54 protein-coding genes (2 of these 54 running past the window's edge) are annotated in these 57671 nt (G+C 57.4%); 34 read left to right on the forward strand and 20 right to left on the reverse strand.

What is annotated here, in order from left to right; all coding sequences use genetic code 11:
• The 9 genes from B9Z41_RS03230 to B9Z41_RS03270 form a co-directional block, all read left to right on the forward strand.
• Positions 1-1208 carry the 3' portion of a branched-chain amino acid ABC transporter permease gene (locus B9Z41_RS03230; protein WP_100144899.1) on the forward strand. The gene continues 91 nt to the left of window position 1, outside the view, so the window shows 1208 of its 1299 coding nt (coding positions 92-1299); its start codon lies off the left edge, out of view; the stop codon is at positions 1206-1208.
• On the forward strand, positions 1205-1969 hold the full coding sequence (locus B9Z41_RS03235; protein WP_100144901.1) for an ABC transporter ATP-binding protein: 765 nt from the start codon (positions 1205-1207) through the stop codon (positions 1967-1969). The genes B9Z41_RS03230 and B9Z41_RS03235 overlap by 4 nt, the downstream gene beginning before the upstream one ends.
• An 18-nt stretch (positions 1970-1987) precedes the next feature.
• Positions 1988-2683, forward strand: coding sequence for an ABC transporter ATP-binding protein (locus B9Z41_RS03240; protein ID WP_100144903.1), 696 nt, complete (start codon positions 1988-1990; stop codon positions 2681-2683).
• A gap of 65 nt (positions 2684-2748) precedes the next feature.
• Positions 2749-4848: a 3-hydroxyacyl-CoA dehydrogenase NAD-binding domain-containing protein gene (locus B9Z41_RS03245; RefSeq protein WP_100144905.1), complete on the forward strand. Its 2100-nt coding sequence runs from the start codon at positions 2749-2751 to the stop codon at positions 4846-4848.
• 20 nt (positions 4849-4868) lie between these two features.
• Positions 4869-6044, forward strand: a complete 1176-nt coding sequence (locus B9Z41_RS03250) for an acetyl-CoA C-acyltransferase (RefSeq protein WP_100144907.1) — start codon at positions 4869-4871, stop codon at positions 6042-6044.
• Positions 6045-7877 (forward strand): acyl-CoA dehydrogenase, encoded by a 1833-nt coding sequence (locus tag B9Z41_RS03255; protein ID WP_100144909.1) that lies wholly within the window; start codon positions 6045-6047, stop codon positions 7875-7877.
• Positions 7878-7891: 14 nt separating this feature from the next.
• Positions 7892-8317 carry a PaaI family thioesterase gene (locus B9Z41_RS03260; protein WP_100144911.1) on the forward strand — a complete coding sequence of 142 codons (426 nt, stop codon included), beginning with the start codon at positions 7892-7894 and terminating at the stop codon, positions 8315-8317.
• Between the two features lie 21 nt (positions 8318-8338).
• Complete coding sequence (locus B9Z41_RS03265; RefSeq protein ID WP_100144913.1) at positions 8339-9355, forward strand: NADP-dependent oxidoreductase; 1017 nt, start codon at positions 8339-8341, stop codon at positions 9353-9355.
• A 12-nt stretch (positions 9356-9367) separates the two neighbouring features.
• Complete coding sequence (locus B9Z41_RS03270) at positions 9368-10270, forward strand: SDR family oxidoreductase (protein ID WP_100144915.1); 903 nt, start codon at positions 9368-9370, stop codon at positions 10268-10270.
• 24 nt (positions 10271-10294) lie between these two features.
• On the opposite strand, the gene B9Z41_RS03275 is transcribed toward B9Z41_RS03270, so the two are convergent.
• The gene (locus tag B9Z41_RS03275; RefSeq protein WP_100144917.1) at positions 10295-10645 is read right to left on the reverse strand and encodes a hypothetical protein; all 351 of its coding nucleotides are present in this window, start codon (positions 10643-10645) and stop codon (positions 10295-10297) included.
• A 171-nt stretch (positions 10646-10816) separates the two neighbouring features.
• Here B9Z41_RS03275 and B9Z41_RS03280 point away from each other — a divergent pair, with 171 nt between their 5' ends.
• The 4 genes from B9Z41_RS03280 (at position 10817) to B9Z41_RS03295 (ending at position 15457) form a co-directional block, all read left to right on the forward strand.
• Positions 10817-13177 carry a Tex family protein gene (locus B9Z41_RS03280; protein ID WP_100144919.1) on the forward strand — a complete coding sequence of 787 codons (2361 nt, stop codon included), beginning with the start codon at positions 10817-10819 and terminating at the stop codon, positions 13175-13177.
• Positions 13178-13186: 9 nt separating this feature from the next.
• Complete coding sequence (locus tag B9Z41_RS03285) at positions 13187-13696, forward strand: DinB family protein (RefSeq protein WP_100144921.1); 510 nt, start codon at positions 13187-13189, stop codon at positions 13694-13696.
• A gap of 15 nt (positions 13697-13711) precedes the next feature.
• Complete coding sequence (locus tag B9Z41_RS03290) at positions 13712-14815, forward strand: patatin-like phospholipase family protein (protein WP_100144924.1); 1104 nt, start codon at positions 13712-13714, stop codon at positions 14813-14815.
• 72 nt (positions 14816-14887) lie between these two features.
• On the forward strand, positions 14888-15457 hold the full coding sequence (locus tag B9Z41_RS03295; RefSeq protein ID WP_100144926.1) for an NADPH-dependent FMN reductase: 570 nt from the start codon (positions 14888-14890) through the stop codon (positions 15455-15457).
• Here the strand turns inward: B9Z41_RS03295 and B9Z41_RS03300 are convergent.
• Positions 15427-16605, reverse strand: coding sequence for an iron-containing alcohol dehydrogenase (locus B9Z41_RS03300; RefSeq protein WP_100144928.1), 1179 nt, complete (start codon positions 16603-16605; stop codon positions 15427-15429). The two genes, B9Z41_RS03295 and B9Z41_RS03300, sit on opposite strands and share 31 nt — an antisense overlap.
• Positions 16606-16644: 39 nt before the next feature.
• Between B9Z41_RS03300 and B9Z41_RS03305 the strand changes: the two genes are divergently transcribed.
• The 3 genes from B9Z41_RS03305 to B9Z41_RS03315 all read left to right on the forward strand — a co-directional run bounded on the left by B9Z41_RS03305 (position 16645) and on the right by B9Z41_RS03315 (position 19003).
• Positions 16645-17607, forward strand: a complete 963-nt coding sequence (locus tag B9Z41_RS03305; RefSeq protein WP_100144930.1) for an alpha/beta hydrolase — start codon at positions 16645-16647, stop codon at positions 17605-17607.
• On the forward strand, positions 17604-18464 hold the full coding sequence (locus tag B9Z41_RS03310; protein ID WP_100144932.1) for a YbgC/FadM family acyl-CoA thioesterase: 861 nt from the start codon (positions 17604-17606) through the stop codon (positions 18462-18464). Before B9Z41_RS03305 ends, B9Z41_RS03310 begins: the two co-directional genes overlap by 4 nt.
• 95 nt (positions 18465-18559) lie before the next feature.
• Entirely contained in the window at positions 18560-19003 is a 444-nt protein-coding gene (locus tag B9Z41_RS03315; protein WP_100145137.1) for a PaaI family thioesterase, read from the forward strand.
• 33 nt (positions 19004-19036) lie between these two features.
• On the opposite strand, the gene B9Z41_RS03320 is transcribed toward B9Z41_RS03315, so the two are convergent.
• Entirely contained in the window at positions 19037-19993 is a 957-nt protein-coding gene (locus B9Z41_RS03320) for a folate-binding protein YgfZ (RefSeq protein ID WP_100144934.1), read from the reverse strand.
• 46 nt (positions 19994-20039) lie between these two features.
• Here B9Z41_RS03320 and mltG point away from each other — a divergent pair, with 46 nt between their 5' ends.
• Genes mltG through B9Z41_RS03345 form a run of 5 tightly spaced genes read left to right on the forward strand, consistent with a single transcriptional unit; the run spans position 20040 to position 24187 of the window.
• Positions 20040-21056 (forward strand): endolytic transglycosylase MltG, encoded by a 1017-nt coding sequence (mltG, locus tag B9Z41_RS03325; RefSeq protein ID WP_233202481.1) that lies wholly within the window; start codon positions 20040-20042, stop codon positions 21054-21056.
• A gap of 16 nt (positions 21057-21072) precedes the next feature.
• Positions 21073-21711, forward strand: coding sequence for a dTMP kinase (tmk, locus tag B9Z41_RS03330; RefSeq protein ID WP_100144938.1), 639 nt, complete (start codon positions 21073-21075; stop codon positions 21709-21711).
• Positions 21696-22727, forward strand: coding sequence for a DNA polymerase III subunit delta' (locus tag B9Z41_RS03335; RefSeq protein WP_100144940.1), 1032 nt, complete (start codon positions 21696-21698; stop codon positions 22725-22727). Before tmk ends, B9Z41_RS03335 begins: the two co-directional genes overlap by 16 nt.
• Positions 22728-22733: 6 nt before the next feature.
• The gene (locus tag B9Z41_RS03340) at positions 22734-23528 is read left to right on the forward strand and encodes a TatD family hydrolase (RefSeq protein WP_100144942.1); all 795 of its coding nucleotides are present in this window, start codon (positions 22734-22736) and stop codon (positions 23526-23528) included.
• Positions 23525-24187 (forward strand): ankyrin repeat domain-containing protein, encoded by a 663-nt coding sequence (locus tag B9Z41_RS03345; RefSeq protein ID WP_100144944.1) that lies wholly within the window; start codon positions 23525-23527, stop codon positions 24185-24187. The genes B9Z41_RS03340 and B9Z41_RS03345 overlap by 4 nt, the downstream gene beginning before the upstream one ends.
• Positions 24188-24190: 3 nt before the next feature.
• Here B9Z41_RS03345 and B9Z41_RS03350 read toward each other — a convergent pair whose 3' ends face one another.
• Positions 24191-25039, reverse strand: a complete 849-nt coding sequence (locus B9Z41_RS03350) for a fumarylacetoacetate hydrolase family protein (protein ID WP_100144946.1) — start codon at positions 25037-25039, stop codon at positions 24191-24193.
• A 156-nt stretch (positions 25040-25195) separates the two neighbouring features.
• On the opposite strand from B9Z41_RS03350, the gene B9Z41_RS03355 reads away from it, so the two are divergent.
• A complete protein-coding gene (locus B9Z41_RS03355) occupies positions 25196-26182 on the forward strand; it encodes a tripartite tricarboxylate transporter substrate binding protein (protein ID WP_100144948.1) in 987 nt (328 codons plus the stop codon).
• Here the strand turns inward: B9Z41_RS03355 and B9Z41_RS03360 are convergent.
• The 11 genes from B9Z41_RS03360 to guaB all read right to left on the reverse strand — a co-directional run bounded on the left by B9Z41_RS03360 (position 26169) and on the right by guaB (position 38072).
• Positions 26169-26711 carry a VOC family protein gene (locus B9Z41_RS03360; RefSeq protein WP_100144950.1) on the reverse strand — a complete coding sequence of 181 codons (543 nt, stop codon included), beginning with the start codon at positions 26709-26711 and terminating at the stop codon, positions 26169-26171. The genes B9Z41_RS03355 and B9Z41_RS03360 overlap by 14 nt on opposite strands.
• Before the next feature lie 12 nt (positions 26712-26723).
• Positions 26724-27170 (reverse strand): nuclear transport factor 2 family protein, encoded by a 447-nt coding sequence (locus tag B9Z41_RS03365; RefSeq protein ID WP_100144952.1) that lies wholly within the window; start codon positions 27168-27170, stop codon positions 26724-26726.
• Between the two features lie 162 nt (positions 27171-27332).
• Complete coding sequence (locus tag B9Z41_RS03370; RefSeq protein WP_100144954.1) at positions 27333-29486, reverse strand: ATP-binding protein; 2154 nt, start codon at positions 29484-29486, stop codon at positions 27333-27335.
• Between the two features lie 4 nt (positions 29487-29490).
• Positions 29491-30303 carry an ABC transporter substrate-binding protein gene (locus B9Z41_RS03375; protein ID WP_100144956.1) on the reverse strand — a complete coding sequence of 271 codons (813 nt, stop codon included), beginning with the start codon at positions 30301-30303 and terminating at the stop codon, positions 29491-29493.
• Positions 30304-30332: 29 nt separating this feature from the next.
• A complete protein-coding gene (locus tag B9Z41_RS03380) occupies positions 30333-31760 on the reverse strand; it encodes an aldehyde dehydrogenase family protein (RefSeq protein ID WP_100144958.1) in 1428 nt (475 codons plus the stop codon).
• A gap of 95 nt (positions 31761-31855) precedes the next feature.
• Positions 31856-32785 carry an LD-carboxypeptidase gene (locus tag B9Z41_RS03385; RefSeq protein ID WP_100144960.1) on the reverse strand — a complete coding sequence of 310 codons (930 nt, stop codon included), beginning with the start codon at positions 32783-32785 and terminating at the stop codon, positions 31856-31858.
• 58 nt (positions 32786-32843) lie between these two features.
• Entirely contained in the window at positions 32844-33899 is a 1056-nt protein-coding gene (gene tadA / locus B9Z41_RS03390) for a tRNA adenosine(34) deaminase TadA (protein ID WP_100144962.1), read from the reverse strand.
• On the reverse strand, positions 33896-34519 hold the full coding sequence (locus B9Z41_RS03395) for an FMN-binding negative transcriptional regulator (RefSeq protein WP_100145139.1): 624 nt from the start codon (positions 34517-34519) through the stop codon (positions 33896-33898). Before B9Z41_RS03395 ends, tadA begins: the two co-directional genes overlap by 4 nt.
• Positions 34520-34552: 33 nt before the next feature.
• Positions 34553-34810, reverse strand: a complete 258-nt coding sequence (gene infA / locus B9Z41_RS03400) for a translation initiation factor IF-1 (RefSeq protein ID WP_100145141.1) — start codon at positions 34808-34810, stop codon at positions 34553-34555.
• A gap of 88 nt (positions 34811-34898) precedes the next feature.
• Positions 34899-36515, reverse strand: a complete 1617-nt coding sequence (gene guaA, locus B9Z41_RS03405) for a glutamine-hydrolyzing GMP synthase (protein ID WP_100144964.1) — start codon at positions 36513-36515, stop codon at positions 34899-34901.
• Positions 36516-36602: 87 nt separating this feature from the next.
• On the reverse strand, positions 36603-38072 hold the full coding sequence (gene guaB / locus B9Z41_RS03410) for an IMP dehydrogenase (RefSeq protein ID WP_100144966.1): 1470 nt from the start codon (positions 38070-38072) through the stop codon (positions 36603-36605).
• A 189-nt stretch (positions 38073-38261) separates the two neighbouring features.
• On the opposite strand from guaB, the gene B9Z41_RS03415 reads away from it, so the two are divergent.
• The 4 genes from B9Z41_RS03415 to B9Z41_RS03430 are packed head-to-tail and all read left to right on the forward strand — an operon-like array spanning position 38262 to position 44147.
• Positions 38262-39470: a TolC family protein gene (locus B9Z41_RS03415; protein ID WP_143474141.1), complete on the forward strand. Its 1209-nt coding sequence runs from the start codon at positions 38262-38264 to the stop codon at positions 39468-39470.
• Between the two features lie 11 nt (positions 39471-39481).
• Positions 39482-40648, forward strand: coding sequence for an efflux RND transporter periplasmic adaptor subunit (locus B9Z41_RS03420; RefSeq protein WP_100145143.1), 1167 nt, complete (start codon positions 39482-39484; stop codon positions 40646-40648).
• A 3-nt stretch (positions 40649-40651) separates the two neighbouring features.
• On the forward strand, positions 40652-43762 hold the full coding sequence (locus tag B9Z41_RS03425; RefSeq protein WP_100144969.1) for an efflux RND transporter permease subunit: 3111 nt from the start codon (positions 40652-40654) through the stop codon (positions 43760-43762).
• 13 nt (positions 43763-43775) lie between these two features.
• Entirely contained in the window at positions 43776-44147 is a 372-nt protein-coding gene (locus B9Z41_RS03430) for a P-II family nitrogen regulator (RefSeq protein WP_100144971.1), read from the forward strand.
• On the opposite strand, the gene B9Z41_RS03435 is transcribed toward B9Z41_RS03430, so the two are convergent.
• Genes B9Z41_RS03435 through B9Z41_RS03445 form a run of 3 tightly spaced genes read right to left on the reverse strand, consistent with a single transcriptional unit; the run spans position 44101 to position 45938 of the window.
• Positions 44101-45117 (reverse strand): DUF6352 family protein, encoded by a 1017-nt coding sequence (locus tag B9Z41_RS03435; RefSeq protein WP_100144973.1) that lies wholly within the window; start codon positions 45115-45117, stop codon positions 44101-44103. The genes B9Z41_RS03430 and B9Z41_RS03435 overlap by 47 nt on opposite strands.
• Positions 45118-45120: 3 nt before the next feature.
• Positions 45121-45444, reverse strand: coding sequence for an RnfH family protein (locus B9Z41_RS03440; protein ID WP_100145145.1), 324 nt, complete (start codon positions 45442-45444; stop codon positions 45121-45123).
• Between the two features lie 41 nt (positions 45445-45485).
• On the reverse strand, positions 45486-45938 hold the full coding sequence (locus B9Z41_RS03445; RefSeq protein WP_100144975.1) for a type II toxin-antitoxin system RatA family toxin: 453 nt from the start codon (positions 45936-45938) through the stop codon (positions 45486-45488).
• Positions 45939-45965: 27 nt separating this feature from the next.
• Here B9Z41_RS03445 and smpB point away from each other — a divergent pair, with 27 nt between their 5' ends.
• A complete protein-coding gene (gene smpB, locus B9Z41_RS03450; RefSeq protein WP_100144977.1) occupies positions 45966-46442 on the forward strand; it encodes an SsrA-binding protein SmpB in 477 nt (158 codons plus the stop codon).
• A gap of 8 nt (positions 46443-46450) precedes the next feature.
• Here smpB and B9Z41_RS03455 read toward each other — a convergent pair whose 3' ends face one another.
• Entirely contained in the window at positions 46451-48832 is a 2382-nt protein-coding gene (locus tag B9Z41_RS03455) for a YgiQ family radical SAM protein (protein WP_100144979.1), read from the reverse strand.
• Positions 48833-48903: 71 nt separating this feature from the next.
• Positions 48904-49722: a glutamate racemase gene (gene murI, locus B9Z41_RS03460; protein ID WP_100145147.1), complete on the reverse strand. Its 819-nt coding sequence runs from the start codon at positions 49720-49722 to the stop codon at positions 48904-48906.
• A gap of 134 nt (positions 49723-49856) precedes the next feature.
• Here murI and B9Z41_RS03465 point away from each other — a divergent pair, with 134 nt between their 5' ends.
• The 7 genes in view from B9Z41_RS03465 to ppc are tightly spaced (at most 32 nt apart) and all read left to right on the forward strand, a layout consistent with a single transcriptional unit that may run on beyond the window.
• Positions 49857-50705 carry a MurR/RpiR family transcriptional regulator gene (locus B9Z41_RS03465; protein WP_100144981.1) on the forward strand — a complete coding sequence of 283 codons (849 nt, stop codon included), beginning with the start codon at positions 49857-49859 and terminating at the stop codon, positions 50703-50705.
• A complete protein-coding gene (gene zwf / locus B9Z41_RS03470; protein WP_100144983.1) occupies positions 50702-52168 on the forward strand; it encodes a glucose-6-phosphate dehydrogenase in 1467 nt (488 codons plus the stop codon). Before B9Z41_RS03465 ends, zwf begins: the two co-directional genes overlap by 4 nt.
• The gene (pgl, locus tag B9Z41_RS03475) at positions 52168-52929 is read left to right on the forward strand and encodes a 6-phosphogluconolactonase (RefSeq protein ID WP_100144985.1); all 762 of its coding nucleotides are present in this window, start codon (positions 52168-52170) and stop codon (positions 52927-52929) included. Before zwf ends, pgl begins: the two co-directional genes overlap by 1 nt.
• Entirely contained in the window at positions 52926-54758 is a 1833-nt protein-coding gene (gene edd, locus B9Z41_RS03480) for a phosphogluconate dehydratase (RefSeq protein WP_100144987.1), read from the forward strand. The genes pgl and edd overlap by 4 nt, the downstream gene beginning before the upstream one ends.
• A gap of 14 nt (positions 54759-54772) precedes the next feature.
• Positions 54773-55420, forward strand: coding sequence for a bifunctional 4-hydroxy-2-oxoglutarate aldolase/2-dehydro-3-deoxy-phosphogluconate aldolase (eda, locus tag B9Z41_RS03485; RefSeq protein ID WP_100144989.1), 648 nt, complete (start codon positions 54773-54775; stop codon positions 55418-55420).
• 32 nt (positions 55421-55452) lie between these two features.
• Positions 55453-57060 (forward strand): glucose-6-phosphate isomerase, encoded by a 1608-nt coding sequence (gene pgi, locus B9Z41_RS03490; protein WP_100144991.1) that lies wholly within the window; start codon positions 55453-55455, stop codon positions 57058-57060.
• 24 nt (positions 57061-57084) lie between these two features.
• A protein-coding gene (gene ppc, locus B9Z41_RS03495; protein WP_100144994.1) for a phosphoenolpyruvate carboxylase crosses the window boundary here: on the forward strand, positions 57085-57671 show its 5' end (the start). 2287 nt of this gene lie beyond the right edge of the window; 587 of the gene's 2874 nt are visible here — the first part of the coding sequence; its start codon is at positions 57085-57087; its stop codon lies off the right edge, out of view.

Genomic DNA, 57671 nt, shown 5'->3' on the forward strand with positions numbered 1-57671 from the left:
CGCCACGCGTGTTTTCGAGCAACTTGTCGGTCACCATGTTGTCGCAAATGGGTATCGCCATGGTGGCATGTCTGTCCTACAACATGCTGCTGGGACAAGGTGGCATGTTGAGCTTTGGCCATGCGGTGTACACAGGCCTGGGTGCCTACACCGCCATGCACGCGCTCAATGCCGCGAGCAGCGGGGCATTGGCCATTCCCGTCAGTTTGGTGCCTTTGGTTGGGGGTTTAGGCGGCATGTGTTTCGCCGTGCTGTTTGGTTTTGTGACCACGCGCAAGTCAGGCACCACCTTTGCCATGATCACCTTGGGATTGGCCGAATTGGTGTTTGCCATGTCGCTGATGTTTTCTGAATTTTTCGGTGGCGAAGCTGGCGTGGCGGGCAACCGCGTGGTGGGGCAGGCGGTATGGGGCATCACCTACGGGCCCGCCATTCAGGTGTATTACCTCACGGCGGCCTACACGCTGGTGTGCGTGGCCCTGATGTATGCCTTCACCCGTACGCCGCTGGGGCGCATCTTGAACGCGGTGCGCGACAACCCAGAGCGGGTTGAGTTCATTGGCTACAACACCCAGTATGTGCGTTATTTCTCTTTCATCATCGCGGGTTTTTTTGCCGGCATCGCAGGCGGTTTGGCGTCGGTCAACTTTGAAATTGTCACGGCCGAAGTGGTGGGCTCTGGCCGCTCAGGCGCCTATTTGCTGTTCACCTTTTTAGGTGGCGCCACCTTTTTCTTTGGTCCCATCATCGGTGCCATCCTGATGGTGTTGGCTTTTGTGCTGCTGTCGGAGTTCACCAAAGCTTGGTTGCTCTACCTCGGTCTGACTTTTTTGTTCATGGTGATGTACGCCCCTGGCGGCATCGCCAGCTTGGTCATGATGAACCTGCGCTTGGCCGCATTTGGCCGTTTGCGTCAACTGTGGGTGGCTTATGTGGGCTTGGGCATCACGGCATTGCTAGGCCTGGCTGGCGCGGCGGCCATGATCGAGATGATCTACCACCTGCAACTCAACACCTCCCAAGGACCCGAACTGCACTTTGCGGGCGTGGTGCTCGATGCCCAATCCCTGGGTAGCTGGTTTGGCGCGGCCTTTGTCATGCTCACCGGTTTGGGCCTGTTTGAACTGGCGCGTCGCCAGTACGTGAACGATTGGGACGAGACACAGGCCTTCATTGAGAAAGAAATCAAACGTCGGGAGGCCCTGTGATTGCCTTGCAACTCAAAGACGTGCGCAAAAACTTTGGCAAAACCGAAATCATCCGCGGCGTTGATCTGGAAGTCCAAGCGGGCGAGCGTGTGGCCATCATTGGCCCCAATGGCGCTGGCAAATCCACCTTGTTCAACCTCATCAGTGGACGGCTTGAGCCGACCAGCGGTGAAATTTGGTTAGGCGCCCACCGCATCGATGGCAAGAAACCGTTCGAGATCAACCGACTGGGTTTGTCACGCAGCTTTCAAATCACCAACATCTTTCCCAAGCTCAGCGTGTTTGAAAACTTGCGTTGCGCCGTGTTGTGGACCTTGGGCTACAAGTACACCTTCTTGAAGTTCCTCGCCAATCTGGATGACGCCAACGAGCGCGCTGAACAGCTGATGGCGCGCATCCGGTTGGACAAAAAACGCGACGTGTTGGCCATCAACCTCACCTATGCCGAACAACGCGCGCTGGAGATCGGCATCACCATCGCAGGCGGCTCGGACGTGATCTTGCTGGACGAACCCACGGCAGGCATGAGCAAGAGCGAGACCAAGCGCTTCATTCAGCTGATTCGCGAAGTGACCGAGGGCAAAACACTGCTCACCGTCGAACACGACATGGGCGTGGTGTTTGGACTGGCCGACAAAATTGCGGTGGTGGTCTACGGCGAAGTGATTGCTTTTGACACCCCCGAGGCCGTGCGTGCCAACGCACGGGTGCAAGAGGCTTATCTGGGCTCGGCCGTGGCCGAACACCAAGCGGCGGCCTGACACACGCGAGAACATGTGATGCTCAAGATCGACAACCTTCACGCGTTTTACGGCAAAAGCCATGTCTTACATGGTGTGTCTTTTGAAGTACAAGCCGGAGAAATTGTGGCCTTGCTCGGGCGCAACGGCTCTGGCCGCTCCACCACAGCACGCGCCATCATGGGCCTGGTCGATTGCCAAGGCACGGTGCTATGGAACGACCAACACATTGCGCAGAAAAAGCCTTACCAAATTGCCCATCTGGGCATTGGCTATGTGCCAGAGAACCGCGACATTTTCCCCAAGCTCACGGTGCAACAAAACCTACTGCTTGGACAGAAGGGCAACGGGCAGGGCAGCCGCTGGTCGTTTGACGACATGTACGCCATGTTCCCGCGCTTGAAAGAGCGTGAGCACACCGAAGCGGGCGTGCTCTCGGGCGGCGAACAGCAAATGCTCACCTTATGCCGCACCCTGATGGGTGACCCCGACCTGATCATCATTGACGAACCCACCGAGGGCCTGGCGCCTAAGATCGTTGAGTTGGTGGGGCAGTATTTGCAAACCCTCAAAGCACGCGGCATCTCGGTGTTGCTGATTGAACAAAAGCTCACCATCGCCATGGACATCTCGGACCGGGTGCTCGTCATGGGTCATGGGCGCATTGTGTTTTCAGGCACGCCCCAGGCGCTGCGCGATGACGTTTACACCCGCAAGGAATGGTTAGAAGTTTGATCTAGAATCAAAAAAGAACGATCGTTCTTTTTATTGTCCTTTCATTGTTCCAACAAGGAAATCGCATGAGTGCAGACTACAAAGTTCATGGCGACGTGGCCGTGATCACGCTCAACAACCCACCGGTCAACGGTTTGGGCTTGTCCACCCGCCAAGCCATCGTGGCGGGCGTTGAACAGGCACTGGCGGATCCTGCGGTGAAGGCTTTGGTGGTCACCGGCCACGGCAAGGCGTTTTCTGGCGGTGCCGACATCCGTGAATTCGGCACGCCCAAGGCGATTCAAGAGCCCAATTTGTTGAGCGTTATCTCTGTTTTAGAAAACAGCAGCAAGCCTGTGGTCGCTGCGGTGCACAGCGTGGCCATGGGTGGTGGTTTGGAGCTGGCCTTGGGTTGCCACTACCGCATCGCGGCACCAGGTGCCAACATCGCCTTGCCTGAGGTCAAGATTGGTTTGATTCCAGGCGCTGGTGGCACCCAACGCCTGCCCCGTGCCTTGGGCGTAGAGCCCGCGTTGAACATGATCGTCAGCGGCGAAGCCATCAAGAGCGAGATGCTGGCCATGCTACCCGGTCAAAAACTGTTCGATCAAATGGCGGCTTCTCCTGAGTCACTGATGGACGAAGCCTTGACCTTGGCCCGTCAAATGGCCGATGTGCGCCCCTTGCCCAAAGTGCGCGATTTGCCCTGCAAGCACCCGCAAGGCGATGCCTACTTTCAGTTCGCCCGCAACATGGTCAAAGGCATGGCCAAAAACTACCCCGCACCACCCAAGTGTGTGGACGCCGTAGAAGCCGCCACCAAGAAAAAATTTGCCGATGGCATGACCTACGAGCGCGAGCTTTTCATCAACCTGATGTGGACGCCCGAGTGCCGTGCCTTGCGTCACTTGTTCACCGCCCAACGCGCGGCTTCCAAAATTGCCGATGTGCCCGACACCACCCCGGTGCGCAACATCCAGTCGGTGGCCATCATTGGGGCCGGCACCATGGGCGGCGGCATTGCGATGAACTTTCTCAATGCAGGCTTGCCGGTCAAGCTGCTGGAAACCAAGCAAGAGGCCCTGGACCGTGGCATTGCCACGATCCAGAAAAATTACGAAGCGCAAGTCAAAAAAGGCAAGCTCAAAGAAGACAAATACGCCCAGCGCATGGCCTTGCTCAGCACCACGCTGAGCTACAACGATTTGAAAGATGCCGACTTGGTGATTGAGGCCGTGTTTGAAGAGATGGGCGTCAAAGAAGCCGTGTTCAAACAGCTCGATGCCGTGATGAAGCCTGGCGCTGTTCTGGCCTCCAACACCTCGACCTTGGACGTCAACGCCATTGCCAACTTCACCCAGCGCCCCCAAGACGTGGTGGGCATGCACTTTTTCAGCCCCGCCAATGTGATGAAGTTGCTCGAAGTCGTGCGCGGAGAAAAAACCGCCAAAGACGTGCTGGCCACAGTCATGGCTGTGGCCAAGAAGATCAAAAAAACCGCCGTGGTGTCGGGCGTGTGCGACGGCTTCATTGGCAACCGCATGATTGAGCAATATGGCCGTCAAGCCGGTTTCTTGCTGGAAGAGGGCTGTACCCCACAGCAGGTGGACAAAGCGGTTGAGAAATTTGGCTTTGCCATGGGACCGTTCCGCATGGGCGACTTGGCAGGCAACGACATCGGCTGGGCCATCCGCAAACGCCGCTATGTTGAAAAGCCCCAAATGAAGTACAGCAAAACCGCCGACTTGTTGTGCGAGATGGGGCGCTTTGGCCAAAAAGTGGGCAAGGGCTGGTACGACTACCAAGTCGGCAAGCGTGACGCCATACCGAACAAAGAGGTGGAGGCCATGGTGGTTCAACACCGTGCTTCTTTGGGCATCACAGCACGCAAAATCAGCGACGAAGAAATCGTGCAACGCCTGGTGTATTCACTCGTCAACGAAGCTGCACACATCTTGGAAGAAGGCATTGCCGCCAAGGCCAGCGACATCGACATGGTGTACATCACGGGTTATGGATTTCCGATCTACCGTGGCGGCCCCATGCTCTACGCTGATCAAATGGGCTTGTTCAATGTGGTGCAAGCCATGCATCGTTTTGCCGCCAACCCCCTCGATGACGCCGAGTTCTGGAAACCAGCACCTTTGTTGGCCCGTCTCGCCGCCGAAGGCAAGACCTTCAACTGAACCCCATTTAAGGAATTCCTATGACCAACGCTGTCATCGTTTCAACCGCCCGCACCCCGCTGACCAAAAGCTGGAAAGGTGCTTTCAACATGACCCACGGCGCCACGCTCGGTGGACACGCCATTCAGCACGCCGTCGCGCGTGCTGGCATTGATGCCGCTGAAGTGGAAGACGTCATCATGGGCTGCGCCAACCCCGAAGGCGCCACAGGCTGGAACATTGCCCGCCAATGCGGTTTGGCGGGTGGCTTGCCCGTGAGCGTGAGCGGCATCACGGTGAACCGCTTTTGCTCGTCGGGTTTGCAAACCATCGCCTTGGCGGCACAACGCATCATCACCGGTGAAGGCGATGTGTATGTGGCAGGCGGCGTGGAAAGCATTTCGTGCGTGCAGCAAGAAATGAACATGCACATGTTCATCGACCCCAACCTCAACAAGATCAAGCCTGAGATTTACTGGAACATGTTGCAAACCGCTGAAAACGTAGCCAAGCGTTACAACATCAGCCGTGAAGCCATGGATGAGTACGGCGCAGCCAGCCAGCAAAAAGCCTGCGCTGCAGCGGCAGCAGGCAAGTTCGACGAAGAGATTGCAGCCATCACCGTGAAAGCGGGCGTGGTCGACAAAGTGATGGGCTTGATGACCCAACAAGTCACGGTCAGCCGTGATGAAGGCATGCGTGAAGGCACCACGGTTGAAGCCATCAGCGGCTTGAAATCGGCCATGCCAGGCGGTTTGATCACGGCAGGCAATGCCAGCCAGTTCTCCGACGGGGCAGGAGCCTGTGTGGTGATGAGCGAAGAGCTGGCCAGCAAGCGTGGTTTGAAACCCCTGGGTCGGTTCCTCGGCTTTGCAGTGGCAGGCTGCGAGCCCGATGAGATGGGCATTGGCCCTGTCTTTGCCGTACCCAAAGTGCTCAAGCGTTTAGGGCTGACTGTGAATGACATTGACCTGTGGGAACTCAACGAAGCCTTTGCGGTGCAAGTGCTGTACTGCCGCGACAAACTGGGCATTCCCAACGATCGCCTCAATGTCAACGGTGGTGCGATTGCCGTAGGACACCCCTACGGCATGAGCGGTCAACGCCTGACAGGACATGCCTTGATCGAAGGCAAACGCCGTGGTGCCAAGCGCGTGGCAGTGACCATGTGCATTGGCGGCGGCATGGGCGCTGCGGGTATTTTTGAAGTGCTGTAAATGGCGCTGCGAGACACCGTTGATTTTTTGCTGTACGACTGGCTCCAAGCCGAGGCACTGAATCAACGTTCACGTTTCGCAGACCATTCAAGAGAAACTTTTGATGCGGTGCTCGACACCTGCGAGCGCATCGCACGCGACAAATTTGCGCCGTACAACCGCACCATCGACACGCAAGAACCGCAGTTCGATGGCGAACGCGTGATCCTGCCGCAAGCCACCCACGATGCCCATGCAGCCTATGCGGCTTCGGGCATGCTGAGCGCCGCGCAAGACTATGACATTGGCGGCATGCAACTGCCCTATGTGGTCGAGTCTGCGGCCAATGCATTTTTTGCGTGTGCGTCGGTGAGCATTGGCGGTGGCATGTTGACCGTAGGCAACGCCAACTTGCTGATGGCTTATGGCAGCGAGACACAAAAGCAGGTGTTTGCGCACCATGAATTCTCAGGCCGCTGGAGCGGCACCATGTGTTTGTCTGAACCGCAAGCGGGCTCGTCATTGAGCGATATCACCACCCGCGCCATACCCGATGGCGAAGACTTTGCCAGCGATCCACTGGGCTCGCGCTATCGGCTCAAGGGTCACAAGATGTGGATCTCAACCGGCGACCACGAACTGACCGAGAACATCGTCCACCTGGTCTTGGCCAAGATTCCCGGGCCTGACGGCATGCCAATTCCCGGGGTCAAAGGCATTTCCTTGTTTGTGGTGCCTAAGCACCGGGTGGATGCACAAGGCAAGCTCACGGGCCAACGCAATGACGTGGCCTTGGCTGGCCTAAACCACAAATGCGGCTGGCGTGGCACTGTCAATACCTTGCTCAATTTTGGCGAAGGCAAATACCCAGATGCGCAAGGACAAGCGGGTGCCATCGGCTATTTGGTGGGCCAACCCGGCGAGGGCCTGCGCTGCATGTTCCACATGATGAACGAGGCACGCATTGGGGTCGGCATGGCGGCCACCATGCTGGGGTTGGCGGGCTATTACGCCTCACTCGACTATGCCAAAGCACGCCCGCAAGGACGCGCCATGACCGCTGCGGGCAAAGACCCAGCATCGGCACAAATTCGCATCATTGAACACGCTGATGTCAAGCGCATGCTGCTGGCCCAAAAGGCCTATGGCGAGGGTGCCTTGGCCCTGGCCATGTATTGCGCGCGCTTGGTGGACGAGCAACGCACGGGCGAGGCCACAGCCGCCAACGAAGCGCGTTTGTTGCTCGAAGTGCTCACGCCCATCGCCAAGAGCTGGCCCAGCGAGTGGTGCTTGGAGGCCAACTCACTGGCCATTCAGGTGCATGGCGGCTATGGCTACACCCGTGACTACCCGGTGGAGCAGTACTGGCGCGACAACCGCTTGAACATGATCCACGAAGGCACACACGGCATCCAGGGGATGGACTTGCTGGGACGCAAAGTGCGCATGGAAGACGGGCAGGGCATGACCTTGCTGACACAGCGCATTCATGCCACGGTGGCGCAGGCCCTGCAACAAACCGATCAAGCCGGTCACATCGCAGACCATGCCCACGCATTGACCGATGCGCTGCAACACGTGCAACGTGCCACAGACATGGCTTGGCAAGAGGGTACGCCAACTCAGGCCCTGGCAAACGCCGTGCCTTATCTGCAAGCGTTTGGACACATGGTGCTGTCATGGATGTGGCTTGAGGTCGAACGGGTCAGCCAAGGTGCCGGGTCCGAAAATTTGGGCCGTCGCACAGCGGCTCAATTTTTCTTTCGCTACGAACTACCGAAAATCAGTGCCTGGCTACAAGTTGTCGCACAACGTGACATGACCTGTGCCAACATGCCTGAAGACGCTTTTTAATCAAGGAACAAGCCATGCAAGAAAGTTTTGGTGCCTACATTCCGTTTGTCGACCACTTGGGTTTCGAGATGGTCTTCTTCGACGACGGACAATCCGAGCTGCGCTTTGAGCCCGAGCCCGAACACATGAATTCATTCAATGTCACCCACGGTGGCGCATTGATGACGCTACTGGATGTGACCCTGGCCACAGCCGCACGCAGTGTGGAGAGGACATCTGGCGTGGTCACGGTTGAAATGAAAACCACCTTCATGCAGCCTGCGCGTGGCGTGTTGACCAGCAAGGGGCGTCTGATCCACCGGTCGCGCAGCATGGCGTTCACCGAAGGCACGGTGTATGACGCGCAAGGTCAAGTTTGTGCGCACGCCACAGGCACTTTCAAATACGTGCCCAAAGCGCCAGACCCCAGCCATCCGGTCTCCGATATCTCCACCGATTGAACCCACAAGCCAGGATGTGCCATGCCGCTGAACCAATCTTTTTTGCTTGACAACCGGCCACAAGGCCAAGCCACGGTTGACAACTTCAGACTCGTCAGTTGTGAAACGCCAGCGCTTGAAGAAGGCCAGGTCTTGGTGCGCCACCACTACCTCAGCTTGGACCCTTACATGCGAGGGCGCATGAACGACAGCAAGAGCTACGCTGCACCGCAGCCGTTGGGTGCGGTGATGATTGGTGGCACCGCCGGTGAGGTGGTGGAGAGCCGCCACCCCAAGTTCAAGCCTGGTGATCAGGTGGTGGGCATGGGAGGGTGGCAACTCTACAGCGTGGTCGATGGCCATGCCCCTGGCATGCTGCGCCGAGTCGACACCACCCATGTGCCGCTGAGCCACTACCTGGGGGCCGTCGGCATGCCTGGGGTCACCGCTTGGTATGGCTTGGTCAAGGTCATTGAGCCTCAAGCAGGCGAAACCGTTACCGTGAGTGCGGCCAGCGGTGCCGTCGGCAGCGCTTATGGGGCGCTCGCCAAAGCGCGCGGTTGCCGTGTGGTGGGCATTGCAGGCGGTCAAGAGAAATGCGACTACGTGGTCAACAGCTTGGGCTTTGATGCTTGTGTGGACTACAAGCAGCACAGTGACTATCTGTCTTTGTCCAAAGCCTTGCGGCAAGCCTGCCCCAACGGCATTGACGGTCACTTCGAAAACGTGGGTGGCATGGTGCTCGATGCCGTGATGCTGCGCACCAACGCTTTCGCGCGCATCGCCCTGTGCGGCATGATCGCGGGCTACGACGGCGCCCCCTTGCCCATGACCCATCCTGCGCTGATTTTGGTCAACCGCTTGAAGATCCAAGGCTTCATCGTCAGCGAACACATGGAGGTGTGGCCCGAAGCGCTCAAGGAGTTGGGCCACTTGGTCGGCAGTGGTCAGTTACGCCCTCGTGAATCCGTGGCGCAAGGCTTGGCAGCTGCGCCACAAGCCTTTCTGGGTTTGCTCAAGGGCAAGAATTTTGGCAAACAACTGGTCCAGCTGGTTTAAAGGCTGCACCGCATGATTTCAAACTTTGCAGGCAAAACAGCCGTTTTGACCGGCGCAGGATCTGGCTTTGGCTTGGCGTGCGCCCGACTCGGGGCCAAATTGGGCATGAATCTGGTGTTGGTCGATGTGCAACGTGACGCGCTCGATGCGGCCGTTGCAGAACTCACGGCCACCGGGGTGACGGTGATTGCACGTTGTGTTGATGTCTCCAACGCCGACCAAATGCAAACTTTGGCGCACGACGTGTACACCCAATTGGGCGCACCGCATTTGGTCTTCAACAACGCAGGGGTTGGCTCTGGCGGTTTGGTGTGGGAGAACTCACTGGCCGATTGGCAATGGGTGCTTGGCGTCAACCTGTGGGGCGTGATCCACGGTGTGCGTTTGTTCACCCCCATGATGTTGCAAGCCGCCAAGCAAGATCCGCTTTACCAAGGTCACATCGTCAACACGGCCAGCATGGCTGGCTTGCTCACACCACCCAACATGGGGGTTTACAACGTGAGCAAACACGCGGTGGTGGCCTTGACGGAAACCTTGTACCAAGACCTTCAGCTGGTGTCTGAGCAGGTCAGTGCCAGTGTTTTGTGCCCGTACTTTGTGCCCACAGGCATCAGTCAAAGTCAACGCAATCGACCCGATGCATTGCAGACAGCACCAATCACGTCCAGCCAGCGCATCAGCCAAGCCATGCTGGATAAGGCGGTAGACAGCGGCAAAGTCAGTGCGGCAGAGGTGGCACAAAAGGTCTTTGACGCCGTGGCGACCGAGCAGTTCTACATCTACAGCCATCCCCACGCGTTGGGCAATGTGCAATTGCGCATGCAAGCCATCGTGTCGCAAGGCCAACCGCCGGACCCGTTTGCCGCACGGCCTGATGTGGGCCAACAACTGCGAACGCAGTTACGCGCTTGAGCGCTGGCAATCTGTCCACAAAACTCAGTGGAAGTGACCTTCAAAGCAATGGCGCACTTCATGGCCAATCACCACGTGGTTGGGGTTGGGCGTGGTGATGATGGTGCAGCGCTTGGACTCTGCGGACCAAGTGGCACACGCCACAGCAGGTGTGGCCATGCCAGCCCCCCGTTTGCCGGATATCTGCGCGCAATACTCGGCCGCATCGGGCCGAATCTCCCAACTCAGATTGACGCTGTTCATCACACGCTTGTCCGGGGATTGCGCGGCAAAGTCTGCATACTCGGTCGAGGCAATGGTGTAACAGCCCGACAACGACATGACGGTCAAGAAAACCAAAGCGCGGCCAAAGAGTGCTTGGGTAGCGGTAGACATTTTGTTAAATATATCGATTTATCTTTTGATATTGTTGATATCGACAGATTTATCAAATACTAAACCGAATTTCACTTAAAAAGAAGTTAAGTCTTAAGCAAAATTTAACCGCTGTCTGTGCGTTGCCGCATGTGGCAAACTCGCCCGCTTTGAAGAATTGATCTCCTAAAAATGCAAAAAATAACCCGGCAGATTGCTGCCGAAATCAAAGTCTCGGAATCGCAAGTCAAGGCCGCTGTTGAACTGCTGGATGGTGGCGCCACCGTGCCCTTCATTGCCCGTTACCGCAAAGAGGTGACAGGGGGCTTGGACGACATCCAACTGCGTGAACTCGACGCACGTTTGAGCTATTTGCGTGAACTTGAAGACCGCCGAGCCACTGTGCTCAAAAGCATTGAGGACCAAGGCAAGCTCACCCCTGAACTTCGCGCAGCCATTGAAGGGGCGCCCACCAAGCAAGAACTGGAAGACCTGTACTTGCCGTTCAAGCCCAAACGCCGCACCAAAGGCATGATCGCCAAAGAGGCAGGGCTCGAACCTTTGGCTGACAAGCTGTTTGCCAACCCTGAGTTGACCCCCAGCACCGAAGCCGAGGCTTTTGTGTTGCCGGCAGGCAAGATCGAAGGGGCCGACTTTTCTACCGTGGCTGCGGTTTTGGACGGCGTGCGTGACATTCTGAGTGAGCGCTGGGCAGAAGACGCCGGCTTGGTGCAAGCCTTGCGCGAGTGGTTGTGGAGCGAGGGTCTGTTTCGCAGCAAATTGGCCACGGGCAAAGACGAAAACAACCCCGATGTGGCCAAGTTCCGCGACTACTTTGACTACGACGAGCCCATTGGCCGCGTGCCCTCGCACCGGGCCCTGGCCGTCTTTCGTGGCCGCGCTCTGGAAATGCTGGATGCCAAACTGGTCCTGCCCGTGGAGCCCGAGCCTGGCAAACCGAGTTTGGCCGAGGGCAAGATCGCCATCCACCTGGGCTGGAGCCACCAAGCCCGCCCATCCGATGACTTGATTCGTAAATGCGTGGCTTGGACTTGGCGCGTCAAGCTCAGCCTGTCCACCGAGCGTGACTTGTTCACCCGCCTGCGTGAAGACGCAGAACAGGTGGCCATCAAGGTGTTTGCCGACAACCTGCGCGACCTGTTGCTGGCCGCGCCCGCTGGCCCGCGCGTGGTGATGGGTTTGGATCCCGGCATCCGCACCGGCGTGAAAGTGGCCGTGGTCGATGCCACCGGCAAGCTGGTGGAAACCGCCACCGTGTACCCCCACGAACCGCGCAAAGACTGGGACGGGTCGCTCTACACCCTGGCCAAGTTGTGCGAGAAACACGGCGTCAACCTGATCGCCATTGGCAACGGCACGGCCAGCCGCGAGACCGACAAACTAGCAGGCGAGTTGATCAAACTCATGGCCCGGCACGATGCCGCCAAAACCATCGACAAAGTGGTGGTCAGCGAAGCCGGGGCCTCGGTCTACAGCGCCAGTGAATTTGCCAGCCAAGAAATGCCCGATGTGGACGTGAGCCTGCGGGGTGCCGCCAGCATTGCGCGGCGCTTACAAGACCCATTGGCCGAGCTGGTCAAGATCGACCCCAAGTCGATTGGTGTAGGCCAGTACCAGCACGATGTGAACCAAAGCGAGCTGGCGCGCACCTTGGAGGCGGTGGTGGAAGACTGCGTGAACGCGGTGGGCGTGGACCTCAACACCGCCAGCGTGCCGCTGCTGACCCGCGTGTCGGGCCTGTCCACCACCACCGCCAAAGCCGTGGTGCGCTGGCGCGAAGCCAACGGTGCGTTTGCCAACCGACAACAACTGCTCAAAGTCACCGGCTTGGGTGCCAAAACCTTTGAGCAAAGCGCAGGTTTTCTGCGCATCCGTGGCGGCGACAACCCCCTGGACATGACCGCGGTTCACCCCGAAACCTATCCGGTGGTCGAGCGCATCATGGCGCAAACCGGCAAACCCGTGAACGAGCTGATGGGCCGTGCCGACATGCTCAAAACCTTGAAGCCAGAGCTGTTTGCCAACGACACGGTGGGGGTGATCACCGTCAAAGACATCTTGAGCGAGCTGGAAAAACCAGGTCGTGACCCGCGCCCCGACTTCAAAGTAGCCAAGCTCCAAGACGGGGTGGAAGACATCAAAGACCTCAAGGTCGACATGGTGCTCGAAGGCACAGTCAGCAACGTGGCGGCGTTTGGCGCCTTCGTGGACTTGGGTGTTCACCAAGATGGCCTGATCCATGTGAGCCAACTCAGCAACAAGTTCATCAGCGATGCGCGTGAAGTGGTCAAAACGGGTGACATCATCAAAGTCAAGGTGCTGGAAGTGGATGTGGCCCGCAAGCGCATCAGCCTGACCATGAAGCTGGATGCCGCACCTGCACGACGCGATGGGACACGCGACAACCGCTTTGAACATGCAGGCAGAGACAACCGGGCGCGTGGTGGCGGTGGCTACACCGCACCGCCACAAGCGGCACAAGGCTCGGCCATGGCCAGTGCCTTCGCTAAATTGCAAAGTCTCAAGAAGTAAGCTCAGTTCATGTCCATCACCCGCAACATCCGCATGCTCACCCGCTACAACGCCTGGGCCAATCAGGTGTTGTTTGCTGCTCTGGCCGAGTTGCCCGAAGACGCGGTGATGGCGCCCCGTCCAACGGTGTTTGGCAACATGGCCAACACATTGCAACATGCGCAAGTGGTGGATGTGATCTGGAAGGCCCACCTTGAAGGTATGCCACATGGCATGCGTTCCCGAGTGCCACAACAAGACATGTTGCTGACAGCCTTGGCCGCAGCTCAAACGGCCCTAGACCAGTGGTACATCGCCTACGCCGATCAATTGACACCCGCCGCACATGACGAACTGCTGAGCTTTGAATTTGTCGATGGTGGCCACGGCCAGATGACCCGAGACGACATATTGCTGCATGTGGTGAACCACAAAACCTATCACCGAGGCGTTGTGGCCGACATGATCTGCCAGTGCGGTGTCCGACCGCCGGTCATGGACTTGCCGGTGTTTTTGCGCGACATACCCAGTCAGCTTTGAGCGCAGTTGTCGTCTATGAAGGCCCTTCACCTTTACGCAGGCCCCAAAGCACGTGCGCACATCGCGCAACACGGCTTGCTTCCAGAACATGTGGGTGTGATTCCAGGGGCAGCAGGTGGACCCAAGGGTTTGATTCTGGGCCCCTTAGACCGCTTCATCTTTGGCGAATGGTTACCCCAGAGCACGCAACCCATTGACCTGGTCGGCGCCTCCATTGGCGCCTGGCGCATGGCCACCGCATGCTTGAACCAAGCGGTGGCAGGCTTTGAGCGTTTGGAGCACGACTACATCCAGCAACGCTATGAACCACCCCCGGGCCAAAAGCGCCTCAGCCCGCAACAAGTGAGTGAGGCTTTTAGGCAGAGCTTGCAGGCCTTTTATGAAGGGCGCATGACGGAGGTGTTGAATCACCCACGCTATCGCTTGCATGTGATGACCTCTCACGGGCGTCACCTTCTGCACCGCGAACACGCATGGCTCACGCCGATGGGCTATGCGGGAGCGTATGTGTGCAATGCCGTACAACGCAAAGCCATGGGCTGGTGGCTGGAGCGGGTGGTATTTTCAAGCCCCCACAAAAGTGCACAGGGCACAAGGCATGGGCTGGATTTGCCGTTTGGTACGAACGACTTTGCAACGCAACAGGTGGCACTGACGGAGGTCAACTTCATGCCCGCCTTGCAGGCCAGTTGCTCGATCCCGTTTGTATTGCAAGCTGTGCATGACATTCCTGGCGCACCCCGAGGGGCGTATTGGGATGGCGGCATCACCGACTACCACTTGCACCTGAACTACACACCGTCGTCCACCAGCCCCATCGTGCTGTATCCACACTTTCAGCAGGCTGTGGTGCCTGGCTGGTTGGACAAGGCGCTGAAGTGGCGCCATCGGTCCAGCGCTTTTTTAGACCATGCTGTGGTGTTGGCGCCCAACCCCGAGTGGGTGCGCACGCTGCCCAACGGCAAACTACCAGACCGGTCCGACTTTGTGACCTACGCCCATGACTTCGATACACGCGTGAAGGTTTGGCAACAGGCTGCATCGGCGAGTCAGCAATTGGCCGATGAGTTGGCCGACTGGCTAGACCGGCCGCATACCCAAACCCTGCATAGACTGTGAAGCGGCGGGTGGATTGCTTACGCTGGGCATATTGCGTAAGCTCAGACACTTCGTCATTGATAGGAGAACGTGATGGGTCAATATCAGATCACCGTCTTAATTGGCAGCCTGCGTCAAGATTCTTTCAACCGAAGATTGGCCACTGCCATGGCTAAGCTAGCACCACCGGACTTTTCGTTCAAGCAGGCGCAAATCAACGATCTGCCGCTTTACAACCAAGACGATGATGCCCAACAGGCCGCATCTGTTTTGCGCCTGAAAGCGGACATCAAGATGGCGCATGGACTGCTCTTTGTCACACCTGAATACAACCGATCCATCCCTGGTGTGCTCAAAAATGCCATCGATCATGCGTCGCGCCCTTACGGTCAAAGTGCGTGGGCAGGCAAACCTGCTGGCGTGTTGGGTGTTTCGGTAGGAGCGATTGGCACCGCATTGGCACAACAACACTTGCGCAATGTTCTGGCTTATTTAGATGTCCCAACACTGGGTCAACCTGAAGCATTCATTCAAGCCAAAGAGGAGCTGTTTGGCCCCGATGGTGGAATTGGCGAGGGCAGTCAAAAGTTTCTTCAAGGCTGGATGAACCAATACGTGGCCTGGGTGAAACATCACAGCGCAGCTTCCAGCATGTCTCGGTAGTCCTGAGCGCTCGCTAGGCGAGGGTTGGTTTTGTGGCAATGGTCTGCCAGCGCACCTTCAATCACGGCGTCAAAACAAGCGCGCGCCACGCCCATCTGCGCCAACCCCTGGGGCAAACCCAGGCGTGCATTCATGGCCGTGATGGCCTGCGCCACCGCCTCGGCAGCCTGAGCGGCTGAGGCGGCGGATGTCGAGGCATCCCCGATGCTGCCCAGCCCCATGGCATAGGCCATGCGCTGCAGGCGCCGCTCGCGCTGCACCGACTCGGCGGCCGCATTGAAGCGCACCACCGCAGGCAAGAACATGGCATTCAAGGTGCCGTGGTGCAGGCGTGGGTTGACGCCGCCCAGACTGTGACTCAGCGAGTGCACGCAGCCCAAACCCTTTTGAAACGCCATGGCACCTTGCATGGAGGCACTCATCATGTTCAGGCGTGCCTCGCGGTCTTGGCCGTTGGCCGTGGCGCGTTCGATGTGGGCCCAGCCTCGGGTCAAGCCGTCCAGCGCAATGCCGTCTGCGGGCGGGTTGAAGGGCACCGCCATGAAGGTCTCCATGCAGTGGGCGATGGCATCCATGCCGGTGGCTGCGGTGAGCAGGGGCGGCAAGCCCAGGGTGAGTTCGGGGTCGAGCAGCGCCGCCTTGGGCATCAGGTCCCATGAATGAAAGCCGAGCTTGCGGCCATCGTCCACGATCACAATGGCGCCGCGCGCCACCTCGCTGCCGGTGCCGGCAGTGGTGGGCACCGCAATCAACGGGGCCACGGCTGACGTGATTTTGGGTGACCCGCCTTCGATGGTGGCGTAGGTTTTGAGCGGGCCCGGATGGGTGGCCGCAATGGCCACGCCTTTGGCGCAGTCGATGGACGAGCCGCCACCCAGGGCAATCAGACCATCGCATTGGTGGGCGTGGTACACCGCCACAGCAGCACGCACGGCGGCCTCGGTTGGGTTGGAAGGGGTTTGGTCAAACACCGCCACCGCGACACCCGGCAAGGCGTCGAGCGCTTTTTGCAAAATGCCCACCGCTTTGACACCGGCATCGGTGACGATGAGGGGGCGCAGGATGTGTGCTTTTTGACATTCAGCCGCCAAGGTGCTGAGCACGCCAAAGTCGATCTGAATGTTCGTGAGGTAGAGAATTTGAGCCATGGCAAACTATAAAAGCCTCTTTCACGAAATGCACGCCCCATGAGTCACCCTCGCAACCCTCAAAGTCTGCTCACACCCGCCATGCGCCAGGTGCTGCACGCCATTGCCAAAGCCGGTCGCCCGCCCATCGCCATGTTGAGCGCCCAACAAGCCAAAGAGGCCTATGCCGCTGGCGCGGGTGTGTTGGAGCCTGACCCGCAAAAAATGGCGCGTGACGACACCTTGCACATCCCCACACGCGACGGCGCATTGCTGCCTGCCAAGTTGTGGGCGCAACACCCCAAGCCTCAGATGCCCGTGTTGCTCTACTTTCATGGCGGTGGGTTCACGGTGGGCAGCCCGCAAACCCATGAAGCCTTGTGCAAACACCTGGCCCATTTGGCCCAGTGCGCGGTGTTGTCGCTGGACTATCGCCTAGCACCCGAACACACCTTTCCCACCGCGCACCACGACGCCTTCGACGCCTTACAGTGGTTGGTGCAGCACGCGCCAGAGCTGGGGCTTGACCCGACGCGCATGGCCATTGGTGGCGACAGTGCAGGGGGCACATTGACGGCTGCCACCGCCATCGCAGCGCGCGATGCGGGCATTGATCTGAAGCTGCAACTGATGTTTTACCCCGGTTGCTCGCCCGACCACATGGCTTCGGCACACACGTTCGAGAAAGGTTTTCTGCTGGAGAAGTCGAGCATCGATTACTTTTACAAGCACTACCTGCCCAACGCTGCCGATCGACGCGACCCACGGTTTTCGCCGCTGTTGGTAGACAACGTTTCAGGCGTGGCTCCCGCATGGCTGGGATTGGCCGAGTGCGACCCGCTGGTCGACGAGGGCGTGGCCTATGCCGACCATTTGCGGGCACAAGGCGTGTCGGTGGACTTGGAAATTTACAAGGGCGTGGTGCACAGCTTCATCCAGATGGGCCGCGTCATCCCTGAGGCGTTGAGCGCCCATGCCGATGCGGCACGTGCCCTGCGCCATGCCTTTGGAGACCAGCTATGACTCGCAACGACTTTCGCTTGCTGCATCGCCTGCGCGTGCGTTGGGCCGAGGTGGACATGCAAAAAATTGTTTTCAACGGCCACTACCTGATGTACTTTGACACCGCCATGGCCGACTACTGGCGCGCGCTGGCCTTGCCGTATGAGCAGACCATGCATGCCTTGGGCGGCGACTTGTATGTGAAGAAAGCCAGCGTGGAATACCACGCCTCAGCCCGTTACGACGACCAACTGGACGTGGGTCTGAAATGCCAACGCATTGGCAATTCATCGATTCAATTTGTGGGTGGTATTTTTTGTGGTGACCAACTGCTGATCACAGGCGAGCTAATTTATGTGTATGCCAACCCAGCCACGCAAACTTCGCTGCCTGTGCCCGAGAGCTTGCGTGCCATTTTTCAGGGCTTTGAAGTCGGTGAAGCCATGACCACCTGCCAAGTGGGCGCCTGGGATGTGCTGCAAGCCTCTGCCCAAGCCGTGCGCACCGATGTGTTTGTGGGCGAACAAGGCATTGCCCCCGAAGACGAATGGGATGCGGCCGACGCCACCGCCGTGCACGCCGTGCTGAGCAACCGCTACGGTGTGCCGTTGGGCACGGCGCGCTTGCTACAACCCGAAGCGGGTGTGGCGCAGATGGGTCGCATGGCCGTGACGCGGCTGATGCGCGGCTCGGGCTTTGGCCACCAGTTGTTAGAGGCGTTGGTGCAAGCCGCGCTGGCACGCGGAGACACCGAAGTGCGTTTGCATGCGCAACGCAGCGCCGAAGGTTTTTACAAACGCCAAGGCTTTGAGCCGTATGGCGAGCCGTTTGACGAGGTGGGCATCCCCCACATTGAGATGCGCCGCAGCTTGGTGTGAACGCGCTGCACGAACGCAGCGTCTGGATGTCACACATGCGCTTGTTGAGGTCGGCGTCGCGACGCACAGTTAACCTGCATCAACAGGAGACCATCATGCATCGGACACAGGAAAACAACGTAAGCGCTTTGACACCACTGGCGCGCGCTGACCTTGAAGCCGTGATCAAAATAACGCCGTTCGCGCAGATGCTAGGCGCTGAGTTGGGAGAGTACGGTGATGGCATAGCCCACCTTTCGGTGACGCTTCGGCCTGATCTGACCATGCACATGGGTTTCGCGCATGGTGCGGTGATCGGTTTCTTGGCAGACAGTGCCTGTGCTTGGGCAGCCGCGTCTGTGGTGGGTAATGTGGTGACCTCGGAATACAAACTCAATCTGATAGCCCCCGGAATCGGAGAACAGTTGCGAGCCGAAGGTCGGGTGCTGAAATCAGCGAGCCGCAACTTGGTGTGCATGGCCAACGTCTATGCTGTGACTCAGGGCAAATCCAATCTGGTTGCCATCGCACTGGCCACGATCACACGATTCAGCAGATAGAACACTGACGCGTAGCGAGCAAGTGTCGTTTGCTCAAATGTCGTCGCGCAGCGGATAGGGCAGGGGCAACAAGTGCAGCAGGGAACCTTGCGCAGCGCCCAAATGCAGGCTGTGCCCTTGGGTGGCTGAGAGCTGCAACTCGGCGATGGCCACATGACAGTCGCCATCGGTCGCAGCTTGAGCCACCAAGCCACAGGGCTGTGTGGCGTCTGCGTTGGAAAAAACTTCTTGGCCCGCACGCATGGGCACATCGGCTTGCACAATGAAGGCACGGCGCTTCAAGGTGCCACGGAACTGGCTGCGCGCCACCACCTCTTGGCCGGGGTAGCAGCCTTTTTTAAAGTTCACCCCATCCACCGACTCATAGTTGAGCATCTGCGGCACAAAGGCTTCAAAGGTCGCTTGCTCAACCCAAGCCACGCCACTCATGACCTCGCCCACATGCCATGACTCTGACGTCAACGTGGCGAAACCTGTCAACGCAGAGGACGCGACGCTGTTAACCGGGGCCAGCCACAAGGCACGTGTCACATCCTGTGAGGGGTAGAGGGTCAGCACATCGGCGCTGTCGGCCCCCTCGTTCACCACATGACGCAACCAGGGAGCCGTGGATGCATGAGGACCGCACACGTGTTGCACTACATCGCCCGATAGGCCCAGCAACGTGAACTCGGCGGTGGCATCGCTCAGTTTGGCTTTGGCGCGCAGCACAAACATCGACAAGCGTTTGAGGGTTTGAGCCAGTAAGTCGCGGCGGCACACCAACAACACCTCGTCGGCAGCACGCTTGTACAGCACAAAGCTGGCTTGCATGCGGCCTTTGGCATTGCAGTAAGCCGCCAAGCGGCCATGCTGCGCATCCAGCAGCAGCACGTCTTGCGTGAGTTGGTTGTGCAAAAAGTTGGCGGCGTCGGCACCGCTGACACGGATCACGCCGAGGTCAGGCAGCGGGCTCACGCCGTGGGGCAGGGGGGAAGGGGTCAAAGGCATGGCTGAATTATCATGCCCGCTTCAACATCGAGACGGGAACAGGGTTGTGACAAGGCATGTCAAACGGATCTTCTGGACATTGGCGTGCGCGCTGGTCCTGGCTGCAAGTGCCGCCGCTTGGTGGGTGTTGCGACCTTTGCCATTGACTGCGGCGACGGTGGATGTGTCCATCGAGCCCCAAACGCCGGTGCGAGGCATTGCACAAGTGGTGGTGGCGTCGGGCGTCAACATCGACCCCGATGTGTTGTATGTGTTTTTCAGAGCCAGTGGCCAGTCGCGCAAGCTGCGCGCTGGCAGCTACGAAATCACCCAAGGCAACACCGCCCTCGATGTGCTGCGCAAACTCAGTCGGGGCGAAGAAAGCCTCAAGGCCGTGACCCTGGTGGAGGGCTGGACGTGGCGGCAGTTCAGGGCAGCCTTGGCCAAGGCTGAAGGCCTCAAACACGACAGCGCAGGGTTGGCAGACGAAGCGGTGATGACGGCCCTAGGCCTGCCTGGCACTGCACCTGAAGGACGCTTCTACCCCGACACCTACACCTACGGCAAAGGCAGCTCCGAGTTGCACCTGATGCAGCGTGCCGCCAAGGCCATGACAAAACATTTGGCCGCCGTGTGGGCCCAGCGCGCCCCCAATGTGGCACTACAAAACGCCGAGGAGGCCTTGGTTCTGGCCAGCATTGTGGAAAAAGAAACTGGCCGAGAGAGCGACCGCACCATGATCAGCAGCGTGTTTCACAACCGTCTGCGCCTTGGCATGCCGCTGCAAACCGATCCCACCGTGATCTATGGGTTAGGCGAGTCGTTTGACGGCAATTTGCGCCGATCAGACTTGCGTACCGACCATCCCTGGAACACCTACACCCGCAAAGGCCTGCCCCCCACCCCCATTGCCATGCCAGGACGCAACGCCCTGAAAGCGGCGGTGCAACCGGCCAGCAGCCAAGCGCTGTACTTTGTGGCGCGGGGCGACGGCAGCAGTCAGTTCAGCGATTCGCTGGATGCCCACAACGCCGCAGTCAACCGCTACCAACGTCTGGGTGCCACAGCGACGCAGGCAAAATAGCGGCTCTGAAGGTTTTATGACACACACCGGTTTGTTCATTAGTTTTGAAGGCATCGACGGCGCTGGCAAGTCCACCCACATTGACGGACTGGCCAAGGCGTTCAAAGCGCAGGGCCGTCACGTCACGCTCACCCGCGAGCCTGGCGGCACGCCATTGGCCGAAAAGTTGCGCGACATGGTGTTGCACGACGCCATGGACCCACTGACCGAAGCCTTGTTGATTTTTGCCGCACGTCGTGACCATTTGCAGCAAATCATCGAGCCCGCTCTGGCCCGTGGTGAGGTGGTGTTATGCGACCGTTTCACCGATGCCACCTTTGCCTACCAAGGCAGTGGCCGTGGCTTTGACATCACCGTGTTGCAACAACTGGAAGCCTGGGTGCAGCACACGCCCACAGGCTTGCGCCAACCCGATGTGACGGTGTGGTTTGAACTCCAACCCGACATCGCTGCTGAGCGATTGGCCGGGGCCCGTGTGCCAGACCGCTTCGAGTCTCAGCCTGTGGCGTTCTTTCAAAAGGTCTCCGACGGCTACGCACAGCGTGCACAAGGCGATCCACAACGCTTTGTGCGTTTAGACGCCGCGCAAACACGCGATGCAGTCTGGCAACAACTGCACCAGCAGTTTGTGCAACACAAATGGTTAACTGCGTGAGCGAAACATCTCCCCACACCCGCCCTGTACTCAGCCCATGGTTGCAAGGTCAACTCACCACCTTGCTGGCGCGCCAAGGCCATGCGTGGTTGTTGCAAGGCCCGTCTGGCTTGGGTCAGTACACCCTGGCCTTGGAGTTGGCACGCGCATGGTTGTGTGATCAGCCCACGGCCCATGGCGCTTGCTATCAATGCCGCAGTTGCCACGCCGTGGATGTGCGCACCCATGCCGACTTGTGCACCTTGATGCCTGAAACCCTGGCACTGGAACTGCGTTGGCCGCTGGACGAAAAAACCCAGAAAGACCTGGACGATAAAAAGCGCAAACCCAGCAAAGAAATTCGGGTAGAAGCCGCGCGCGACATGGTGGGCTTTAGCCAACAAACCCGCTCGGGTGGCAAAACCAAGGTGGTGCTGGTGTATCCGGCAGAGCGCATGAACCACATCACGGCCAACACCATCTTGAAAACTCTGGAAGAGCCACCGGGCGAAACCCGCTTTGTGCTGGCCAGTGAAGCCGCCCACATGTTGCTGCCCACCATTCGCAGCCGTTGCCAAACCCACACCATGGTGTGGCCCAATGTGGACGAATCCCTGGCCTGGTTGCAAGGGCAGGGCGTGTCGGATGCCGATGCCCCTGTGCTGCTGCGTGCCGCTGGCGGACGTACTGAAGACGCGTTGGCATTGGCAGGCAGCGGTTTGAAAGCGGCCCATTGGGCCGCCTTGCCCAAAGCGATTGCGCGTGGCGATGTGTCGGCCGTGTCTGACGGCACCCCGGCTCAAGCCATTGCCATGTTGCAAAAACTCTGTCACGACTTGTTGGCCATGCGTACCGGCGCGGCGCCTCGTTTTTTCATGCCCGCCGATTTGCCTGCTGCAGGCAGCGTGGCATCGCTCAGCCAGTGGTCGCGTGATCTGATGCAAGCGGCTCGCACCGCCGAGCATCCGTTCAACGCGGGGCTGATGTTTGAAGCCTTGGTGGCGCGCGCACAACTGGCTTTGCGCGCCAAATCTTGAGTACCTATGTTCACCGACTCCCATTGCCACATCAATTTCCCTGAACTCGCTGAGAACATGGGCGCTATTCGCGCTGACATGGCCACGGCCCAGGTGACGCGCGCCTTGGTAATCAGCACCACGCTGGAAAAGTTCCCCCAAGTCCACGACCTGGCCATGCAGTACGACAACTTTTGGGCCACGGTGGGCGTGCACCCTGACAACGAGGGCGTGCAAGAACCCACCGTCGAAGACTTGGTCACCCGTGCGCAATTGCCACGTGTGGTGGGCATTGGCGAAACAGGGCTGGATTACTACCGATTGGGTGAGCGCAGCGTGGCCGACATGGCATGGCAGCGTGAGCGCTTCAGAGTTCACATTCGTGCGGCACAGCAGACCCGATTGCCTCTGGTGATTCACACCCGCAGCTCCTCAGAAGACACCTTGCGCATGTTGAAAGAAGAAGGCGAAGACGGGTCAGCCGGCAGTGCAGGGGGGGTGTTCCACTGTTTCACAGAAACGGCAGAAGTCGCGCGTGCTGGGTTGGATTTGGGTTTTTACATTTCGTTTTCGGGCATCTTGACTTTCAAGAACGCCCAAGACTTGCGCGACGTGGCAGCGTTTGTGCCGATGGAGCGTATCCTGATTGAAACCGACAGCCCTTACTTGGCACCCGTGCCACACCGTGGCAAAACCAACAACCCGTCGTATGTGCCTTTTGTGGCGCAACAAATTGCGCAAATCCGTGGCCTCGCGGTAGAAGAGGTGGCGCGCATCACCAGCGAGAACTTTGACCGTCTTTTTTCAGCCGTTACCAAATGAAAAGTTTTTCTCGCCTACTCTGCGGCATTGCTTTGTGGCTGCTCGTGTCATGGGCCCATGCCGGGGCCTACGAAGATTTTTTCAAGGCCTTTGAGTTTGACAACGCACAAGAAATTCAACGACTCTTGTCTCGTGGCATGGACCCGAACACGCCCAATGAAAACGGCGTACCTGCGCTCGCAGTTGCCACTCGTTTGGGGGCGGCCAAATCGGCCATGTTGTTGGCGCAACACCCCAAGACTCAGGTCAATGTGGTGAATTCTGTGGACGAAACCCCCTTGATGCTGGCTGCGTTGAACAACCAACTCGACGTGGCACAGGTACTGATCGATCGGGGGGCAGAAGTCAACCGCAAAGGCTGGACACCACTGCATTACGCAGCGACCAAAGGTCATACCGCCATGATGCGTTTATTGCTAGACAACAATGCCTACATCGATGCGGAATCTCCCAATGGCACGACACCCTTGATGATGGCAGCGTATTACGGCACACCACTGTCGGTGAAACTTTTGCTAGAGGAAGGCGCCGATCCCACACCGCGCAATCAATTGCACGTGAACGCGCTGGACCTGGCGCTCAAAGCGGAGCGCACGCAAAGCGCGTTTTACATTCGCGCATTCACCGTTGCCTGGGAAATCAGAGAGTTGGGGCAATAAAGCTCATTCAGCGACGACTTGGTTGCGCAAGATACCCAAGGGGGTAACTTCAACCTCCAGCACGTCGCCAGCTTTCATGAAAATTTGGGGGTCACGTCGGTGGCCCACACCGCCTGGAGTTCCGGTTGCTATCACGTCACCGGGCTCTAAGCGACAAATGCCCGAGATGTAGTGCACCAGTTCAGCCAAGTCCCAAGCCATCAAGTCAAACCCGCTGTGTTGCATCACTGCACCATTCAGGCGGGTTGTGAGCACCATGCTCTTGGGGTCGTCAATTTCATCGCGCGTCACTAACCAGGGGCCAAACGAGCTGCTGGCATCAAAGTTTTTACCTGCTGTGACGCTGTGCTTTTGGTAGTCGCGCAGTGAGCCATCCATCACGATGCTGTAACCCGCAATGTGCGACATGGCATCTTTGACGGCAATGTGTCGGCCTGCTTTGCCAATCATGATGGCGACTTCACCTTCAAAATCAAAACGATCCGAGACCTTCGGTAAAACGATCGGTTGGTCATGCCCGACCAAGGATTGCGGGTGTTTGCTGAACATATTGGGATGCAGCAGATCTTCTTTGCCGGCCTCTAGTTGGTGGGCCTTGTAAGCCCAACCCAGCGCAAACATACGCATGTCTAAGCGAGGGTTGACTGGTAAAAATTTCAAGTTGGCCAATGGGTGGTCGGCCTGGGTTGTGTTGGCCACGATCTGAGAGGCTTCTTGCAACAGATCACGACTCAACAATTCGACCAAGTCCTTGCAACGCGCCCCTAAACGCTCACCCAGGTCAATGAACCCTTGTGCAGTGATGGCACCAAAGTGTGCCTGGCCGTTGATCTCGACAGTTGCAAGTTTCATCCCTGACTCCGGTGTTAATTTAAAAATAGTTTTGGATATTCTGTGGTTCAGCACAGATATTGCTGTGACGCTTGAGTGACAAACTGCACTGGGGAAGATGCCCGGTGTATTAAAAATTTCCAGTGTTAGGATTTTTTTAAACACAAGGAGACTGGGATGCGCGTGCTAAAAAATATCTTTCACCGTTGTCAGTTCGCATGCATTGCGATGGCGATGTTGTTCAGTGCGCATGCGCAAGCACAAGACTATCCCAATCGGCCGATTCGCATGGTGGTGCCGCAACCTCCAGGCGGAGGCACCGACATTTTGGGGCGCAGCGTGGCACAAAAGCTCTCTGACATCTTGCGTCAACCCGTGGTGGTCGAAAACAAAACAGGGGCAGGCTCACTGATTGGCACCGAATTTGTGGCGCGAGCCCCTGCCGATGGCTACACCTTGATGGTGGGTGGCATCTTCAACATGGTGATGAACAAAGCGCTCATCAAGAATTTGTCCTATGCGCCCGAGAAAGACTTCGTCAGTCTTGGCTATGTCTCGGCTTATCCGTTTGTGTTGTTGACACGTGCAGATTTGCCCGTCAACAACTTGGCCGAGTTCGTGACTTATGCCAAAGAACGTCCCGGTAAATTGACTTACGGTTCAGGAGGCATTGGTACGCTGCAACATGTGTGGGGTGCTATTTTGACCAGCAGCTTGGGACTAGACATGTTGCACATTCCTTTCAAAGGCGCATCTCCTGCACACCAAGAAATGATGGGTGGGCGCTTGGATGTGATGTTTGACAACATGTCTGCCTCCAAGCAATACGTGCAGTCGGGTCGCCTCAAAGGCTTGGTGGTGTCGTCAGCCGCACGCAGCCCTCAGTTGCCTAACGTCCCGACCGTCAACGAAACTGGCTTGGTGAAGTTTGAAGGGGAGAGCTGGTTTGGCATTTTTGCCCCTGCGGGCACACCAGCACCTGTGGTGGCCAAACTGCGTGAAGCTTTGGCCAACATCAACGCACAGCCTGACTTTTCAGCCAAGGTTGAGCGCGATGGAGGCCGCATGCTGAACATACCAGCCGCGCAGCAACAGAACTATTTGCGCGATGAAATTGAACGCTGGGTGAGCGCCGTGAACCGCTACAACGTCACAGCAGAGTGATGCGTTCAGCCATTTCGTGTTGCCACTGCTGCATGGGCTTACGCGATGGGTTATCACGCAAACGCTGTTCAGTGACTTGGTGAATGGCTTCATCGCTCAAAGTCAGATCGAGCATGTCGAGATAAGGCTGTTCAACATGCCATGGCGTGTCGAGGTAAATCTCGACACGGTTGACCTCGGGATCACGGAAATACAAAGACCATGAATTGCCATGATCGACGGTTTGAATGAGGGTTACATCGTCTCGCGTGCTGACCAAGTCATGCATTAGCCGCAGGTCTTTCAGATCATTCACTTGAAACGAGATTTGTTGCAAACCATAACCCGGTCCCGAGCCGGGCGGACGCCCAGTCTCCATGACCAACTGATGGTGCGACTTGGGATCACGGCTGAAAAAGACCACATGGTGGTCACGCACAAAGCCTTTGTCGGTGACCAAGAAACCCAATACCTCTTGGTAAAACTGGGCCATTTTGTCAATGTCCCACACAAACATGCCCATGTGGCGAAGTTTCAAATCTGGCAGCATGGTGTGTGTCCCTTAAACCAGTTTGAAATCGAGTTGAACTGATTTATGGGCAATCAGCCAGCGCCCATTTACGTTGCGCATGACATCTTCGTAGCGGCCCATCAACACGGGTCCAGCCATGCCCGCGGGAGTTTTGTCGCCAGGCTGCATGTCTTTTCGAAAGACCATGGCGTAAGAGTCAACATGCACCTCGGTATCTGAGATGGCTCGGCAGCGAAAGTTGGAAAGCACATGACGCACCAAAATGCCGGGTTGTCGCTTGGCCGCCCATGCACGCAATTCTTGCGGGCCATGCAAAACACCATCCGCACGGACCCACACAGCATCTGGGGCCAAATAAGCCTCCATGGCTTGAAATTCGTCCATGTCAAAGTGGCCCATGAACGTGATTAAATTTTGTTGACATTCAAACTGAACGTCCATTGGGACAGGCTTGGATGTTGTGTCTGTTGAACTCATGGTTGGGTAAGCTTATTTGTTGATTTTGAAGGGCTGCTCAATATAGGGCCGAAGGCGTTTCCAACTGAGGGGCAAATACCCGCATTTCATTTGGATTATTTAACTTTACATAATATACATCGTATCAATCAAAGCATGCCAACTCATTCATGATTTAAAGACTCAGCTCTTCAAAACCACCCAACGTGCCATGGTTTGATACAACACGTGTCGATCAATCGGCTTGACCAAGTAATCCTGCATCCCAGCATCCAAACAGTCGCCACGCTCGTCTGACATGGCGTTAGCAGTCACGGCAATGATGGGTAAATTTGAAAAACGAGAATCTGCGCGTAATTGTCGCGTGGCCGTGATGCCATCCATCACAGGCATTTGGACATCCATCAGCACCAAATCAAAGCCGTCAGGACTGGCGTTCAATTTATCAATCGCTTCTTGACCATTCAGAGCAAACTCGGTGTGAACGTGCACACGATTGAGCAATGCAAGTAACAGCTGACGATTGAGTGCATGGTCTTCAACCAGCAACACACGGACCCCTGCCAAGTGCGAAGGACTGTCTGAATCTGCTGTTTGAGGCCCCGAAACAGCTGGAACTTTTTCTGCAACTTTGAAAGGCAACTCAAGTGTGAATTGGCTGCCTTGTCCTAGCGTGCTTTTGACATCAATGTGTCCACCCATGTGTTCGGACAAATGCTGACTGATCGCCAGTCCCAAGCCCGTGCCACCGTACAAACGTGTGGTGGATGTGTCAGCTTGGCTGAACGGTTGAAACAGATGCAGCAACTGTTCCTCGCTCATTCCGACGCCATCGTCTTGAACCTCGACGCACAGTCGATAGTGATCAGCCAGAGAAACCAAAACACGCACGGCGCCACGCGGCGTGAATTTGACCGCGTTGCCAATGAGATTGTTGAGTACTTGAGACAAACGCAGTGGATCGGCCTTGATCCAGCGCGGAACATTCAAGTCGATCCGACAAGAAACCTCCAGCCCTTTGGCCTGCGCCGCGATGCGTTGAATCGATAACACTTCATCGATCAACTGTTTCAGATTGAAATCAACCGATTCAATTTGCAACTTTCCCGCTTCGATCTTTGAAAAATCAAGGATGTCGTTCAAGATACCCAACAGCGACACAGCGGCTGTATGAGCACCTCGAACATAGGTATCGGCTTGCGGTGCCAAATGCTGTTCCAGAGCCAGTTGGGTCATGCCGATGATGCCATTCATGGGAGTGCGAATTTCATGACTCATATTGGCCAAGAAATCGCTTTTGGCGCGTGTGGCAGCTTCAGCTTTGTCTCTTGATCGTGCCAAGTCGAAACGTTGCTGCCTTTCTGCACGTTCACTCACTTTGAGTCTGTGGGTCAGGTACATCGTGATGCCTAAAACAGCAATCAAGGCAGCCAGCGTCCATCCCATCAACTCCCACGTTCGGTGGACCCATTGCGATAAAACCAAATCACGACGGACATGAGACAGAACAAAGAATGGGTAGCGTGATGAAGCCCTAAAAGCAGTCAACAACTCTCCCATGTAAGTACCAATTTCTTGACGCTGGATCTCTGGCAATAAAGCAGGAAGGCTAAACACCGAACCCAAAGGCAGCTCGGCAGAGGTAAGTAAGGTGTTGCCGTCAAAACGCACCAACTCGTAACCATCTGTCTCAGATTGGCTGTAGCGTGAAAACCGGTTCAACAAATAGTCAGGATTGAGCGTCGCAACGACCCATACTTGCTCGCGACCTGCGCCAAGTCGAAGAACCAAAGGAATGAAATATGGCGAATTTGCTGCACCAGGCTGCTTGGCACTGGTGATACGACCGTTGTACAGGTCCCGCCCCTCCCACACAGGCCCCAATCGCAACACCGATGAAGCCCCTGCTCCTGAGTCGTTGGGAGTGAAGGTATACAAAGGCGGCTTGAGGCCCAAATTGGCCATATGGGTACTCGCACGAATGCCCTCTTGCTCCGTCATGATTGACAGCGACCGCAACGCGGGCTGGCTGAATTGCATCCTCAACAACAGGCTGTTGAGCTCTTGCGGAGAAGCCTTGTTCAAAGGTGTCCCCGACAACTCAGGCAAGGCTCGAATCATATTTTCGATCAGTTGCAAGGTTTGTGTTGCCTGATCCTCCATCACCAACGCATTGCTCTGAGCACGTTGAAGCTCAAAGGCCAACTGCGACTCACGGTCCTTGTGGCTGAGGTAACTTACGCCCGTCAGCACCACCACCATGAACAAGGCTAAAAACCCATATGCCAGACGCGAATAAGCACTGGCAGTGAGGCTGGCGTAAGCTTTGTCGGGCATCTGATCAGCGCTTCACAACAATCGGATCGAGTCGATAACGTGCTGCAATTTTGAGCAAGCGACCATCTTGTTTGATATCGCGCACAAATTGCTCTAGCCGGTTAGCCCATCGCTCATCTCCTGGAGCGACGGCATAGGCATAGCGCGTTTCTTGGTAACGCGTGGCAGGCGCCACCAAACGGGCCCAATCGGTCGTTTCTAACATGCGCCGACTATAAGGAAAGTCGGTGATAAACACATCTGCCCTGCCCGACATCACCTCCTGTTCACGCTCGATCGATGAGTTCACAACTTGCAATGTCGCGGCCTTGAGTCGTTCTCGCATCAAAGGCTCATGCAATGTTCCCTTGATCACGGTCACCACAACGCCTGGTTTGTCAATGTCATCCCATGACTTGATGCGTCGGTTATTGCGCGTGGTGATGCCATATACATCGCTCACCAACGTGGGCTGCGTGAAACGTAACTTTTGAGCGCGTTGCGGCGTGATGCCCACGGCAAACATCGCCACATCGCACTTGTCCGAAGTCACATCAGTGATCAAGGTGGCAAATGAACTGTCTACGAACTCAACATTCACCCCCAGGTCTTTGCCCAGCTCTAACGCTAGATCGGCATCCACCCCTTCCAGCTCTTGAGTCTTGGGATTGCGCAGTGTGATGCCGTAGTAGTCAGGCCAAATACAGACATGTACTTTTTTTTCTAACAACACACGCTCTAGATGCTGGGCCGTATTTTGCGCATGCGACACACCCAAAAACACCAAAAATATGAAAAACAAAGAACCTTGGATGTATTTGCGATAACTGTTATGCATTAGCAAATCTTACAGCCTAGTGCCCCAAATTACTTGGGCTCTGGCTTAAATTGCAATGCTTTGTACTCCAAAAACTCTTCAAAGCCGTATTTTCCGTTTTCACGGCCATTGCCTGACTGCTTGTAACCACCAAAAGGCGCATTGCCATTGAACGGTGCGCCATTGATATCGACCTGCCCTGTTCGTATGCGTCTGGCAACAGCCGTGGCATGGGCTTCGTCGGCACTCCATACGCCACCACCTAAACCGTAAACACTGTCATTGGCAATGCGTATCGCTTCCGCTTCGTCTTTGTAGGTGATGATCACCAACACGGGGCCAAAAATCTCTTCCTTGGCCAAGGTATCCGTAGGTTTGACGCGCAGCACCGTGGGTTGCACAAAGTAGCCGCTGGCAAATTTGGGTTTTTCCGAGCCACCGGCCACCAATTCAGCGCCCTCTTTCAGACCCAGCTGAATGAAGTCAATCACGCGGTCACGCTGCGCTGCGCTCACCAACGGACCAAGTCGGGTGGATTCGTCCAGGCTTGGGCCTAGGGTGTACTTCGCCACCACGGCTTGGGCCATCTTCTTGACCTCTTCATACTTCGACTCTGGCACCAACATACGGGTATGAGCTGAGCAGGTTTGACCACTGTTGAGCAAACACGCGCCAATGCTGCCTTTCACCGCAGCTTCCAAATCAGCATCAGCCAATATCACACTGGCAGATTTGCCCCCCAGCTCCAACGCCACGCGTTTGACGGTTTGTGCTGCCAATTCGCCCACACGCTTGCCAGCGCGGGTGGACCCTGTGAAGCTCACCATGTCCACTTCAGGGTGGCTGGCCAGCACCTCACCCACTTCAGGTCCTGTGCCATTGACCAAATTGAACACACCGGGGGGCAAACCTGCCTCGTGAATGATCTCGGCCAAAAGCATCGCGTTGACGGGTGCTATCTCACTGGGTTTGAGCACCACCGTGCAACCTGCAGCCAGGGCTGGCGCAACTTTCAAAGTGATTTGATTGAGCGGAAAATTCCATGGCGTGATGCAGCCCACCACACCTATCGGCTCGCGCACCACCAGCGAATTACCCACGCGCTCTTCCCAAACAAAGCGACGTGCCACCTTGGCCGCATTCCCCCAATTGAAGACTGGACCACCCACTTGAATCATCTTGGCCAGTTTGATCGGCATCCCAACCTCACGGGCAATCACCGTCCCCATTTCATCTGTCCGCGCCTTCAATCCCTCAACGATCTTGTCGATGTAGCCACAGCGTGTTTCCACCGCAAGCTGCGACCAACTGTCAAACGCTTTACGCGCAGCCATCACGGCCTGCTCTGCCTCCGTCCGGCTGCCTTGTGGCACGGTAGCGAACACTTCTTCTGTGCTCGAGTCATGCACTTCAAAAACTTTTGACGATTGGGCCTTGACCCATTGACCGTTGATGTAGTGGCTGTCGTAGTGCTTCAAGGCGATCTCCCAGATTCATGTTACAAAGATGCAATATAGTACATTTTTCGACCAATAGGTCTGGAAATGGAGTGCATCTAATTGGTCATGAAAACTCAGTGATCGTTGTGCGCCCAAAGCAACAGCGCATCGCGGTCTTCCACCACCAAACTGACTTTGGCTCCAACAGGAAGACAAACCTTGGTGGCAACGTGACCAAATGGCAAATCAGTTAACACAGGCACCTTCAGCTGACTGCGCAGCCAATCCACCACACTGGCCAACTTAAAGCCCTTGTCATGTGGGGTGAGTTTGTAGCTGGTGAACTGCCCCAAGACCACCGCTTTTTGCTGGGCCAACACACCCGCGTGCAGCAGTTGCGTCAACATGCGCTCTATGCGGTAAGGATGCTCACCGACATCCTCCAAAAACAACACCCCACCTTGCACCTGCGGAAAGTACGGCGTGCCCAACAAGCTTGTCAAAACGGCCAAATTACCGCCCCACAACACAGCATCTTTGGCCCATACGCCCGAACGACGCGTCTGAAGGGCATGGCAAGTCGCAGTAGACAAACGCCAGCCTGCGCCCTCCCCCTGCCCACTCACCAGATCGTCAAAGCAAGCTTCCATGATGTCGTCAGGTAGCGGGGCGCCAAAGTCTTCGCCTAACGCGGGCCCAGCCCACGACACTGCGCCCGTTTTAGCGAGAAGCGCATTTTGAAACGCCGTAAAGTCGCTCACGCCCACAAACTGCGTGCCTTTTGCAATGGCTTTCGCCACTGCTTTGTACGCAATGTTCGGCAGAATGCGCGTCAGACCATAGCCACCGCGCGAGATCAACGCCACATCGGCACCGCTGGCTGCCGCGCGTTCAATGGCGGCCAAACGGGTGGCATCGTCGCCGGCAAACCGGGTTTGGCGTGTGAGGGTGTCAGCGTCTAGCTCGACCTCATGGCCAAGTTGTTTAAGACGAGAAACACCTCGTTTGAATGCTGCTTTGTCGCGCACCGCGCCACTGGGGGAATAGATATAGATGTGAGCCATGGACACATTGTCGGTCACAGCGCCTCAGCGCGAGATTGCGACGACCGCAGCTGCATGCTCAGCGTCGCAACGGTGGCGGGGCTGCCAATAAAGCACGCAGTGCGCGTGGACCCGCTTCATGGCCTCGATCAGGGTATGGCGCGATGTGCAGCGCAGAAGGCATGTGCACCTCTTGTACATCAAGATGCACTTCCAGAGGCAAGTTCAACACATGTTGTAGCTGCGTCAACACAGGCCGCATGCTGGCAGGCGCATGCACGCTCAGAGCGGTGGCATGCAACGACACCATGAACTCAGCCAAGACCTGAGCATGCCAAACCATGCTGTGCACGCTTTGCTTTTTAGGTTTGTCAGACAAGCCGAACCCGGGTAAATCGATGGCCACACTGGGCGTGTTGGAGGTCAGGGCATCAAGATAAGCCGCGCTCCAACTCTGCGGCCCATGCAAAAAAACGTGAACATCCTGCGATGAAGGCCTGGCTTCATCGCGGTTGTCTAACCAATGCAGTCGCAAGCCATTCAAAACAGGCAGTTCTTGCGTGTAACGGGACCATTGAGGTGGCAGCCCCAGGCTCTGCATCGCAGCCATGGCAGACTCACTCAAACGCAGCGCATCTTCACGTAATGGCACACGTTGCGCATTCGCTTCATGGCGTCGTTGCTCAAAAAATATTTGCAACAAGGCTGCGCACTCTGCGGCCAAAACACCCCGTGTGATCTGGGTATGGTGGTTCAGCTGAGGATGCTCAAACACATTCAGCACCGACCCGGCCGCTCCGGTTTTTGGTTCGTTTGCGCCATACACCACACGCTTCAAACGGGCATGCAAGACCGCACCACTGCACATGACGCAGGGCTCCAAGGTCACGTACAACGTGCATTCGTCCAAGCGGTAATTCCCGAGGGCAAGCGCTGCTGCGCGCAAGACATTCATTTCTGCATGGGCACTGGGGTCACAACTCGACACCGGGCTGTTGTGGCCACTGGCAATCACTTGTCCTTGGTGCACCACCACGGCGCCTACAGGCACCTCCCCCGCTTGAGCCGCAGCTTGCGCTTGCACCAAAGCCAACTGCATGAAGCCATGGTCAACAGACGTATCTTGTGCGCTCATGTGGGCTCCACCAAGCCGAGGCGAACCATCCAGCGGGCCAACACCTGTTCGGTAGGCGTACCTTGCCGATACATGGCGTACAAAGCAACGTGCGACTCAGGGCGATGTTGGTTGAGTTTGAGCTTGCACTGCAACTCAGTGATGCGCAACTCAAACGCCACGATGCCGTGAAGCATTTTTTCTTGAAATGCACCATCCAAACCGCGCCACTGTGCGGCATAAGCAGGCTCGTGATCAGCAATCAATTGCTTGAGCAAGCGATCTTTGGCTTGTGGGTCATCCACCAAAGTAGCTTCTACACGGGCATGTACCGCCAAATAATTCCACGTGGGCACGCGTGCCAGGTCTGGGTAGACCTGAGGTGACAAATAAGCTTGCGGCCCCATGAAGGTGACCAGAGTCTGAGGCCTGGCCTGCAAATAGCGCCAATGCGGATTGGCTTTGGCACAGTGACCAAGCAAGATGCATTGACCGTCGCGCTGGGTCAAATGCAAAGGGATATGGGAAACAAAAGGAAAGCCCTCATCGTCTTGGCTGATCAAGCTCGCCAGCGGATGCTCACGCATCACAGCCAGCGCATGGGCTTCATCTTTGGCTTTGAAGTGAGGGGGTAGGTACATGTTGGTCAATGCACCACGCAAAGCGCACGTGCGTTAGAAACGACGCTTGACAGGGCCGCCTGGGCCTTTGCCTTCAATGTGGCGGAACGTCACACGGGCTTTGTTCATGTCGTAAGGAGAGAGCTCAACCGTCACCTTGTCGCCTTCAATGATGCGGATGCGGTGCAGGCGCATTTTGCCGGCGGTGTAAGCGATCAGGGAGTGACCGTTTTCCAGGGTGACACGGTAACGCGAGTCGGGCAAGACCTCGGTCACCACACCCTTCATTTCGATCATTTCTTCTTTTGCCATGTACTCAGTATTCTCTAATTTAAAAATCAAGCCCAAGACGGGCAACCACTCAAACAACCCTCAATTGTAGGCCGTTTGGTTTTGGTGCTTATTCCCACTCAATCGTGGCAGGCGGCTTGCTTGACACGTCATAGGTCACACGGTTGATACCGCGCACTTCGTTGATGATTCGGCCAGATACTTTTTTCAGCAACGCATAAGGCAACTCGGCCCAATCTGCGGTCATGAAGTCGCTGGTTTGCACCGCACGCAAGGCCACCACATAGTCATAAGTGCGGCCGTCGCCCATCACACCCACGCTCTTGACGGGCAAGAACACAGTGAACGCTTGGCTGGTCAGGTCGTACCAGGTTTTGCCAGTGGCCTCATCCTTGAAGTTGTGTAGCTCTTCAATGAAGATCGCGTCCGCACGGCGCAGCAAATCGGCATATTCCTTTTTCACCTCGCCCAAGATACGCACCCCCAAGCCTGGGCCTGGGAACGGGTGGCGATACACCATCTCGCGAGGCAGCCCAAGCGCCACGCCCAACTCACGCACCTCGTCTTTGAACAAGTCGCGCAAAGGCTCCAGCAGCTTGAGGCCCAGTTGCTCAGGCAAGCCGCCCACGTTGTGGTGGCTCTTGATCGTCACTGCCTTCTTGCTCTTGGCACCGCCCGACTCAATCACATCAGGGTAAATCGTGCCTTGCGCCAAGAAGGTCGCTCCTTTGTGGCCTCCGTCACCCGCCTTGAGCTTGGCGGCTTGTTCTTTGAATACATCCACAAACAAACCACCGATGATCTTGCGTTTGGCTTCTGGCTCGCTCACGCCCGCCAGTTTGCCCAAGAACAAGTCACTGGCGTCTACACGAATCACATGGGCGTGCAACTTGCCCACGAACATGTCCATCACCATATCGCCTTCGTTGAGACGAAGCAGGCCATGGTCCACAAACACACAGGTCAGCTTGTCGCCAATGGCACGGTGAATCAGGGCTGCGGCCACGGACGAGTCCACACCGCCCGACAAACCCAGAATCACTTCTTCGTCGCCCACTTGCTGGCGAATCGATGCCACTGCCTCAGCGATGTAGTCACCCATGATCCAGTCTGGGCGTGTCCCGCAAATGTCCAGCACAAAACGGTTCAACAAGGCTTGACCTTGCACGGTATGCGTCACTTCGGGGTGGAACTGCACCGCATAAAACTTACGTGCTTCGTCGGCCATGCCCGCAATTGGGCAAGACGGCGTGGAGGCCATGACCTTGAAACCCTCGGGCAGTTGCGTGACCTTGTCACCATGGCTCATCCACACCTTGAGCATGCCGTGGCCTTCTGGTGTGTTGAAGTCTTCAATACCTTTGAGCAATTCGGTGTGCCCATGGGCCCGCACCTCGGCATAGCCAAATTCGCGGGTATGACCCGCTTCTACCTTGCCGCCCAACTGGGTGGCCATGGTTTGCATGCCGTAGCAAATACCCAGCACGGGAATACCCAGTTCGAACACCGCATCAGGGGCGCGGTCATCGACCTCGTACACGCTGGCATGGCTGCCCGACAAGATGACGCCTTTCAAGTTGCCATCTTTGGCGTACTCGCGCACCCAGTCGCTGCTCACGTCACAAGGATGAACTTCGCAAAACACATGCGCCTCACGCACGCGGCGGGCAATGAGCTGGGTGACTTGGGAGCCGAAATCGAGAATGAGGATTTTTTGGTGCGACATAAATAAAAAAGGCCATTCAGTGGCCTGACGCTATTGTCTCAAAAAACAAAACCACCCCGGAGGGTGGTTTGGGGAATGAGCGCTTTCTTACTCAGCGCGGTAATTGGGCGCTTCTTTGGTGATCTGCACATCGTGCACGTGGCTCTCACGAATACCAGCCGACGTGATTTCAACAAACTGAGCCTCGTTGTGCATGGCTTCGATGGTGGCACAGCCGCAATACCCCATGCTGGCACGCAAGCCGCCGGCCATTTGGTAAATGATGGCCACCACAGAGCCTTTGTAGGGCACCCGACCTTCAATGCCTTCGGGCACCAATTTGTCCGCATTGGGGTTGCCGGTGCTCGACTCTTGGAAATAGCGGTCCGCACTGCCCTGCTGCATCGCGCCAATGGAGCCCATGCCGCGATAGCTCTTGTAGCTGCGGCCCTGAAACAGAATCACTTCACCCGGTGCCTCTTCGGTGCCAGCGAACATGCCGCCCATCATCACCGTGCCGGCACCTGCGGCGATGGCTTTGGCAATGTCGCCGCTGTAGCGAATGCCGCCGTCTGCAATCAAGGGCACCCCAGTGCCTTGCAGGGCAGTCGCCACGTTGTCGACCGCCATGATCTGCGGCACGCCCACACCCGCCACGATGCGCGTGGTGCAAATCGAGCCAGGGCCGATGCCGACCTTGACACCATCTGCACCAGCATCCACCAACGCCAGCGCGGCAGCACCGGTGGCGATGTTGCCGCCAATGACTTCGATGTGTGGGTAGTTTTGCTTGACCCAGCGCACGCGGTCGATCACACCTTTGCTGTGACCATGGGCCGTGTCCACCACGATGGCGTCAACGCCCGCACGGGCCAGCGCCTCAACACGTTCTTCGGTGCCCTCACCCACGCCCACTGCAGCACCGACACGCAACTTGCCTGCGGCGTCACGTGCTGCATTAGGAAAGTTGAGTTGCTTGGTGATGTCCTTGACCGTGATCAGGCCCTTGAGTTCAAAGGCATCGTTGACCACCAACAGGCGTTCGAGCTTGTGCTTGTTGAGCAGTGCCTTGGCTTGTTCGGGCGTGGTGCCTTCGGGCACCGTGATCAGACGCTCCCGTGGTGTCATGATCTCGCTGACCTTTTGGTCGTAACGGGTCTCAAAGCGCAAATCACGTCCGGTGACGATGCCCACCACTTGGCCCCCATTGCACACAGGGAATCCTGAAACACCCAGTTCTTCAGACAAGGCCATGACTTGGCGCACCGTGGTTTCAGGCGTGATGACCACAGGGTCGCGCAGCACACCCGACTCATAGCGCTTGACCTTGGCCACTTGCGCCGCTTGCTCTTGCGCGGTCAGGTTTTTATGGACGATGCCAATGCCACCTTCTTGCGCAATGGCAATCGCCAAGCGTGCTTCTGTCACCGTGTCCATGGCGGCAGACACCAAGGGCAGGTTCAAGCGGATATTGCGGGTGAATTGGGTCGCGAGAGAGGTGTCCTTGGGTAGGACTTGAGAGTAGGCTGGCACCAACAACACGTCGTCGAAGGTGAGTGCTTTGCCGAGAAGGCGCATAGTCATGGCTCCAAAAAAACTATTGTACGTAGGGGGTCATAAGGCCTTGTATACAGGGCACCACCGAGCTATTCCTTAGAAAAAGGAGGACATCTCTTCGTGTAGCAAAATGAAATTCAGATTGATTAATATCTTATAAGGGTGATTCATTTGCCAGGTCGTCATCAAAAACAATTAGGCACCCTTCTCTTGTGTATTCATGTGGTGTTAGGACCCTTGGCCTATGCCGAACCCACCAAACTCAGCCTTCCTGATCTAGAAGGCATGATGTTTGGCCAAAGTCCAGCTTTGCGCAGTGCAGCCAGTGCAGTCGATGCGGCACGAGCTGGCGTAGAGACAGCACGCACCATCGCGAATCCCCACATCGAAGTCATGAACGGCATGCGCAAACCGCGCCCTGGCATACAAGAGGCAAATGGAAACCTGAAATCCATCAGCCTGACCCAAGACCTCGACATGCCCTGGCATCGCTTGCCACGCGTGGAAGGTGCCGTTGCAGGACTCCAAGCTGCCCAGGCCAACGAGCAATCCTTCAAATCAGACATGCGTGCGCAACTGCGAGTGCGCTATTACGACTTGGTACGCCGCACAGCCGAAAACCGTGCCGCACGTGAAGACGTCAAGTTGATGGAAGGCATTCACAAAAGCATCGCACTGCAAGTTGAAACTGGAGAAAAAGCGCGCTTCGAACTGGTCAAAGCCAATGCGGAGTTACTGAATGCACAAAAAATGCAAGAGTCTGCCAGCCTGCGTGTTCGCCAATCTCGCGGGGCTTTGCGTGCCTTGGTGGGCGTTGAATTGTCAGAAGCTTTTGAAATTCAAGAGCAAACACACATGTTTGCACCCCCACCTCCCCTGAGTGACATCCGCGACGAAGTGCTCAAAAGCAATCCAGAACTGCAACGCACACGCGCACAGCGACAACAACTTGATCGCAAACTGAGCGAAGAAAAAGCCTTGCGATTTCCCAAATTTGCACTGCGCGCAGATCAAGACACGGACCCAGATTGGCGCAGCAGGCGCATTGGCGTAGCCATGAACCTGCCTTTGTGGGACTGGCGTGGCGGACCAGTGGGTGAAGCCGCAGCCAAGCTCTCACAATCAGACAACCTGTTGGCTTACCAAGAGTTTTCACTTCTTCAATCCCTTGAAGCGGCTTACCAGCAATATGACATCGTCAACGCCCAAGTGGTGGCCCTTGAGGGGGGCATCGTGCGCCAAGCTGCCAATGCCCTGCGCATTGCCGAGTTGGCCTACAAGGCTGGTGAAAAGAGCTTTTTAGATGTGATCGACGCACAGCGCGTCTACCGTGCATCCCGTAACGAACTCATCACGGCACAGTTTGACTTGGCCAGTGCATGGGCCGAGATTGAACGTTTACGGGCACACAGCCAATGATTAAAAACTCTATGAAACTCAACACTCTCAAAGTCCCCAAACTGATCACTGCTGTGTTGTGCTGTGCCTTGGCTTTGTCTGCCTGTAAAAAAGCAAGCATCGAAGAAGCCACGCGCACAGACAACGACACCATGCGCGTGTTCGCGCCAGACAGTTTGAAAGCACAAATTGAAGTGGCGCAAGTGCTGAGCCTTGAATCCTCAGACATCCTGCGTGTCGCAGGTCAAATTGACTTTGACGAGCAAGCTCTCACCCGTATTGGCGCCAGTGTCACGGGTCGCGTCACGCAAATCCATGCATCACTGGGCCAAGTCGTCGACAAAGGTGACACGCTAGCCTTGATCAACAGCAGCGAACTGTCAGGCTCGCAACTGTCTTACCTTAAAGCACGTTCCGAACGAGAACTTCACCGCCGCAATGTCGAGCGCGCCAAAACACTGTTTGATGCAGATGTGATCAGTGCGGCAGAACTTCAACGACGTGAAAACGAATACGAAATTGCCTCCGCAGAAACGCGTGCGGCACAAGACCAGCTGCGTGTCTTGGGCGTGAGTGCCAAAGCGATGGATCGCCTGGCAGCGACGGGAGCGATTGATTCTGTGGCCAGTGTGGTCGCCACCATCAAAGGGGTCGTGGTAGAACGAAAAATTGCAGCAGGTCAGGTGGTTCAGCCCTCGGATGTGCTCTTTACCGTTGCAGACCTGAGCCGTGTCTGGGCTGTCGCTCAAGTCCCCGAACAACAAATCAGTCAAGTCAAAGTTGGGCAATCGGTCAGCATCGAAGTGCCTGCACTTGAGAACGACAAGTTGGTTGGCAAGCTCATCTACGTTGGCCAAACTGTCAACTCAGAAACACGCACGGTTCTGGTCCGCACCGAACTCGACAACAAGCACGGGCGCCTGAAACCCTCCATGTTGGCCTCTATGCTGATCGAATCAGTACCCGTGCAACGACTGGCTGTACCCATCACAGCCGTGGTACGCCAAGATGATGCGGACTATGTGTTTGTAGAAGAGCAAAACGGCTATTTCCGCCTCACGCCTGTCAAGCTGGCGGCGGAGCAAAACGGCCAGCGCGTCGTTCTTGAGGGGCTCAAGCCTGGTGTGCGCATCGTCTCAGATGGTGCCTTTCACCTGAACAACCACCGCAATCTCGCCGACATGAAAAACGGAAGTTAACCCATGCTGGAGTCACTTGTTCGCGCAGCACTCAAGCAGCGCTTGGTGGTGTCTGTCATTGCCATCATCTTGCTGTGCTTTGGCCTGCATGCCGCCACCAAACTCTCAGTCGATGCTTTTCCCGACGTGACCAATGTGCAGGTGCAAATTGCCACCGAAGCTCCTGGCCGTTCGCCAGAAGAAGTGGAACGATTTGCCACGGTACCGATTGAGGTGGCCATGACTGGCTTGCCTGGTTTGACGGAGCTGCGCTCACTCAACAAGCCGGGCTTGTCCCTGATCACCTTGGTATTCACCGACAACACCAATGTTTACTTTGCCCGCCAACTGGTGATGGAACGGTTGATGGAAGCGAGCCACCGTTTACCCACGGGCATGACGCCAGTGCTAGGCCCCGTATCGTCAGGTTTGGGCGAGGTGTATCAATACACCCTGGAGCATCCCAGCGATGGCAACCGCGAACTGAGTCAAGAAGAACTCATGCAGCGCCGTGTGGTGCAAGACTGGGTGCTGCGCCCCTTGTTGCGTTCAATTCCAGGCGTTGCAGAAATCAACTCACAAGGTGGCTACGTCAAGCAGTACCACGTTTTGGTCAATCCTGAGCGTTTGCGTCACTACAAGATCAGCCTGTCAGAGGTCTACACAGCCGTCTCGCGCAACAACGCCAATTCTGGCGGCGGCGTGCTGCCCCAAGCAGCAGAGCAATACCTGATTCGAGGCTTAGGACTCATCCAAGGCGTTGGAGACTTGGGTCAAATCGTGCTCAAAGAAATCAACGGCACGCCTGTTTACATGCGTGATGTGGCAGAAATCAAACTCGGCCATGACGTGCGACAAGGTGCCGTGATCAAAAACGGCACCACCGAAGCAGTCGGTGGCATTGTGATGATGATGACGGGCGGCAACGCCAAAGAGGTGGTCAGCCGTATCAAGGCACGTGTCAAACAAATCAACGACCGGGGCATGCTGCCAGGTGACTTGAAAGTGGTGCCCTATTACGACCGTTCAGAATTGGTCGATGCGGCCTTGTGGACCGTCACCAAAGTGCTGATTGAAGGCGTGGTGTTGGTCGTCATTGTGTTGTTTTTGTTCTTGGGCGATGTACGCTCCTCGCTCATCGTGGTGGCTACCTTGGTGCTCACCCCCCTGCTCACTTTCATGGCCATGAACAAACTGGGCATCTCAGCCAACCTCATGTCCTTAGGAGGCTTGGCGATTGCCATTGGTTTGATGGTGGATGGATCTGTGGTGGTGGTCGAAAACGCCTATGCACGTTTGGGCCGCGCCGCCGAGCTTGGCGAGAGCAAAGTACGCGGCATATTGAATGCCGTGCTTGAAGTGGCCACACCTGTCATTTTTGGGGTGGGCATCATCATCTTGGTGTTTTTGCCCTTGATGACGCTGCAAGGCATGGAAGGCAAGATGTTTGCGCCTTTGGCTTACACCATTGCGATTGCGCTGGCCGTGTCGCTGGTCTTGTCCATGACCTTGTCACCGGTGTTGTCGTCGTACTTGCTCAAGCCACCTGTCGGTGATGGCGACCACGACACGCCCCTCATCAAAGCGCTCAAGTCACGCTATTTGAAATTACTGAACGTGGCCATGTTGAATCAAAAGCGTACCGTGCAAATGTCTCTGGCTTCCTTTGCACTGGCGGTGTTGGTTCTGCCGTTTTTAGGCACGGCATTCATTCCAGAAATGAAAGAGGGATCCGTGGTCCCTGGCATCAACCGGGTCCCCAATATTTCTCTGAATGAGTCGATCAAGATGGAAATGCAGGCCATGCGCTTGATCATGACCGTGCCGGGGGTGAAGTCCGCCATCTCGGGCTTGGGCCGTGGTGAATCGCCCGCCGATCCGCAAAGCGTCAATGAGTCCACGCCCATAGTGAGCTTGAAACCTCGCAGCGAGTGGCCATCGGGCTGGGACCAAACCGACATCACGAACGCCATGAGTGAAAAACTCAAAGTCTTGCCTGGCGTACAAATTGTGATGGCTCAACCCATCTCGGACCGGGTTGACGAAATGGTCACCGGTGTGCGTTCGGACATTGCCGTGAAGGTGTTTGGCGATGACTTGGATGAGCTGAAAGTTGTGGCTCATCAAATTGCCAAAGTGGCACAAAACATACAAGGCGCGCAAGACTTGCGTGTGGAGCGTATTTCGGGTCAGCAATACCTGCAAATCGACATCGACCGCCAAGCCATTGCACGCATGGGCCTCAACGTCTCTGATGTCAACGACCTGATCGAAACCGCCATTGGTGGCAAAGTGGCATCTGACGTGTTTGAAGGCGAGCGTCGCTTCTCTGCCGTGGTGCGTTTACCCGAACGATTTCGCGACAACATTGAAGCTATTTCCAACATTATTTTGAACTCAGCCAATGGCGCGCAAGCCCGCTTGGCGGATATGGCAAAAATTCATGTGGTGGATGGTCCGGCGCAAATTTCTCGCGAAATGGCCAAACGTCGCATCGTGGTGGGCATCAACGTGAAAGACCGAGATCTGGGTAGCTTTGTGACCGAACTACAAGCCAAAGTGGCTGACAGAGTCAAACTACCCGAAGGCTATTACCTTGAGTGGGGTGGCCAGTTCCAGAACATGGAGCGTGCATTGGGACATTTGAAGGTCATCGTCCCCATCACGGTGGGTGCCATTTTTTTCTTGTTGTTTTTGCTCTTCAACTCGGTCAAATTCGCCACACTCATCATCACCGTGCTGCCCTTTGCCTCCATTGGTGGTGTGATTGGTTTGTTCATCTCAGGCGAGTATTTGTCTGTGCCTGCCTCGGTTGGATTCATTGCACTGTGGGGCATTGCTGTGCTCAACGGCGTGGTGTTGGTGTCGTACATCCGCAGCTTGCGTGAGGGCGGTATGTCGGTCAAAGATGCCGTGATGGAAGGCGCTCGCCAGCGCTTTCGCCCCGTGATGATGACCGCAACGGTAGCCATGCTGGGTCTGATTCCGTTTTTGATCTCAGACGGCCCGGGCTCTGAAGTTCAACGCCCCTTGGCGATTGTGGTGATTGGGGGCTTGATCACGTGTACCTTGTTGACCCTGGTCGTTGTGCCAACGATTTACCACTGGTTTGATGATGCAGAACCAGAAGCTTGAGTGAAGGACCCGTATGAAAGAAATCAAAGCCATCATTCGTCCCTCCAAGCTGCCGACAGTGCGCGAAAAGCTTCGCACCCTGCCCGGCTTTCCTGGCATGACGGTAAGCAAAGCCGAAGGCTGTTCCGCCAACAGTGTGCACAACCCGGCCAATGTGAAAGAGGAGCTGACCGACTACACCCCGAAGGTGCGCATTGAAATTGTGGCGCCTGATGAGATCTGCGACAGCATCGTTGACTTGATCGTTCAGACCGCACAAATCGGCCAAATCGGCGATGGCCTGGTGTGGGTCACCGACATCACACGTGCCGTGTTTTTGTACAAATCGGTTGCGGGTCCTACTGAACCGACAGCGGCAAATTCAGCAGCAAATTTTGCGGCTTGAGCTTGAGTCGCTGCTCGCCGTCCACCGCCATCGCCAAGTAAACCGGCTTGCCGCGCACTTCGGCACGCATGGCGCTGGGGTCGACAAACTCCAGTTTGAACAGACACAATAGACGCTCCATGCGCTCAGGCGCCACGTCGAGGCCTTGGTACAGGTCGTTGAGCACGCCACTGGCTTGCGCATCCAAGCCCACATGCCACACCCATTGGTCATCGTCGATCTCGCGCTCTGTCTGAATGCGCACCTCAACCCCCAAAAAGTGTTGCACCCAGCGGGCCATCACCTCGCACAAAGCGTCCAAGCCTGGCTGCCCCCGGTTGAGACTCAACACCCAGTCGAAACTCTCGCTGCGTGGCCAATAGGCCTCTTGGTTGTCGGCATTGAGCACATCCAGATCCACGCTGCGCAGTTTGATACCCCCTTGTGTCAACAACTCACCCAACGAGCCAAAGCTGCTTTGGGTGGCATGGCGCTCCACGGTGTCATCGTCAGCCGCCATCACCGCGCCATCTTCGAGCACCGTGATCTTTTGGGGCCGCATCAACATTTCTGCCGCACGCGCTTGCAAGGCAGTCGGCGTCTCACCCAGCACGTGGCGCAGCAAGATGTGGGTGATCTGCTGCACCAGCAAAGGCGGTACATCCACGCCATCGCCTTGAAACAGCGCCAAGTAGCTAGCCTCTAGCGTCGGCTTGTCCACGATGCGCTGCCTGAACCGCAACCACACCGCGTAGTTCTCAGCCGCATCGGTATCTTGCAATTGCGCCAACTCATCAGACGTCACCTCACGCTTGGGGTTGTCCATCAAGCTGTGGTGCAAGGTCAGCTCTGCCGAGCATGACGTGGCGATGGGGGCCAACTCTGGCCGCTCCAACAAAAAACGCAAAAAGTCGTCTGTCACCTGCAGATGCCCTTGCGCATTGGTGCTCAACAAATCGTAGCCACTCGTCGGCCAAAGGGTATGTGTCATGAATCAATAACCTGCTTTGGCACCTGCTCGGCGCTTGGCAAACAAGCCCGCGCGTTGAGTGCCTTGTTTTTGAAAACGCTCACGTCGCGCCACCTTGGGGTCCACCGTCAAGGGACGATACAACTCCACCCGGTCCAAGTCACGCAACACATGACCAAGGGTGGTCTTGCGCCCCCACACACCCAACAGCCACAGACTGTGGTTGTTCAGGTCAAGTGCGGGGAAGTCGATCAATAAACCACTGGCCTGCAGCGCCTGTTGCACCGTGCTACCAGTAGGCAAGGTCAGCTGGCGTTCATGCACCACACGTGGCGCGGGCGACACCATCACACCAATGTGCAAGACGGCAGTGGGTGGGGTGCGGGACGTCAAGATGTGTACACCTGCTCTGCCCGCTTGACAAACGCATCCACCAAGGTGGATGCAATCTTGTCAAACACAGGCCCCACCAAGGCGCCGAACATGCTGTCAAAGCTGTAGTTCAGCGTCAACTCAATGCGGCACGCGCGTTGTGGAGCCTGGGTGTTGGGATCGGTCAGGGGGTGGAAGTCCCAGGTGCCATCTAAATGTTTGAAAGGCCCATCGATGAGTTGCAACTTCACCTGACGTCCGGGCACATGTTGGTTGCGGGTGGAGAAGCTTTTGTGAAAACCACCCAACGCCATGCCAATCTCTGCAGTCATCTCATCGCCGTGTTGCGACAGCACTGACGCACGGTCGCACCACGGCAAGAACTCGGGGTAACGGGGCACATCGGTGACCAAGGCAAACATTTCCTCAGCGCTGAACCAAATGAGAACGGACTTGTGAACGGTTTTCATAGAATAGGCGCTATTGTAAGAAGCACCATGGCCACCAAAAAACCCGTTACCTCAACCCGCATTGCCGACAACAAAAAGGCCGCCTACAACTATTTCTTTGAAGAAAAGTTTGAAGCCGGCATGGTGCTCCAGGGGTGGGAGGTCAAAGCCGCACGCGAAGGCAAGGTGCAACTCACCGACGGCTATGTGGTGATTCGCGATGGCGAGCTCTACGTCATTGGCTGCCAAATCAACCCTTTGCACACCGCGTCCACCCACGTCAGCCCTGACGCGGTGCGGACCAAGAAACTGCTGATGAAGAAAGACGAAATCAAACGTCTGATCGGCAAGGTCGAGCAAAAGGGCTACACCCTAGTGCCCATCAACCTGCACTGGAAGAACGGCAAGATCAAATGTGAAATTGCCCTGGCCAAGGGCAAAGCAGAGCATGACAAACGCGACACCATCAAAGACCGCGAAGGCAAACGCGAGGTCGAGCGCGCCATGAAAAGTCGCCACAAATAAAGCAGCACTCAACGACCTGTTTTGGGCTTGGCTCCCGCTGGCTTGGCGGAGCCGGTCACCCGTGGCGGCAAGCCTGTGTGTTGGGTGAGTACCCGGCCTTTGGTGGGTTCGTTGCGCATCGTCGTCTTCGCCACACCCGCTTTGGCCGCACCAGGTTTAGCTGTGACGGTGCTGTTTTTGCGCCGAGCGCTGGTGTAGCCCCCATCGGTCAGGGGCTGAAACGTCGGGATCAGGTGGTGTTTGCCGTTGCCAATCAAATCGGCACGTCCCATGGCTTTCAAGGCTTCGCGCAACAAGGGCCAGTTGTTGGCATCGTGGTAGCGCAAAAAGGCTTTGTGCAAGCGCCTGCGGCGTTCCCCGCGCACGATGTCGACTGCCTCGCTGGTGCGTGTCACACGTGACAGGGGGTCTTTGCCCGAGTGGTACATCGCCGTGGCCGTGGCCATGGGGCTGGGGTAGAAGGTTTGCACCTGGTCGGCACGAAAGCCGTTTTTCTTCAACCACAAGGCCAGGTTCATCATGTCTTCGTCACGCGTGCCCGGGTGAGCCGCAATGAAGTACGGCACCAAGAACTGTTTCTTGCCCGCCTCGGCAGAGAAGCGGTCAAACATCTGTTTGAACTTGTCGTAGCTGCCAATGCCGGGCTTCATCATCTTGGACAGTGGCCCGCCCTCGGTGTGCTCGGGCGCAATCTTGAGGTAGCCGCCCACATGGTGGGTCACCAGCTCTTTGACGTACTCGGGCGACTTGACCGCCAAGTCGTAGCGCAAGCCAGAACCAATCAAAATTTTCTTCACGCCCTTCAAAGCCCGCGCACGGCGGTACATGTGAATGAGTGAGCTGTGGTCGGTGTTGAGGTTTTGGCAAATGCCTGGGTAGACACAGCTTGGCTTGCGGCAGGCAGCCTCGATCTCCGGGCTCTTGCAACCAATGCGGTACATATTGGCGGTGGGCCCCCCCAAGTCGCTGATGACGCCCGTGAAGCCCGACACCTTGTCGCGAATATCTTCGATCTCACGAATCACCGAGTCTTCGCTGCGGCTTTGGATGATGCGGCCTTCGTGCTCGGTGATGGAGCAAAACGTGCAACCGCCAAAACAACCACGCATGATGTTGACCGAAAAGCGAATCATCTCCCAGGCCGGAATCTTGGTGGCAGCGTCGTGGCCGCCGTTTTCGTCGGCATATGCCGGATGGGGGCTGCGGGCATAGGGCAAGTCAAACACCAGGTCCATCTCGGCAGTGGTCAGCGGAATGGGCGGCGGGTTGATCCACACGTCGCGTGCGGTGACGCCTTCGCCATGCGACTGCACCAAACAGCGGGCGTTGCCGGGGTTGGTTTCCAGGTGCAACACACGGTTGGCGTGGGCGTACAGCACGGGGTCCGACTTGACATGGTCGTAGCTGGGCAAGCGAATCACGCTGCGGTCACGCGGCGGCACTTTGAGTTTGCCCTTGCCCTGCAAGGCTGGCATGTTGGGGTTGGGCACAAAGTTCAGGGGCGCGACCGTGGCCTGTGCCCCGGGCCCGTTGGCGGCATCGGCCACAGCTTGGGCTTCGTCTTCACGGGCACAGCTTTGGCCTTGGGCCTTGGCTTGCTCGCTGACCATCAAATACGGGTTGACGTGGGCTTCAACGCGGCCAGGAATGTCGATGCTCGACGAGTCAATTTCGTACCAACCCTCAGGCGTTTCACGGCGTACAAAGGCGGTGCCGCGCACATCGGTGATCTGTTGCACCGGTTCTTTGGCTGCCAAGCGGTGGGCAATTTCAACAATCGCGCGCTCGGCATTGCCATACAGCAGCAAATCGCATTTGCTGTCGACCACGATGGAGCGACGCACCTTGTCTGACCAATAGTCGTAATGCGCGATGCGGCGCAACGAACCCTCGATGCCGCCCAACACAATCGGCACATCGCTGTAGGCTTCTTTGCAGCGCTGGCTGTACACCAAGGCTGCTCGGTCGGGGCGTTTGCCCCCCACATCGCCGGGCGTGTAGGCGTCGTCGCTGCGAATTTTGCGGTCCGCGGTGTAGCGGTTGATCATCGAATCCATGTTCCCAGCGGTTACGCCGAAAAACAAATTCGGTTTACCCAGCGCCTTGAACGGGTCGGCGCTTTGCCAGTCGGGCTGGGCAATGATGCCCACACGAAAGCCCTGGTTCTCCAGCATGCGCCCGATCACGGCCATGCCAAAACTGGGGTGGTCCACATAGGCGTCACCCGTGACGATGATCACATCGCAACTGTCCCAACCCAACTGGGTCATTTCCTCGCGGCTCATCGGCAAAAACGGGGCCGTGCCGAAGCGGGCCGCCCAGTACTTGCGGTAACTGGTCAGCGGCTTGGCGTTGCGGGGGAAAAAAGAGACGTCGGCGTAGGCATTCATGAGCCCCCGAGTTTACGGGTTTGCCCGAATTCGGGCTGACGCAAGGTCTTTCAGGGCCCCAAGTCCCTGGATCAGGATGGCAGCGCTTGCACTGTGGCGCTGTCACCCCACAAATGAGCCACCACGCGCTGCACCTGGGCCACGTCCCCGGTGGTGAAAAACCGTGTCGACCCATGGCCCTGCGTGTGCAAGTTATTGCCCAAACGGCGCACCAGCTCGCGTGCCACGGCCTCTGCGGGGTCTATCAGGGTCACCCCCTCACCCGCCAAACGCTGGATGGTGTCGCGCAAAAACGGGTAATGCGTGCAGCCCAACACCAAGGTGTCGGCCCCCTGCGCCACCAAAGGCGCGATGAACTGGCGCAGCAGCGCCTCGGTGTGAGGACCGTGCAAATTGGCTTGCTCCACCAACTCCACCCAACCAGGGCAGGCTTGCAACAAGATACGTTTGCCTTCGCCGTACTGCGCGCACAACCTGGCCACGCTCTCACTTTGCACCGTTTGGCGCGTCGCCAAGACGCCCACCACACCTGTACGCGTCAAGGCCACAGCGGGTTTGATGGCCGGCTCAATCGCCACCACCGGTAAATGGGTGTGTTCGCGCAAGCTGCGTGCAGCCACCACCGTGGCGGTGTTGCAGGCAATGGTGATGGCTTTGACGCCCTGCTGGGCCAACCACTGACCGACCGTCAACGTGCGTTGTGTGATGTGTGCTTCGCTTTGATCACCATAGGGCGCGTGCCCGGAGTCGGCCACGTACACCAAGTCTTCCCCCGGCAAAGCCTCGCGAATGGCGCGCAACACCGACAGCCCGCCCACACCAGAGTCAAAGACGCCAATGGCATGGTCAAAAACAGGCAGCGGCTCAGGCGTGGGGTGGTGCGTCGACATGGGTTGAAAAAGCAAGAGCGCTGATTCTCGCCCAGGCGCATCGGTAGGCGCTTGCCACAAAGTAACAAAGTTACATAAAAGTCATTTAATCCATTAAAATTACGTAACCAAGTTACAAATCCAACCCCGCACACATGCTGGAACGCGTCGAAAGTCAACTCAACTCCTTGCCCCCTGCCGAGCAACGCGTGGGCCAATTGCTGCTGCGTGACCCACGGGCTTTTGCCAAATTGCCAGTGGTCGAATTGGCCGAACGCTCGCAGGTGAGCAAACCGACCGTGGTGCGGTTTTGTCGCAGTCTGGGCTACGACGGGCTGAGCGACTTCAAACTCAAGTTGGCGGGTAGCTTGAGCGAAGGCGTGCCCTTCATCCACCGCAACGTGGGCGCGCAAGACAGCACCTCGGAGGTGTTGGTCAAAGTGATTGATAACACCGTGGCTGCATTTTTGAAATACCGCAACGACGCTTCCACATCTGCCATCGAGCAAGCGGCGCAAGCCATTGTGCTGACCCACAAAAAAAACAAACGCCTGGAGTTTTTTGGCGCGGGCAACTCAGGCATCGTGGCGCAAGACGCGCAACACAAGTTTTTTCGTTTGGGCTTTCACACCATCGCCCACAGCGACGGTCACCTGCAAATCATGAGTGCATCGCTGCTCAAACCGGGCGACTGCCTGGTTTTGGTGTCCAACTCAGGGCGCACCCGCGACTTGCTGGATGCCTGTGACATTGCGCGTAAAAACGGTGCCACCACTGTGGTGATCACCGCATCGGGCTCGCCGCTGTCCAAAGCGGGGCAGATCCATTTGGCCGCCGATCACCCCGAAAGTTATGAGCGCTTCAGCCCCATGGTGTCGCGCTTGTTGCATTTGATGATCATCGACGTGTTGGCCACCACCGTGGCCTTGCGCCTGGGCAGTGCACAACTCCAGCCCATGCTGCGCAGCATGAAACACAACCTGTTAGACAAACGTTACACATGAACACCACACCTTCTGACGCAGGCGCACAAGACATCGTGATATTTGGCGGTGCGGGCGACTTGTCGTTTCGCAAACTCTTGCCCGCGCTCTACATGGCCCACTTGCATGACAAGCTCGATGCCCAGACCCGCATCATTGGCGTGGGACGTCAACCCTGGAGCCGTGACGAGTACCTGAACTTCGTCGATAGCCACTCCCCCGCCTTCATTGAAAAACAAACCCTCACCCCCGGCGACTGGCACAGCTTTCTGGCGCGCTTGAGCTATGTCAGCCTGGACGTGACACACGCGGAGGACTACGCCAAGCTCAAAGCGGCTTGCACTGCGCAGGCACTGCGTGTGTTTTATCTGGCCACAGCGCCCAACCTGTTCACACAAATTTGCGCCCACCTGTCAGAGGCTGGCTTGGTGGATGCGCAAGCACGTGTGGTGCTTGAAAAACCACTCGGCACCGACCTCGCCTCGGCACGCGCCATCAACGCGGATGTGGCGCGCTACTTTGACGAACAGCAGATTTACCGCATCGACCACTACTTGGGCAAAGAAACAGTACAAAACCTGATGGTGCTGCGCTTTGGCAATGCGATTTTCGAGCCCTTGTGGCGCGCGCCGTACATCAAGAGCGTGCAAATCACCGTGGCCGAAACCGTGGGCGTGGGCAGCCGAGCCGGTTTTTACGACGGTGCAGGTGCCATGCGTGACATGGTGCAAAACCATTTGCTGCAACTGTTGTGCATCGTGGCCATGGAGCCGCCCATCTCGCTCGATGCAGACGATGTGCGCGATGAAAAACTCAAGGTGCTGCGCTCCTTGCGCAAGATGGACTTGGCCGACATCAAACGTGACACCGTGCGCGGCCAGTACACCGCTGGGGCCTCTGAAGGTGTGGCCGTCGTGGGCTACCAAGAAGAACACAACGTGCCGCCCAACAGCAAAACCGAAACCTTTGTGGCTTTGCGCGCGCACATCAACAACGCACGCTGGGCCAACGTGCCGTTCTTTTTGCGTACCGGCAAGCGGATGCAAAAGCGCCAATCCGAAATCATCATCGAGTTCGCCGATCAACCCTTCTCCATTTTTGGCACCACGGCCCAACACGAACCCAACCGTTTGATCATCAGTTTGCAGCCCGAAGAATCCATTCAGTTGGGCATGATGGTCAAAGAACCCGGCTCTGGCATGACCTTGCACCCGGTCAAACTCGGGCTAGACCTGCAACAGTCCTCCGACAAGCGCCGCGCCGAAGCGTATGAACGTTTGCTCATGGACGTCATCAAGGGCCGTTTGACCCACTTCATGCGCCGCGACGAATTGGAGGCCGCGTGGATGTGGGTCGAACCCATCTTGGAGGGCTGGAAAGCCCTGGACGACAAACCCCGTGCTTACTCGGCCGGCAGTTGGGGGCCCGCCGCATCGTCGGCGCTGATGGCACGCGAAAACCTGTCGTGGTTCGAGGAAATCTGATGTCCAGCGATGTGACATCCACCGCCCCTTGGCTCAGCGCACCTCGTGCCAACATCACGGCGCACACCGGTGCAACGACTGAATTGACACAAGCCCTGGCGTTAGACATCGCCCAGCGTTTGACCGCTGCCATCGACGCGCGTGGCGTGGCGGTGTTGGGCGTGTCGGGTGGCAAGTCGCCGGTGGCTTTGTTTCATGCGTTGCGCGTTCTGCCCATTGCATGGGCCCAGGTACGCATCACGCTGGCCGATGAACGTTGCGTGCCCTGCACCCATGGCGACAGCAACGCCCACTTGGTGACCACGCATTTGCTGCAAGACCAGGCGCATGCCGCGCGCTGGGTGCCCATGGTGAGCCAAGCCGCTGAACCGCTGCCCCCCTTGTCGCAGTTGGTTCTAACCGCCGGTGCTGCACTGCAAGCGGCTGGTACCCCCGACGTGATGGTGCTGGGCATGGGCGCGGACGGGCACATCGCGTCGTTGTTTGCCGACGCACCCAATTTGCCCGACATGCTGGACCTGCACAACACACAGGTGTGTGCAGGCGTCACACTCGCACAGCCCCCTGCGAATGCGCCCTACCCGCGCATCACACAAACACTGGCGCAACTGCTGCGCGCACGCCACATCGTGCTGCCGATCAGCGGCGCGGACAAGCTCAACACTTTGCGCAAGGCTTGGCAGCAACGCAGCAACGCATATCCGGTGTCGCACCTGCTGCACCAAACCCACACCCCTGTTTCTCTTTGGATCTCGTCATGACCACATCCTTGAACCCCACCCTGAGCGCGGTGACCCAGCGCATTGAGCAACGCAGCGTGGCGTCCCGCGCGGCCTACCTCCAAGTGCTGACACAAGCCAAAAAACCCGGCCCGTACCGCGGTGGCATGGGCTGCGCCAATGCCGCCCATGCTTACGCCGCCATGCCCGCCAACGACAAACTGGTGCTGCGCCAAGAACGTCAGCCCAACGTGGGCGTGATCACGGCCTACAACGACATGCTCTCAGCCCACCAGCCCTATGAGCATTACCCAGAAAAAATTCGCACCGCAGCACGGGCCGTGGGCGCGACCGCGCAAGTGGCCGGTGGCGTGCCCGCCATGTGCGATGGTGTGACCCAAGGCGAAGACGGCATGGAGCTGTCGCTGTTCTCGCGCGATGTGATTGCCTTGGCCACAGCCGTGGGTCTGTCGCACAACGTGTTTGACGCCGCTTTGTTTTTGGGCGTGTGCGACAAAATCGTGCCGGGCTTGTTCATGGGCGCTTTGCAGTTTGGCCATTTGCCCGTCGTGTTTGTGCCAGCTGGGCCCATGACGTCGGGTCTGTCCAACGACGACAAGTCCAAGGTACGGCAGCAATACGCCCAAGGTCTGGTCGACCGTGACACTTTGCTTGCTGCTGAGCAAGCGGCTTACCACAGCGCTGGCACCTGCACCTTCTACGGCACCGCCAACTCCAACCAAATGTTGATGGAAATCATGGGCTTGCACTTGCCAGGCGCATCGTTTGTCAACCCGGGCACGCCCCTGCGCGAAGCCCTCACCACGGCTGCGGTCCAGCGTGCGGTGGAACTCAGCCAAACCCCCAACGCGGGCATGGGCCGCCAGATCGATGCCAAGGTCATCGTCAACGGCATCGTCGGTTTGCTGGCCACCGGAGGATCGACCAACCACACCATGCACCTGATCGCGATGGCGCGTGCAGCGGGCCTCATCGTCAACTGGGACGACTTCTCCGATCTGTCGGCCTGCGTGCCTTTGCTGGCCCGCGTCTACCCCAACGGCAGCGCCGATGTGAACCACTTTCAGGCCGCAGGCGGCATGGGATTTTTGATCGCGCAGTTGCTTGGCGTGGGTTTGTTGCACGCCGATGTCCACACCCTCATGGGCCACGGTTTACAGCGCTACACCGTGGAGCCCTGGCTCGACCAGGGACAACTGGCCTGGCGCGAAGTGCCCACCCAATCGGGCGACGAAGCCGTGTTACGCCCTGCCTCGCGCCCCTTCAGTGCAGACGGCGGTTTGCGCCTGATGAAGGGCAACTTGGGGCGCGCCGTGGTCAAGGTCTCAGCGGTCAAGCCCGAACACCGCCTGGTGCGTGCGCCGGCGCTGGTGATGACCGATCAAAAACAACTCGCAGAGTTGTTCAAGGCGGGGCAACTGGAGCGCGACTTTGTGGCGGTGCTGCGCAACCAAGGTCCACAAGCCAACGGCATGCCCGAGTTGCACAAGCTCACCCCCGTGTTGGGTGTGCTGCAAGACAAGGGCTACAAAGTGGCGCTGGTCACCGATGGGCGCATGTCGGGGGCGTCGGGCAAAGTCCCTGCCGCCATCCATGTGAGCCCCGAAGCCGTGGACGGTGGCGCGATTGCCAAGGTGCGAGACGGTGACATGATTACCCTGGATTGCGATGCGCAGATCTTGCAACTGGAAGTCAGCGATGCCGAACTGGCCGCGCGTGTGGCGCCCACACCTGACCTGTCGGCCAACCAACGCGGCACTGGACGTGACTTGTTTGCCCTGTTCCGTGACCACGCCGCCCATGCCGAAGACGGTGCCTCACCGCTGCTCTCACATGTTCACCACGCCTGATACCAAGACACATCATGACCCAGCCGACACACCCCACCTTTCAGAGCCCCGCCTTCACCTCACGCGTGGTGCCCGTCATCGTCATCACCCACCCCGACCAAGCCGTGCCGATGGCACATGCCTTGCTTGAAGGCGGTGTGGATGTGATGGAAATCACCTTGCGCCATGCGGCAGGCCTGGCTGCCATTGAGCAAGTCGCCAAGCATGTGCCGCACATGCACGTGGGGGCAGGCACGGTCACCCGCGCCGACGAGATGGCCCGCGTGCAAGCAGCGGGCGCGAGGTTTGCCCTCTCGCCCGGCATGACCGACGCCTTGGTGCAAGCCGCCATGGCGTGCCGCTTGCCGTTCATGCCAGGCGTGATGACGCCCGGTGAGGTGATGGCCGCGCGCGACCATGGCTTCTCACTGGTCAAGCTGTTTCCCGCCGCTCAAGCCGGTGGGTTGGCCATGCTCAAAGCTTTGGCAGGCCCCTTGGGCGACATGCAGTTTTGCCCGACAGGTGGCGTGTCGCTGACGAATATGGGTGAGTTTTTGAAGCTGCCCAACGTGGCCATGGTGGGCGGCTCTTGGTTGACGCCACTGGATGTGGTGCAACGCGGCGACTGGGCCGAAATCACCCGCTTGGCACGTGAAGCCAGCAGCATCGCCAACGGCCTTTAAAGAACCCCTCTAAATTTGACGAAAATCTCTGCATGACCACCTTCGTCCCGCCACAACACCGCCACGCTTGGAAAGCGCTTCAAGCTCTGTCAGACAGCCCGCAACCGCACCTGCGCGATTTGCTCAAAGACCCCCGCCGTGTGGACCAATTCCACGCCAGTGGCGCTGGCATCACCCTCGATTACGCACGCCAACGCATCAACACAGAGGTGCTGCAACAGCTCTTGGCGCTGGCCGATGAATCTGCCGTGATGGCCCAGGCCCAGGCCATGTTTCGCGGCGAGCCCATCAACACCACCGAACAACGCGCCGTGCTGCACGTGGCCCTGCGTGGCAGCCATGTACCCAACCCGCCCTGGGGGGCCGAGATTTCAAAACAAGTGGGGCAGGAACTGCTGCGCGTGTGCATGTTTGCCGAGAAGGTGCGCGAAGGTCAACTCAAAGGCCATGAAGGCGAGGCCATCACCGATGTGGTGAATCTGGGCATTGGTGGCTCAGACCTGGGGCCACGCATGACCACCGAAGCCTTGAGCCACCTCACGCGCGAGAGCTTCAAAAACAAGGTGCGGGTGCACTACGTGTCCAACGTGGACGCCTGGAGCCTGTACACCACACTGGCCACGCTCAACCCTGCACGCACCGCCTTTGTGGTGCAAAGCAAAACCTTCACCACCCAAGAAACCATGACCTTGGCCGCATCGGCCAAGCGCTGGTTGCTGGATGCGGGCTGCCCGCCAGACCAGTTGCACCAGCATTTGATTGCGGTCACGGCCAACCCCCACATCTCGCAAGCCCAAGGCTTCAGCGCTGAGCACACCTTTGGGTTTTGGGACTGGGTGGGCGGACGCTATTCGGTGTGGTCAGCCATTGGCCTGCCTTTGGCCATCTCAATTGGTGCCTTTGCCTTCCAAGACATGCTGCTGGGCGCGCGCGCCATGGACGAACATTTCATGTCTGCACCGGCACACCAAAACTTGCCCTTGCTGATGGCCTTGTTTGGCGTGTGGAACCGCAACTTCTTGGGCGCCAGTAGCCACAACATTGCGCCGTATGCGTCACCGCTGGGCAAGTTCGCCTCGTTCTTGCAGCAGATGGAGATGGAGTCCAACGGCAAGCGCACGCATGTCGACGGCAGCCCTGTCGAGGTGGCGACCGCCCCGGTGATTTGGGGCGGCCTGGGCATTGACGGTCAGCATGCCTACTTTCAGTTGATCCACCAGGGCAAGCACTTGGTGCCCATGGACTTCATTGGTCTGCGCACCGAACGCAGCCCGCTGCCTTTTGCCGCCGAACACCACCGTGTGGTGCTGCTAAACATGCAAGCCCAAGCACAAGCTTTGGCCTTGGGCCGCACACCCGAAGAAACCGTGCAAGCCTTGCGTGACAGCGGCATGGACGAAGCCGACGTGCAGCGTCTGGCACCGCATCGCAGCTACCCCGGCAATGTGCCCAGCACCACCATTTGGGTGGACGCCCTCACCCCACGCAGCATGGGCGCTTTGATGGCCCTGTACGAGCACAAGGTGTTTTGCCAAGCCGCCATTTGGGGCATTCATGCCTACGACCAATGGGGCGTGGAGTTGGGCAAAAAAATGGCCCAAGACATAGAAACATCTCAGAACAAAGCCCCCGTCCACTGACTCAGTCCAGCCAAGAAAGCGCACATGCCACAACCCCCGGCCTCTGCCAAAACATCGACCAAAGCCCAGGCGCAAACCAAACGCAACGAGCAGCCCTTGGTCGAGGACATTCGGCTACTGGGACGCATCTTGGGTGATGTGATCCGCGAGCAAGAAGGGCGCGAAGCCTACGAGTTGGTCGAGCAGGTGCGCAAGTTGTCGGTGGCATTTCGAAGAGATGCCGACGCCGATGCCGACAAAGCGCTGAAAAAACTGCTGGCCTCACTCAGCGGTGAAGCCACGGTACGGGTGATTCGTGCATTCACGTATTTCAGCCACTTGGCCAATTTGGCCGAAGACCGACACCACATTCGCCGTCGTGCTGTGCACGAACGTGCGGGCCATACCCAAGATGGCAGTTTGTCGCTGGCGCTCAGCCGCTTGCGCGCTGCGGGCATTGCCCCCAAAAGCATTGTGCAAACCTTGGCGCACAGCCATGTATCGCCCGTACTCACGGCACACCCCACCGAAGTCCAACGCAAAAGCATCTTGGACGCAGAACGCGACATTGCCCAGTTGCTGGCCCAGCGCGATGACATCCAGTCAAGGGCTGGATGGCCACTGCACCGCCA

This window comes from Limnohabitans sp. JirII-31 (assembly GCF_002778315.1).
Classification (GTDB): Bacteria; Pseudomonadota; Gammaproteobacteria; order Burkholderiales; family Burkholderiaceae_C; genus Limnohabitans.

Coding starts and splice junctions, on each gene's coding strand:
- B9Z41_RS03240 (WP_100144903.1), top strand. CDS start 1,988: ATGCTCAAGATCGACAACCTTCACGCGTTTTACGGCAAAAGCCATGTC.
- B9Z41_RS03245 (WP_100144905.1), top strand. CDS start 2,749: ATGAGTGCAGACTACAAAGTTCATGGCGACGTGGCCGTGATCACGCTC.
- B9Z41_RS03250 (WP_100144907.1), top strand. CDS start 4,869: ATGACCAACGCTGTCATCGTTTCAACCGCCCGCACCCCGCTGACCAAA.
- B9Z41_RS03255 (WP_100144909.1), top strand. CDS start 6,045: ATGGCGCTGCGAGACACCGTTGATTTTTTGCTGTACGACTGGCTCCAA.
- B9Z41_RS03260 (WP_100144911.1), top strand. CDS start 7,892: ATGCAAGAAAGTTTTGGTGCCTACATTCCGTTTGTCGACCACTTGGGT.
- B9Z41_RS03265 (WP_100144913.1), top strand. CDS start 8,339: ATGCCGCTGAACCAATCTTTTTTGCTTGACAACCGGCCACAAGGCCAA.
- B9Z41_RS03270 (WP_100144915.1), top strand. CDS start 9,368: ATGATTTCAAACTTTGCAGGCAAAACAGCCGTTTTGACCGGCGCAGGA.
- B9Z41_RS03275 (WP_100144917.1), bottom strand. CDS start 10,645: ATGTCTACCGCTACCCAAGCACTCTTTGGCCGCGCTTTGGTTTTCTTG.
- B9Z41_RS03280 (WP_100144919.1), top strand. CDS start 10,817: ATGCAAAAAATAACCCGGCAGATTGCTGCCGAAATCAAAGTCTCGGAA.
- B9Z41_RS03285 (WP_100144921.1), top strand. CDS start 13,187: ATGTCCATCACCCGCAACATCCGCATGCTCACCCGCTACAACGCCTGG.
- B9Z41_RS03290 (WP_100144924.1), top strand. CDS start 13,712: ATGAAGGCCCTTCACCTTTACGCAGGCCCCAAAGCACGTGCGCACATC.
- B9Z41_RS03295 (WP_100144926.1), top strand. CDS start 14,888: ATGGGTCAATATCAGATCACCGTCTTAATTGGCAGCCTGCGTCAAGAT.
- B9Z41_RS03300 (WP_100144928.1), bottom strand. CDS start 16,605: ATGGCTCAAATTCTCTACCTCACGAACATTCAGATCGACTTTGGCGTG.
- B9Z41_RS03305 (WP_100144930.1), top strand. CDS start 16,645: ATGAGTCACCCTCGCAACCCTCAAAGTCTGCTCACACCCGCCATGCGC.
- B9Z41_RS03310 (WP_100144932.1), top strand. CDS start 17,604: ATGACTCGCAACGACTTTCGCTTGCTGCATCGCCTGCGCGTGCGTTGG.
- B9Z41_RS03315 (WP_100145137.1), top strand. CDS start 18,560: ATGCATCGGACACAGGAAAACAACGTAAGCGCTTTGACACCACTGGCG.
- B9Z41_RS03320 (WP_100144934.1), bottom strand. CDS start 19,993: ATGCCTTTGACCCCTTCCCCCCTGCCCCACGGCGTGAGCCCGCTGCCT.
- tmk (WP_100144938.1), top strand. CDS start 21,073: ATGACACACACCGGTTTGTTCATTAGTTTTGAAGGCATCGACGGCGCT.
- B9Z41_RS03335 (WP_100144940.1), top strand. CDS start 21,696: ATGGTTAACTGCGTGAGCGAAACATCTCCCCACACCCGCCCTGTACTC.
- B9Z41_RS03340 (WP_100144942.1), top strand. CDS start 22,734: ATGTTCACCGACTCCCATTGCCACATCAATTTCCCTGAACTCGCTGAG.
- B9Z41_RS03345 (WP_100144944.1), top strand. CDS start 23,525: ATGAAAAGTTTTTCTCGCCTACTCTGCGGCATTGCTTTGTGGCTGCTC.
- B9Z41_RS03350 (WP_100144946.1), bottom strand. CDS start 25,039: ATGAAACTTGCAACTGTCGAGATCAACGGCCAGGCACACTTTGGTGCC.
- B9Z41_RS03355 (WP_100144948.1), top strand. CDS start 25,196: ATGCGCGTGCTAAAAAATATCTTTCACCGTTGTCAGTTCGCATGCATT.
- B9Z41_RS03360 (WP_100144950.1), bottom strand. CDS start 26,711: ATGCTGCCAGATTTGAAACTTCGCCACATGGGCATGTTTGTGTGGGAC.
- B9Z41_RS03365 (WP_100144952.1), bottom strand. CDS start 27,170: ATGAGTTCAACAGACACAACATCCAAGCCTGTCCCAATGGACGTTCAG.
- B9Z41_RS03370 (WP_100144954.1), bottom strand. CDS start 29,486: ATGCCCGACAAAGCTTACGCCAGCCTCACTGCCAGTGCTTATTCGCGT.
- B9Z41_RS03375 (WP_100144956.1), bottom strand. CDS start 30,303: ATGCATAACAGTTATCGCAAATACATCCAAGGTTCTTTGTTTTTCATA.
- B9Z41_RS03385 (WP_100144960.1), bottom strand. CDS start 32,785: ATGGCTCACATCTATATCTATTCCCCCAGTGGCGCGGTGCGCGACAAA.
- tadA (WP_100144962.1), bottom strand. CDS start 33,899: ATGAGCGCACAAGATACGTCTGTTGACCATGGCTTCATGCAGTTGGCT.
- B9Z41_RS03395 (WP_100145139.1), bottom strand. CDS start 34,519: ATGTACCTACCCCCTCACTTCAAAGCCAAAGATGAAGCCCATGCGCTG.
- infA (WP_100145141.1), bottom strand. CDS start 34,810: ATGGCAAAAGAAGAAATGATCGAAATGAAGGGTGTGGTGACCGAGGTC.
- guaA (WP_100144964.1), bottom strand. CDS start 36,515: ATGTCGCACCAAAAAATCCTCATTCTCGATTTCGGCTCCCAAGTCACC.
- guaB (WP_100144966.1), bottom strand. CDS start 38,072: ATGCGCCTTCTCGGCAAAGCACTCACCTTCGACGACGTGTTGTTGGTG.
- B9Z41_RS03420 (WP_100145143.1), top strand. CDS start 39,482: ATGAAACTCAACACTCTCAAAGTCCCCAAACTGATCACTGCTGTGTTG.
- B9Z41_RS03425 (WP_100144969.1), top strand. CDS start 40,652: ATGCTGGAGTCACTTGTTCGCGCAGCACTCAAGCAGCGCTTGGTGGTG.
- B9Z41_RS03430 (WP_100144971.1), top strand. CDS start 43,776: ATGAAAGAAATCAAAGCCATCATTCGTCCCTCCAAGCTGCCGACAGTG.
- B9Z41_RS03435 (WP_100144973.1), bottom strand. CDS start 45,117: ATGACACATACCCTTTGGCCGACGAGTGGCTACGATTTGTTGAGCACC.
- B9Z41_RS03440 (WP_100145145.1), bottom strand. CDS start 45,444: ATGGTGTCGCCCGCGCCACGTGTGGTGCATGAACGCCAGCTGACCTTG.
- B9Z41_RS03445 (WP_100144975.1), bottom strand. CDS start 45,938: ATGAAAACCGTTCACAAGTCCGTTCTCATTTGGTTCAGCGCTGAGGAA.
- smpB (WP_100144977.1), top strand. CDS start 45,966: ATGGCCACCAAAAAACCCGTTACCTCAACCCGCATTGCCGACAACAAA.
- B9Z41_RS03455 (WP_100144979.1), bottom strand. CDS start 48,832: ATGAATGCCTACGCCGACGTCTCTTTTTTCCCCCGCAACGCCAAGCCG.
- murI (WP_100145147.1), bottom strand. CDS start 49,722: ATGTCGACGCACCACCCCACGCCTGAGCCGCTGCCTGTTTTTGACCAT.
- B9Z41_RS03465 (WP_100144981.1), top strand. CDS start 49,857: ATGCTGGAACGCGTCGAAAGTCAACTCAACTCCTTGCCCCCTGCCGAG.
- zwf (WP_100144983.1), top strand. CDS start 50,702: ATGAACACCACACCTTCTGACGCAGGCGCACAAGACATCGTGATATTT.
- pgl (WP_100144985.1), top strand. CDS start 52,168: ATGTCCAGCGATGTGACATCCACCGCCCCTTGGCTCAGCGCACCTCGT.
- edd (WP_100144987.1), top strand. CDS start 52,926: ATGACCACATCCTTGAACCCCACCCTGAGCGCGGTGACCCAGCGCATT.
- eda (WP_100144989.1), top strand. CDS start 54,773: ATGACCCAGCCGACACACCCCACCTTTCAGAGCCCCGCCTTCACCTCA.
- pgi (WP_100144991.1), top strand. CDS start 55,453: ATGACCACCTTCGTCCCGCCACAACACCGCCACGCTTGGAAAGCGCTT.